General features: G+C 41.9%; 28 protein-coding genes and 2 pseudogenes. 20 read left to right on the top strand and 10 right to left on the bottom strand.

The genetic code is table 11. The features are described 5' to 3' along the window. Window positions 1–1,200: 1,200 nt before the first annotated feature. Window positions 1,201–3,609, bottom strand: a complete 2,409-nt coding sequence (locus RMY63_RS31980) for a GH116 family glycosyl hydrolase (protein ID WP_322732553.1) — start codon at window positions 3,607–3,609, stop codon at window positions 1,201–1,203. A gap of 402 nt (window positions 3,610–4,011) precedes the next feature. Between RMY63_RS31980 and RMY63_RS31985 the strand changes: the two genes are divergently transcribed. Further along, on the top strand, window positions 4,012–7,191 hold the full coding sequence (locus tag RMY63_RS31985; protein WP_322732554.1) for a WD40 repeat domain-containing protein: 3,180 nt from the start codon (window positions 4,012–4,014) through the stop codon (window positions 7,189–7,191). A 14-nt stretch (window positions 7,192–7,205) separates the two neighbouring features. Then, window positions 7,206–7,528, top strand: a pseudogene (locus RMY63_RS31990) (hypothetical protein); the annotation flags it as partial. 271 nt (window positions 7,529–7,799) lie between these two features. Here RMY63_RS31990 and RMY63_RS31995 read toward each other — a convergent pair. From RMY63_RS31995 to RMY63_RS32010, 4 genes are all read right to left on the bottom strand, one after another. Next, window positions 7,800–8,921: an ABC transporter permease gene (locus RMY63_RS31995; RefSeq protein ID WP_322732555.1), complete on the bottom strand. Its 1,122-nt coding sequence runs from the start codon at window positions 8,919–8,921 to the stop codon at window positions 7,800–7,802. A 39-nt stretch (window positions 8,922–8,960) separates the two neighbouring features. Then, window positions 8,961–10,067 (bottom strand): ABC transporter permease, encoded by a 1,107-nt coding sequence (locus tag RMY63_RS32000; RefSeq protein ID WP_322732556.1) that lies wholly within the window; start codon window positions 10,065–10,067, stop codon window positions 8,961–8,963. A 122-nt stretch (window positions 10,068–10,189) separates the two neighbouring features. Continuing rightward, window positions 10,190–12,178 carry an ATP-binding cassette domain-containing protein gene (locus tag RMY63_RS32005; RefSeq protein WP_322732557.1) on the bottom strand — a complete coding sequence of 663 codons (1,989 nt, stop codon included), beginning with the start codon at window positions 12,176–12,178 and terminating at the stop codon, window positions 10,190–10,192. Continuing rightward, window positions 12,175–13,569 (bottom strand): HlyD family secretion protein, encoded by a 1,395-nt coding sequence (locus RMY63_RS32010; protein WP_322732558.1) that lies wholly within the window; start codon window positions 13,567–13,569, stop codon window positions 12,175–12,177. The genes RMY63_RS32005 and RMY63_RS32010 overlap by 4 nt, the downstream gene beginning before the upstream one ends. Before the next feature lie 122 nt (window positions 13,570–13,691). Between RMY63_RS32010 and RMY63_RS32015 the strand changes: the two genes are divergently transcribed. Continuing rightward, on the top strand, window positions 13,692–14,333 hold the full coding sequence (locus tag RMY63_RS32015) for a TetR/AcrR family transcriptional regulator (protein WP_322732559.1): 642 nt from the start codon (window positions 13,692–13,694) through the stop codon (window positions 14,331–14,333). A gap of 31 nt (window positions 14,334–14,364) precedes the next feature. Beyond that, on the top strand, window positions 14,365–15,708 hold the full coding sequence (locus RMY63_RS32020; protein ID WP_322732560.1) for a cytochrome P450: 1,344 nt from the start codon (window positions 14,365–14,367) through the stop codon (window positions 15,706–15,708). Between the two features lie 100 nt (window positions 15,709–15,808). On the opposite strand, the gene RMY63_RS32025 is transcribed toward RMY63_RS32020, so the two are convergent. The 4 genes from RMY63_RS32025 to RMY63_RS32040 form a co-directional block, all read right to left on the bottom strand. Continuing rightward, window positions 15,809–16,105: a hypothetical protein gene (locus RMY63_RS32025; protein WP_322732561.1), complete on the bottom strand. Its 297-nt coding sequence runs from the start codon at window positions 16,103–16,105 to the stop codon at window positions 15,809–15,811. An 18-nt stretch (window positions 16,106–16,123) separates the two neighbouring features. Beyond that, window positions 16,124–17,392 (bottom strand): bifunctional sterol desaturase/short chain dehydrogenase, encoded by a 1,269-nt coding sequence (locus RMY63_RS32030; RefSeq protein ID WP_322732562.1) that lies wholly within the window; start codon window positions 17,390–17,392, stop codon window positions 16,124–16,126. Window positions 17,393–17,490: 98 nt separating this feature from the next. Continuing rightward, the gene (locus RMY63_RS32035; RefSeq protein ID WP_322732563.1) at window positions 17,491–18,447 is read right to left on the bottom strand and encodes a fatty acid desaturase family protein; all 957 of its coding nucleotides are present in this window, start codon (window positions 18,445–18,447) and stop codon (window positions 17,491–17,493) included. Between the two features lie 182 nt (window positions 18,448–18,629). Continuing rightward, complete coding sequence (locus RMY63_RS32040) at window positions 18,630–19,301, bottom strand: LuxR C-terminal-related transcriptional regulator (RefSeq protein WP_322732564.1); 672 nt, start codon at window positions 19,299–19,301, stop codon at window positions 18,630–18,632. 100 nt (window positions 19,302–19,401) lie between these two features. Between RMY63_RS32040 and RMY63_RS32045 the strand changes: the two genes are divergently transcribed. The 14 genes and pseudogenes from RMY63_RS32045 to RMY63_RS32110 all read left to right on the top strand — a co-directional run bounded on the left by RMY63_RS32045 (window position 19,402) and on the right by RMY63_RS32110 (window position 39,238). Then, a complete protein-coding gene (locus RMY63_RS32045) occupies window positions 19,402–20,058 on the top strand; it encodes a DUF3386 domain-containing protein (RefSeq protein WP_322732565.1) in 657 nt (218 codons plus the stop codon). A 163-nt stretch (window positions 20,059–20,221) separates the two neighbouring features. Next, window positions 20,222–20,731, top strand: coding sequence for a HugZ family protein (locus tag RMY63_RS32050; protein ID WP_322732566.1), 510 nt, complete (start codon window positions 20,222–20,224; stop codon window positions 20,729–20,731). A gap of 141 nt (window positions 20,732–20,872) precedes the next feature. Further along, window positions 20,873–21,757 carry an alpha/beta hydrolase gene (locus tag RMY63_RS32055; protein WP_322732567.1) on the top strand — a complete coding sequence of 295 codons (885 nt, stop codon included), beginning with the start codon at window positions 20,873–20,875 and terminating at the stop codon, window positions 21,755–21,757. Window positions 21,758–22,262: 505 nt separating this feature from the next. Further along, window positions 22,263–23,015, top strand: a complete 753-nt coding sequence (locus RMY63_RS32060) for a hypothetical protein (protein ID WP_322732568.1) — start codon at window positions 22,263–22,265, stop codon at window positions 23,013–23,015. Window positions 23,016–23,020: 5 nt separating this feature from the next. Beyond that, window positions 23,021–23,980, top strand: a complete 960-nt coding sequence (locus RMY63_RS32065) for a DUF1822 family protein (RefSeq protein WP_322732569.1) — start codon at window positions 23,021–23,023, stop codon at window positions 23,978–23,980. Window positions 23,981–24,000: 20 nt separating this feature from the next. After that, window positions 24,001–26,349 (top strand): CHASE2 domain-containing protein, encoded by a 2,349-nt coding sequence (locus RMY63_RS32070; RefSeq protein ID WP_322732570.1) that lies wholly within the window; start codon window positions 24,001–24,003, stop codon window positions 26,347–26,349. Between the two features lie 13 nt (window positions 26,350–26,362). Further along, entirely contained in the window at window positions 26,363–27,175 is an 813-nt protein-coding gene (locus tag RMY63_RS32075) for a DUF928 domain-containing protein (RefSeq protein WP_322732571.1), read from the top strand. A gap of 111 nt (window positions 27,176–27,286) precedes the next feature. Then, complete coding sequence (locus tag RMY63_RS32080) at window positions 27,287–31,159, top strand: filamentous hemagglutinin N-terminal domain-containing protein (RefSeq protein ID WP_322732572.1); 3,873 nt, start codon at window positions 27,287–27,289, stop codon at window positions 31,157–31,159. 60 nt (window positions 31,160–31,219) lie between these two features. Further along, window positions 31,220–33,982, top strand: a complete 2,763-nt coding sequence (locus RMY63_RS32085) for a filamentous hemagglutinin N-terminal domain-containing protein (RefSeq protein WP_322732573.1) — start codon at window positions 31,220–31,222, stop codon at window positions 33,980–33,982. 60 nt (window positions 33,983–34,042) lie between these two features. Continuing rightward, window positions 34,043–34,570 (top strand): hypothetical protein, encoded by a 528-nt coding sequence (locus tag RMY63_RS32090; RefSeq protein ID WP_322732574.1) that lies wholly within the window; start codon window positions 34,043–34,045, stop codon window positions 34,568–34,570. After that, a complete protein-coding gene (locus tag RMY63_RS32095; RefSeq protein ID WP_322732575.1) occupies window positions 34,560–34,895 on the top strand; it encodes a hypothetical protein in 336 nt (111 codons plus the stop codon). The genes RMY63_RS32090 and RMY63_RS32095 overlap by 11 nt, the downstream gene beginning before the upstream one ends. Before the next feature lie 15 nt (window positions 34,896–34,910). Continuing rightward, a pseudogene (locus RMY63_RS32100) lies at window positions 34,911–35,063 on the top strand (POTRA domain-containing protein); the annotation flags it as partial. Between the two features lie 135 nt (window positions 35,064–35,198). Continuing rightward, window positions 35,199–36,344 (top strand): ShlB/FhaC/HecB family hemolysin secretion/activation protein, encoded by a 1,146-nt coding sequence (locus tag RMY63_RS32105; RefSeq protein ID WP_322732580.1) that lies wholly within the window; start codon window positions 35,199–35,201, stop codon window positions 36,342–36,344. Between the two features lie 236 nt (window positions 36,345–36,580). Beyond that, on the top strand, window positions 36,581–39,238 hold the full coding sequence (locus RMY63_RS32110) for a CHAT domain-containing protein (RefSeq protein ID WP_322732576.1): 2,658 nt from the start codon (window positions 36,581–36,583) through the stop codon (window positions 39,236–39,238). A 294-nt stretch (window positions 39,239–39,532) separates the two neighbouring features. On the opposite strand, the gene RMY63_RS32115 is transcribed toward RMY63_RS32110, so the two are convergent. After that, the gene (locus RMY63_RS32115; protein ID WP_322732577.1) at window positions 39,533–42,391 is read right to left on the bottom strand and encodes a zinc-dependent metalloprotease; all 2,859 of its coding nucleotides are present in this window, start codon (window positions 42,389–42,391) and stop codon (window positions 39,533–39,535) included. Window positions 42,392–43,379: 988 nt separating this feature from the next. Between RMY63_RS32115 and RMY63_RS32120 the strand changes: the two genes are divergently transcribed. Next, a complete protein-coding gene (locus RMY63_RS32120; protein ID WP_322732578.1) occupies window positions 43,380–43,763 on the top strand; it encodes a hypothetical protein in 384 nt (127 codons plus the stop codon). A gap of 923 nt (window positions 43,764–44,686) precedes the next feature. Then, window positions 44,687–45,178 carry an orange carotenoid protein N-terminal domain-containing protein gene (locus tag RMY63_RS32125; RefSeq protein WP_322732579.1) on the top strand — a complete coding sequence of 164 codons (492 nt, stop codon included), beginning with the start codon at window positions 44,687–44,689 and terminating at the stop codon, window positions 45,176–45,178. Window positions 45,179–45,362 lie beyond the last annotated feature (184 nt).

Consider the following 45,362-nt stretch of genomic DNA (forward strand, 5'->3'; position numbering starts at 1 on the left):
TACATTGGTACTACCAATTTGCGATCGCCCTGTGCCAGTTGCGTAAGTCCTGATTAAGTTAATTCAGCAGTAGTTTCTATATGTATGAATATCTAACAAATTTATAAAATTGAGATTACAAATGTAGTAGTAATTGGGCTAAATGGTGGTACAACATCAAAAATCAATATGCGATCGCTTTTATCTCTCAAGACAACTACACAATGAATTACTTGGCAATGAGCTATCCAAGGGTTATAATATGAGTCCACCTTACTAAGATTAGTCCTAACTAATAGCGCTTCACATCCCGCAAGTTTGGGCTGCTTTTACTAAAGGCTGGTGAAATGCACTGTGTAAGATTTACTGGCGTTAAGTTACGCAAGCTGTAGGGGTTTAAGCGTATGCCCCAGTGTTGGCTAATCATTGCTAAACACGCAGGCGTCACAATCTGATTAACTTTGCTGTTGAGTAAAGGAATAGGCACGTCATAACCTAGCTTTTGACTGTGAACGTAGTGTGGCAACTATCAGCAATATTTATAGCTAAAGCTAGTAATATTTGCATTTTTTGAAACATTAGTCTTAAATTCTCAATGCTTCAACTCTTACCATTACTGAAATTTTCCTTCGCTTCCGGAAACACTCGGAAAATAAAATCGCAAATCTAAACTTTGCTTTTCCAGATAAAGACAGGTTAAACCAATTCGCAATTCGCAATGACGCTCGTTCGCCCTTGGCGTCTCCCCTTCTCCCAAAGGGAGAGGCTAGCGCCAAGGGAGAAGACTCGCTAACGCAATTCGCTTTTTCCGTGTTGTAACGGGGATTTAGACCCCGCCACAACACTTGCGGCTTGATAGAAGCCGGGGACTTAAACCTCTACACTTTGTTAAATTTGATAGCGTGGAATATGATCGTTCGTAGGGGCGCACATCTGTCATTGGTGTCAACTTAAAGTAGAAGTTATACCATTTCACTTTCAGGTTGATGCAAATAGGCAGCAGGAAAAAAGAGTTAGAGACAAATCATTTGTATCAAGTATTTCGTGAAATGGTATTAGGTAAAAGTAAGGGTTTCTATGCCGCTTTGATAGTCAATAGACCTCTTGCAAAAGTCCCCTAAACCCCACCCCCAGCCCCTAAGAGCAGGCTCTTAGGGGAGATTTTGACGTAATTCAAAGGCGGGGTAGGGTTCTTATTTTGGATTTATGCAAGAAGTTTAATCAATTAATAACTAAGTAAATTCCCCAAATTGCCATTGGCCGTAGGTAAGTGCTAGCGCGAAAAGTACCAGTTGCGGTGATAGCTTCCGGCGTGCGAAATTGTAGACCATTTTCATAAATTTGCTGCACCACAGCTTGCGTCAACCTCAACGCTTCATCCTTCATTCCCATCTGCACGAGAAAAGCCGCCAGCCCAAAGTTTATCCCCGTCCAAACTTCTAAGGGATGAGTAGCTTTGGGATTTTCTGGTGAACCATCACGACGAACACCATTAGCAGCACCAAACTCACCATTGCAGAATTTCAAAAAACAAGCATCATAAACAGTTTTCAGAGCAGAAAGGGCGCGATCGCTCGGTACAATATCAGGTAAGTCCAACAGACGGGCGTAGAATTGTCCGCACAATTGATCTGCCATTACCACATCGGAACCACTTTTACTATCAAGTCGATAATATTCCCCATTCCAGAGTTTTTCTTGGTAAATAGGAAGAGATTGTTGTAACCAAGTTTCATAAGTGGATTTTTGCGCCGTCAACTCTGTTGTGTTACTTATCTGGTAAGTTAATAAAATATCGCTAATTGCGATCGCAGCTTCTAGTGCCGCCAACCACAACCCCCCACAATAGGCGCTAACACCCTGTAATCGCCAATCATCAAAGGTTTGATCGGGTGCGCCAGAATTTTCAGGAATCCCATCGCCATCAAGGTCAAAAGTTTTCAGGTAGTCGAGGGTTTGAACGATCGCATTCCAGCAATCTGCTAGGAATTCCACATCGTCAGCACCCGTGAGTAAAAAATCACGGTATACTTGCAAGACAAAATCACTACCTAAATCTTTCCATAAATTACAGTCTTGATAGCTGGTGTAGTTGGTTTTCTCCCAGACGTGTTCGTTCGGTGCGCCTAAATCGTGGGGTGTTGCACCTGCAACTTTGCGAACTGCAATCGGGCTTTCTGCCTTAATTGTCATGTAATAGCCAATGATTCGGGGAGTATCATCACCTTGAGGAATCGCCCGTGCAAATGCCCGCATTACCGATTTTTCTAATTCTGGAAATAGCATCAGCAGGGCAAAAGAGCCATACAACCGCACATCTAGACTTTCATACCAACGGTAATCTAAGCACTCTAGCACCGCAAACTGACCGATGGGGTTAAGTTCTGATCCTGCACTCCAGAGAGTACCGCCACTGGTGAGGTCATAAAGCTCATTAAATAGAGCCATTTTAAACCAGTTGGGTAAATCTTCCTGGTCGAGAATGGGTTTTTGCCAACTTTGAATTTGCGATCGCCAGGTTTGGTATTCTTGTAACGCAGTCGATGCGATCGCCCAGGCGTTGTTTGCACTTTTACCAAAAAAGTCTGTATATCTGCGGTAATAGTTAACTCCAGCCGCAAATTCTGTGATCGGCAAATCCCAAGCGACGACAAAGGGGATTTCAAGAGTTTCGCCTGGTTGGAGAGTGAAACGGATTGCGATCGCAGCCCCTAATTGTGTATTCTCTGTGACTGGAGTAGTATCAACATAATTAGGCAAAGAGCCATCTTGGGCAAAGCTTTCCCATATTTCCTCACCCGTACTTTCAGGATTCCAGCGAGTGTGGTGAAATACTTCCACTTGGGGATGTTTTAGCGTCGCCATACACCAAGTTCCGTCACCTTCTTGCAAAGGTTCATCACTACCAACGCGACTTAAAACACAGCCAAACTGTTGTGTATTTTCAACTATCTGGTTGTAGTTTCCTTGACTTTCGCCCCAGCGCGGTTGGTATTCGTAAACCGGACTACCATCATCACGCACCCGCACTTCGGGAGATTTGAGAGCGTTTGTAAACCAGCCCACCATATTTTGCCAAGTGAGCATAATGCTGAGAGTAATCGGTGTATCTGTGGGGTTATAAGCATTCCAGAGGAATATTGCCACAGGGTAGCTAGTTTCTTGGTAACTACCTGCCCAGACCGGGGAAAATTGCTCACAAGTCAACTGTGCTTGAAATACATTTTCATACACAAACCAGCTACGTGGATATAGCGCGTGATAATTGCCCGTCCCCTCTGTGTCGGGAGGTTTCGGATACCATTGCCACGCTTTGAGAGTACCATCATCGGGCGCTTGGGTAGATAAAGCATAGGCTTGGGAAGATGTGCTATTGGATTCAAACACACTGAATTGACAAGCGGGAACGTTTTTGAAGGTATGCTCACCGCCGTCGATGTGCCACAGGTTAAAGTCTCCCCGTGAAGAACGACCGATGCAACCTGCACCAAAGCCGCCTAAAGGCATACCATGCCAAGGGCCATCATCAATATTACTTGCATAGCGAACGGTATAAGGCTTATCCCAGCCTAAGCCGATGGGACGACTCCAAGTGCAAGAGGGAATTTCTGGAGAGAATTGATTTGTCATCGCCTAATGTTACAGCGTGCAGTTACCGAAAAATTGGGTTTAAAGAAAGCCCCGCACTTTGAGGGCGGCTTTTCCTAAGTCTAGGAACAAATAAGTTTACACCAATGAAGGTGTTGCGCCCCTACAACAGATGTGGTTCAAATACATAAAAACTGCTGTAAGCTGAAATTTTCTAACTAGTCGTAGCCCACCCTTAGACATCGCTCCCGTAATTACTACCGGACTACAAGGTATAGAGCTTATCCCAGTCACTAAAACTTTAATATTGTGCTTCTACCGTGTATTGCTCAACTGTTACTTGAATTTTAAATCTAGAGTTTTTAACTCTAATGAGTAAATTAGTAGTAAATTTGGGTATCTTAAAGCACAGAGGTAATTTCTCAATAGTTTTAGCAAAAGAAGATGACACAATACGCCCTTGTGGTTGAAATTGCTCAGAATGACAACAGTTTCGGCAACCTGACTAAACCTATCAATGATGCAGAGGCTGTGGCTAACACAGAAAAATTTTTGCTGGTGGTAGATGAGTTTGAGGAAGTATTTACAGTTTGTATAGATAACGAAGAACGGCAGAGATTTATTGAACTACTGACTGGGGTAGTAGAGATTCATGATTCGCGGTTAGCAGTTGTAATTACTATGCGAGGCGATTTTCTCGAATCCTGTTTAGATAATCCTTCTGTGACTCACCTGATTCAAACCCCGGTAGTTGTTATACCGCCTTTAACTGGAATTGATTTAAAGGAGACAATCGCCAAACCTGCCAAGCTTCAGGTTCATAGTCTTGAAGAAGCAGGAGTATTAAAAATTCTCCCAAATCTTCAACAAGAACCAGGGAGTTTGCCATTGTTAGAGTTTGCCTTAACTAAACTCTGGGAGAAACGCGAGCAAAAGAAATATCAACTAACCCAAGAAGAATATGAGAAGTTGGGAGGATTAACTGCGGTGTTAAATCTCCATGCAGAAAATGTTTATCACTACCAAGATTATGAGAAAGAATATCCAACTCAAGAACGCAGTCAACAAGAAAAAGAATGGATTAAGCAGATTTTTCTGCGGTTAGTGCGAACGGGAGAGGGAGAAAAGGATACCCGACAGCGTCAATCAAAAGCCACATTATTAAATATTGCAGGTGATGATGCCAATCAACAGCAACAACTTAGTGAGTTGCTAAATGCTGAAGCGGGATTGGTTAAGGGACGCTTATTAGTTACTGGGAAAGATGAAAAAGGAGAAGTCTGGATTGATTTAGCCCATAAAGCTTTAATTGAAAGTTGGCAGCAGTTTGCCCAGTGGCGACAACAAGACCGAGACTTGCGACCGTTGAGCGATACATTAGAAAATACCCGACGGGAATGGTTGAACGAAAGGCCGGATGACAAATATTTAATGCAAAAGGGATTGTTGGTTCAAGTAAGGGATAGCTGGCAACAATTACAATCACCTCAACAAGATGAGGATTTTTACCAGTACAGCGATACTGATGAAAAAGACCGGATTGCCGAGATGGAAAGGGCGCTTACTGAATCCCAGTTGCGAGAGAAAGCGGCTAGAGTAGACGATTTATTGCCCTTACAACCGCTAGATAGTCTAGTTTTGGCAATTCAAGCTATGGGGGAGAATCAAGAGAAACTACCCCAGCAGATTCTTGCACCAGTTCAGAACAGTTTGAATCGGGTGGTGAATAAAGCAAGAGTCTCGATTCCCTTCTGTGGTCATGAGGGTAATGTCTCTTCTGTCGCCATCACTGCCGATGGGCAGACGATTGTCAGTGGCGGTGCTGACGGCACAGTACAGTTGTGGAATTACCAAGGTCTTTCCTTAGCTGAACCTTTGCGTGGTCATCAGGGTAATGTCTCTTCTGTCGCCATCAGTGCTGATGGGCAGACGATTGTCAGTGGCGGTGCTGACGGCACAGTACAGTTGTGGAATTACCAAGGTCTTTCCTTAGCTGAACCTTTGCGTGGTCATCAGGGTAATGTCTCTTCTGTCGCCATCAGTGCTGATGGGCAGACGATTGTCAGTGGCGGTGCTGACGGCACAGTACAGTTGTGGAATTACCAAGGTCTTTCCTTAGCTGAACCTTTGCGTGGTCATCAGGGTAATGTCTCTTCTGTCGCCATCAGTGCTGATGGGCAGACGATTGTCAGTGGCGGTGCTGATGGCACGGTGCGGTTGTGGAACCGCCAAGGTCTTCCCCTAGCTAAACCATTGCGTGGGGATAAAAATGATGTCTCTTCTGTCGCCATCAGTGCCGATGGGCAGACGATTGTTAGTGGCGGTGCCGACGGTATGCTGCGGTTGTGGAATTACCAAGGTTTTCTCTTGGCTGAACCTTTGTATGGTCATGAGGGTAATGTTAGGTCTGTGGCTATCAGCGCCAATGGACAGAACATTGTCAGTGGCGGTGCTGATGGTACGATGCGGTTGTGGAATCGCCAAGGTCTTTCCTTAGCTGAACCTTTGCGTGGTCATCAGGGTGATGTCTCTTCTGTGACCATCAGTACTGATGGGCAGACGATTGTCAGTGGCAGTGATGGCGGCACTGTGCGGTTGTGGAATCGCCAAGGTCTGACCTTAGCTGAACCTTTGCGTGGTCATCAGGGTAATGTGAGGTCTGTAGCCATCAGCACCGATAGGCAGAAAATTGCCAGTGGCGGTGCTGATGGTACGGTGCGGTTGTGGAACCTGCAAGGTCTTGCCTCAGCGGAACCTTTGCGTGGTCATAAAGGTTGGGTTTATTCTGTCGCTATCAGTACTAATGGTCAGACGATTATTAGTGGCGGTACTGACGGCACGGTGCGGTTGTGGAACCTGCAAGGTCTGACCTTAGCTGAACCTTTGTGTGGTCATGAGGGTTGGGTCTATTCTGTTGCCATTAGCGCCGATGGGCAGACGATTGTCAGTGGTGGTAGTGACGGCACGGTGCGGTTGTGGAACCTGCAAGGTCTTGCCTTAGCTGAACCTTTGCGTGGTCATCAGGGTTATGTCAATTCTGTCGCCATCAGTGCCGATGGGCAGACGATTGTTAGTGGCGGTGATGACGGTACTGTGCGGTTGTGGAATCGTCAAGGTCTTGCCTTAGCTGAACCTTTGCGTGGTCATCAGGGTTATGTCAATTCTGTTGCCATTAGCGCCGATGGGCAAACGATTGTTAGTGGCGGTACTGATGGCACTGTGCGTTTGTGGAATCTGCAAGGTCTTGCTTTAGCTGAACCTTTGCGTGGTCATAAAGGTTGGGTCTATTCTGTCGCCATTAGTGCTGATGGGCAGACGATTGTTAGCGGCGGTGATGATGGCACTGTACGGTTGTGGAATCTGCAAGGTCTGACCTTGGCTGAACCTTTACGTGGTCATGAGGGTTGGGTTTATTCTGTTGCCATTAGCGCCGATGGGCAGACGATTGTTAGCGGCGGTGAAGATGGCACTCTGCGTTTGTGGCGCGGTGACTGGCGTGCATGGTTGCAAGTCTGTTGTGACAGGTTACGTTATCATCCCGTCTTCACCAATCCGCAAACAGAGGAAGCAAAAGCCGCCTGCAAAACCTGCCAAAAATATGTTTGGAGTAAAGTCAGCGGGTAAAAATACGACATTGCCGTGCCTTTGTAAGCATTGCATCAGAGGTGGCGACACAGAACCCAGAGTTTTTACCGCGATCGCTTGACCTCGATCAGATGCAAAAAGACGTACAATTATTTGAAGCTTTGTATCCAGTATTGCTGTCTTTGTCACCGAAACAGTGCTGAGTGCCCAGTTATAAAGTAATAATCGCACTCAGCACTCCTGAAAATTACAAGAGTTATTGGATAATACATCTATAGCAGTGGGCAGTGAAGCTTATGCAGCTGCCTTGCAGGTGTATAACTATGCCAAAGCTAGTGGACAAGGCGCTGGTTTAGATGCAATACGGTTCAGATAAGCTTTTTTTTCTCCCCCTGCTTCCCCTGCATCCCCTGCTCCCCCTGCCTGCCTCAAGGGAGAAATTTCCTTAACTGAACCGTATTGGGTTTAGATGGAGTAGTTGAGGAAATGGGGCAAAGGTTCGCCCGTAAATCTCGCAAGTCCAAGCCTCAAGCCGCCGCTTCGTTTTCTGGCGCTTTTCTTAAATTGTCACCAATATACGGAGTATGGGAACGAGGTTTTAAAAGAGTTTCAGCTGAAGTTGACACCAATGAGCGATGTTCTGTCTTTTAGCTTAACTGACTGCGAAACTTACTAATACTAATAGTTAATAACACAACAGCAAAGGCGACTAAAGCCAAAACATTCATCCACAGTACATCTAAGCCAACACCTTTGAGCAAAATACCTCGAACGATCGCAATGTAATGGCGCAGGGGATTGAGTAGGGATAAGATTTGAAACAAAGGTGGCATGGCTTCAATGGGTGCGATCGCTCCAGAAGTTTGTACCATTGGTAAATTAATAAAGAAAGATGTCAAAACTACCTGTTGTTGAGAACTACTCACAGTTGCCAACATAATACCCAAGCTAATCCCGACAAATACATACATACTTGATAGAGCCAAAAATAGCAGGAAATTGCCTCGAAATGGTACATGAAATATTACTGTTGCTAAAGTGATAGCTAATAAAACATCTCCCATTAATAAAAATGCTAAAGGGACAATTTTCGATAGTAATATTTGCCAGTTAGCAGCCGGAGTCATTAATAATTGTTCTAAAGTTCCGGTATCTTTTTCCCGAACAACTGTAATTGCTGATACTAATGTGCCAATTAATGTTAAAACTAAACCCATAACTCCTGGGACAAAAAACCAACTACTTGTCAGTCCAGGATTGTAAAGGAATACAACTTCAGGTGAGACTGGGGGACTTGCTTGACCTTGGGTTAATTGTAGATTATATTGCTGGATAATTTGATTCATATAATTTCCTGCAATCCCGGCTGTATTAGCATTTACTGCATCAATAAATACTTGAATTTCTGCTGATTTTTGTGCCAGTTGACGCGGAAAACTGGGAGGAATTATTACCCCGACATCTAGCTTTCCTTCTTCTACCTGACGACTCAATGCTTTTTCACTGCTTGGTACAGATTCTAAGGTGAAAATTCGATTTGATGTCATGGCTGAAACTAACTCCCGACTAGCGCTGACGTTGGCATAGTCAATGACACCTAATCGTAAGTTATGAACATCAGGATTGAGGATGAAGCCATACAGCAATAATTGGACTGTTGGCGGGACAACTAAGAGAACAATTAATTGCTTATTGCGGAGAATTTGATTAATTTCTTTCCGCATTAACGCCCAAAATGGACTATTAAATAATCGCTGGATAAGTTTCATAAAGTTACTTTTTATCAAACCACAAAAAATACAGAGAGATTAATTTGGTAATTGCATTCGGCTTAAAACTCGGCGTGATACGTTGAAAAATATTAATCCCAAAGCTGCAAGCATGAGTAAATCAAACCAAACTCCGCCAAATCCTGTACCACGCACGAAGGTATCGCGAGTGATATCGATGTAATAACGCGCCGGAATTATGTTAGGTAGTAGTGATAAGGGGAAAGGAATATTATTGAGGGGATAAATAAAACCTGAAAGTAATAAGGATGTGATAAAGCCTACGAGAGAAACGCCTTGTACAGCAGCATTTTGGTTACTACTACGGACTCCTAAAAGTAATCCGAAAAAAACGCTATCTGTCAGAAATAGTAAAGTGCCAATTACTAATGTTATGGGGTTGCCAACTATGCCGACTTGGAAAATAATTGAGCCTAATACCATAACTACTAATGTTTCGAGGATGCCAATTAATAGGTATGCTAATCCTTTACCAAGTAATAGTTCAGTAGCACTAATACTAGAAGCGTAGACTTGTAAAATTGTCCCTTTTTCTTTTTCCCGTACCATTGCGATCGCACAGAGCAATGAAGGAAAAATCCACAGTACAACTCCGTAAGTTCCTGGCACTATATACAGCGATTCTAATCTCCCAGGATTAAACCATAGACGCATTCGGGCTGTAATACTACTAGTAGCAGGTAGCAGTCCATGCTCTTGCATAAAAAAGTTTGTCACTCTTTGAATACTATTTCTAATTACACGGGCATTATTAACATCACTGGCATCGATTAATACTTGCAGCTTTGTACTTCTACCTGCTTGGATATCACGGCTAAATTCTGGCGGAATAATTACTGCGGCTTTGGCGATTCCCTTATCTATAGCATCACGAGTGGGATTGCCACCAGACCATTGTTTAGGTACAAATTGATTGGTGGCATAAAGTCTTTCAATATAGCTGCTACTTAGGTTTGTGCGGTTGAAATCTTGGACAATTAAGGGAATATCTTTACTCTCTAACCTAATGGCAAAGCCAAAAATTACTAAAGTGATGAATGGCAATAAAAATGCTAGTGCCAACGTCAGGCGATCGCGGCGAAATTGAGCTATTTCTTTGACACATTGAGCGAAAATTCGTTTCATATATGTTACAGCTTTTTTAAACGCATAGGCGCTTCGCCTTCCCGCAGGGTAGGAACGCGGAGGTTAGCGCAGAGGAACGCGGAGTTTTTTGGAGTAGAATTCTCTATACGGATACTCTTTTTCTATTCTTGCGATCGCTGTACTATCCCGATAAAGGCATCTTCTAAAGAAAAAGGAATCGGACGTAAAGAATTGATGGTAATTTGATTAGCTTTTAAAAGTTGAGTTAGTTGATTTATTTCCTGTTCGGGATGATCGAGAACAACGTGTAAACTATCGGCGAAAATAGAGACACGCCAAGACTCGAAGTGTTGTTTTAGGATTTTAGAAGCTATTTGGTTTTGATTGACAATAATTTCTATTAATTGTCCCGGTTGTGAGGCTTTGACAGAACTGGGTGAACCTTCGGCGACGGTTTTTCCTGCAACCATAAAACTCATGCGGTTGCACTGTTCAGCTTCTTCTAGATAGTGCGTTGTCACTAAAATGGCTGTACCGTTGCGGGCAAAATCATTAATTAGCTTCCAAAACTGGCGACGCGCTAACGGATCTACTCCCGATGTTGGTTCGTCTAAAAATAAAATATCTGGTTCATGCATCACGCAAGCACCGAAAGCAACTCGCTGTTTCCAACCACCTGGTAGCTGCGCTGTAATCATATTTGCTTGTCCTTCTAAGCCACAGGTAGCGATTACCCAATCAATTTTTTCCCGTCGAAGTTTGCGAGGTACGCCATAAACTCCGCTATAAAATTCTAGATTTTGCAGAATAGTTAAATCGTCGTAAAGGGTGAATTTTTGACTCATGTAACCAATGCGTCGCCGTAAGTCTGCACTACGTAGATTTCCTGTTTCACCACCCAAGGAAATTTCACCGCCGCTTGCTTCTAGTAATCCACACAGCATCTTAATGGTGGTGGTTTTTCCAGCACCATTAGCACCTAACAACCCAAAGATTTCCCCATAGCGGACTTCGACATTGACATCTTTAACGGCTTGGAACTTGCCAAAAACACGGCTGAGATTGTGAGCATATATCGCTAGCGCTGAGTGCTGAGTGCTGAGTTCTGAGTGCTGAGTATTAAATACTCCCTCTGCTCCCCTCTTCCGATAACGAGGAAACGGAAAAAATTGCGGTGCAGAACCTTGTTGTCGCAGCCGCGTGACAAAGACGTTTTCTAATGTGGGTTCGCCATGCTCGATACTGAAAGAAGGTAACTTATGTTGTTGCAGTAGTTCGCGGACTTGGGTTTCGCCAGAATTTATATCTTCAACGAGAACATCCAAGCGATCGCCAAAAGTTTGCACATCTACTATATTTGTTTGGGTAGTCTGGGAGAGTATTTCTTCTGTCGCTTCTAGGTTGGCTGTTCGCACTTCTAAACGATGCAAGCCTAAATTAGCCCGTAAGTCTGCGGGTGTACCAATTTCATGAATTTGCCCACTGTACATCAAAGCTACGCGGTGACAGCGTTCAGCTTCGTCTAAATATGGTGTAGCAACTACAATTGTCATCCCCTCGGCTGATAATTCTCCTAGCACATCCCAAAACTCCCGCCGGGAAACTGGATCGACACCCGTGGTAGGTTCATCTAATAACAATACTTCTGGTTGCGAAACCAAAGCACAACACAGCGCCAGCTTTTGTTTCATCCCCCCAGAAAGTTGTCCCACTAAGCGATCGCCAAATCGCTCTAAATTCATTAATTTTAAATATTTATTGCGGCGTTCCCTTAATAAATCATCTGCTACTTGCCGTAATCCTGCTGCATAACGCAAGTTTTCATCAATACTCAAATCCAAATACAGCGAAAACTGTTGAGTGAGATAACCTGTGATTAATCGGGCATCTCGTGCAGGTTGATTAAATATTTGCACCTCCCCCGCCGTTGCTTCCATCACACCGCCCAAAATGTGAAATGTACTAGTTTTCCCCGCACCGTCAGGGCCAATTAATCCAAACATTTCACCTTTGTGGACACTCAAATCAATTCCCCGCACAGCAGCTAAGTTTCCATAGTGCTTGTGCAAACCGCGAACTTCAATTGCTGTAGTTGGCAAACTAGATGATAGCGGTAAGTTAGGAGAGAAAGTAGTAATTTGTTGTTTCATTCCCTTCTACCTCCTGCCTCCTGCCTCCTGCCTCCTGCCTTCAAATTAATTTCGGCATCTGCTGGCATCCCCATTTTAGCACAGGGTAAATCTGATTCAGCATAAGGCTTTTCGGGGTTAAAGCAACTATCAGGGTTTTGAACTTTGATCCGAATTCCTACTACTTGTCTGACTCTATCTTTTTGAAAGTAAATATTCTCTGGTGTAAATGAAGCTTGCGGATCGATGGCAATTACTTTACCTTCTAATGGTTTCTTTGGTGCAGAATCAATGAAGATTTTGGTTGTTTGTCCTAGACGCACTCTGCCAATATCACCTTCAGGAATAAAACCTCTAAAATACACTGTCTTGGGGTCAACAATTGTCAAAATATTAGTCTGATTGCTAACTATTGCACCTGGTTCGACACTCCGGGCTGTCACTACTCCATCTAAGGGACTAACTACATTTAAATCTTTTTTGGAGTCTGCAATCTGAGTGAGGATTTGCTGATTTGATGCTTGGGCATCTTTGACTTTGGCACGGGCAGAGTTAACTTTCGCCTGTGCAGATTTAAGTTGAGCATCACTTTGCTGCTGCTTTCTGACTAATGCTGTTAACTGGGCGTTGCGAATGTCAGGATTGAAACCTGTAGTTTTGGCTTGAGTTAACGCCCCTGACACCGCACTTAACTGTTGGCGTTCGGCATTCACTGCTGCAACTCGTGCTTCTAGGGTTGCTATTGCTGTATCTAGAGTAGTTTCGGCTTGATCGAATTGTTGTTGATTTATCGCCCCATCTTTTACCAATTGGGCATAGCGATCGCGGTTGATTTTTGCTAAATTAACTTCTGCTGCTGCCTGTTTAACTTGCGCTTGTGCTTGCACTAATGTGGCTCTGGCTGCTGCGACATTTGCTTGTGCCTGCTCAATTCTTCCTTGGGTATCTCCTTGAGATTGCCGTAAATTCAGTTTGGCTTCGTTAATTTGGCTGTTAATTTCTTGAATTTCTCTGGTAACTCGCTCGACATCTGAAATTGCTTGCTGTTCATCATACCTAGCAGATGTTACTCTCGCTTGTGTACCAAGTAGTTGTTGTTGCAGCAATTGATCGTCTGTGTTGTCTAACTTAATTAAATCTTGCCCCTTTTTTACTGCTGCCCCTTCCCGTACAGCAATTGTCTCAATTCTTCCAGAACGCTTGATCCCAATCTCGGTTTCATAACCCTCAATCCGTCCACTAACTTGCAGTACATTTGCTGATACTTGCGGTTGAGAGCGCCACACCGCGTAGCCAATACCACCCGCCACCAACAGCACCCCGATCGCTAAAAGGATCGGTTTCTTGCGGCTTTGCTGCTTCGATACTGCATCTTTGAGATTTTCCGGGGATGTTGGGATAGTCTGAGTCATGGTAGCACCCTGGATTGTGAAAAATATTTTGTCTAAGAGAATTGAAAAGTCTGAATTATGTGTCAATATACTAGACTGTCTAGTATGATAATACAAGATATAAGTCAAAAAATTTACTCTTCATGCCCATAAACCCTACTTTCCAACTAGAAAATCCTTTACCTGCGATCGCTCCCAAGCAGGAGCAAATCTTGCAAGGAGCCATACAGGTATTTTTGAAGGAGGGTTACGCTAAAACAAGTATGGATCGTGTTAGCGCGGCGGCTGGAGTATCTAAGCAAACAATATACAATCACTTTCAAGATAAACAAGGGCTGTTCAAAGCGTTGATAGAACGATTGACCTTCGCTTGCTTTCAAAGTATTTTTTGCACAGAAAAATTACATGTTGAACCAGCAATTTTTTTGCGCCAAATTGCTGAAATTTATTTAACCGAAGTCGCTGATAATCCCGATTATTTGGCATTGTTGCGTTTGATTATCACTGAGTCAAAAAACTTTCCAGAACTAGCCAAACTTTATACTCAAACCGTTGTGCTACGCGGTCGGCAAATGCTGAGTCAGTATTTTGCATCTCATCCAGAATTAGGAATCACCGACCCAGAAGCAATGGCTCATATTTTTTTTGGTTCGCTGGTATCCTACGTGATTTTACAAGAAATGTTGTATGGAAAAGAACTTGTATTTCTATCGCGCGATCGCTTACTAGATGGTTTAATAAATGCGGTCATCAGCCAGTCCCTAAATCCGGTTACTCAGCCATAATGGGTGTATTTGTTTGATAAAGGTAAATATTATGCTTAGTCAATTACCGAATTGCATTACTAGCCCTTCGTGGTGGCAACTGATCGGATGGATTGCCGATCCGATTGGATTTCAGCAAAAGTATAGTCAGGAGTATGGAGATATTTTTTCCATGCAACTGAGTGGACTCGGTTCTTATGTAATTCTTAGCCATCCCCAAGCCATTCAAGAAATTTTCAGTCAAGATTCTAAATTTGATATTGGTCGTGGTAATAAACTTGCAGAACCTTTGATTGGGCGAAATTCTCTGATGTTAATAGATGGTGCCCGCCATCGACGAGAACGAAAATTATTAATGCCCCCCTTTCATGGAGAAAGGCTACAGACTTATGCTCAACAAATCTGCTTAATTACCAAGCAAATCGCCAGTCAATGGCAAATCAATCAACCTTTTGTGGCCCGGTCTGCCATGCAGAAAGTTAGTCTAGAAGTAATTTTACAAATTGTTTTTGGTTTAAGTGAAGGGGAACGCTATCAACTAATTTTACCTCTACTTACTAGTTGGTTGGATATGACTGATTCTCCTTTGCGCTCCAGTATGCTATTTTTGCCATTCTTACAACAAGATTGGGGAAAATGGACTCCTTGGGGGCAGATGAAAAGTAGACAAAGCTATATTTATGAGCTACTTCAAGCAGAAATTGAAGAGAAAAGAACAAAGAACAATCAGAGCCAAGGTGATGTCCTGAGCTTGATGATGGCAGCACGGGATGAAAATGGGCAAGCAATGACCGACGATGAATTAAAAGATGAATTGCTGACAATTTTATTTGCTGGACATGAAACTACTGCAACAACGCTAGCGTGGGCTTTCTATCAAATTCACCAAAATTCAGACGTTCTCTTAAAATTGCAGCAGGAACTTGACAGCTTGGGAGAAAATCCTAACCCGATGGAAATTGCCCAACTTCCTTACTTAAGCGCAGTTTGCCAAGAAACCCTGCGGATGTATCCAGTCCTGCCAGTGCTTTTTCCACGCATTACCAAATCATCCATAAATATTGCCGGATACCAGTTTGCTCCTAACACAACCTTAATGCCAAGTATCTACCTCCTGCATCATCGGGAAGACTTGTATCCTAATCCTCAACAATTTAATCCCGAACGTTTTTTAGGACGCCAGTATTCCCCTTGGGAGTTCATTCCTTTTGGTGGTGGAAGTCGGCGCTGTTTAGGATATGCCCTTGCTCAGTTAGAAATCAAATTAGTCCTCGCAACAGTTTTATCCAATTATCAACTTACCTTACTGGAAAATAAACCTATTAAACTGCAACGACGTGGATTTACCCTTGCTCCTAATGGTGGAGTTCGGATGATGGCTATCAAAAAACGATAAACTTACTTTGCAGGAACTTCTGTACATAAACGAGAATTGCTATATCTACGAAGAGCTAGCCAGCCACAGGCATCCAAAATCAAAGCAAAACTACACGTACTCAGGCAATACGGTTCAGATAAGCTTTTTTTTCTCCCCCTGCTTCCCCTGCATCCCCTGCTCCCCCTGCCTGCCTCAAGGGAGAAATTTCCTTAACTGAACCGTATTGCGTACTCAGGGATAATTCATGAATTGCCCCTACCTGAAAATCATTAGACCTTTTACAAAAGTCCCCCAACACCCCACCCCCAACCCCTCCCCGCAGGCGGGGAACTCGGGGCCCCCTCTGGGGATTAGGGGCAGGGAGAATTTGACGTAAGTCAAAGGCGGGGTGGGGTTCTTTTTTTGATTCATGCAAGAAGTCTATTCTTTTCGATTATTGTTTGCGTAAGTCCTGTTTATTTTTCGCTGTCCGGCTGAAGACTCGATAGTATAGTGACGTACTAGTTTCCTTTAAGGGAAACAGCAGATAGGTGAGAGGATTTATTGCCACAATAATATTTCGGAAGTCGCGCCGTGCCAAAAATAAGATCGCACGAGCAACTTGCTGTGCAGACATCACTCCATAAGGATTCAGTTGACTCTTAAATGGGCCAAGAATTAACTTGCGAATTACACAATCCCCATCCAAACGCTTGAGGGTAACAATATCTCCTAACGCTCTTTTGCTGAGTTCATAAAGTGGACTCAGTGCTGGAGAAACCTCAGCCTCAGAAGTGTTTACCCAGATTTCCTTAGTTGCTTTTGCTTGTGGCCCTATTACAGTTGTCGAAAATATATCTATCAACCGCAATGCTGAAAAGGTATTTACTTCATAAGAGGAGTTGATAGCCTCCGATGTGCGGCTGGCGTAGACATTGACTCCGTGATTGATAATTAAAATATCTACTTTCTCTAAACTATGCTTCAGATTGGCTTCGTTGCCCAACTGCCAGGAAACCACCTTTACCCCAACTTGCTCGACTAATTTTTCTGGATTAGTGGTTAATGCCACGACCTTAGCATTATTCTTTACAAGTTCAGCCGCCAACGCTTGCCCCAACGCTCCTGATGCTCCGGTTAAAGCGATGGTTTTACCTTTAAGAGATAGTCCTGTACCAAGAATTTTATCCACTAGGGGAAAGACACCACTATAGTAGGCGTTAACATCATCAAAATGATGCCGCCAATGGTAAGACCGATTCACCCACCAAATGGATGGAATTGTCTCTAAAGGGCCGGGTAGGTGGTTGTAATCTGTATCAATTTTTCCTTGAAAATATCGTACAGACGCGCCATACAAAAAGGTGGAACCATAAGCTACTCCCAGCCATAACCCCTTATGCTGGACAATTAAGGCAATGACTATCAATACCACCAGCAGTAGACTCGATTCTAAAATGTCATGATAGAGTTGCGATTCTTGGTAAACTTTGAGGGAAACTATCGATAAATCGCGGCGATAAGCCATGTGGTGCTTGTTGTGCCATTTAGCAAGCCAATTGACTTGGTGACACAAAGCATGGTAGCTGTCTCTCAATATCTCAGCGAGTAAAAGTGAGAAAAGTGCCCAACTAGCAAACTCTAAGCTGGCATTTAGCCAAACCAAATTAATTTGTAAGCTTGTTTCAATTCCTATCAAGTTTTCAGCTAGCATTTTTATCATATTTGTCTATACTCGCTTTTCTTAATCATTCTTCATGATCATCTGATAAAGGTGCATTAAAATCGAGTCTAGAGCAAATTAAAATCAAATCGCTTATGCTACCAATGTCCAAATTTGGCCATAATATCTCGATTGACTTTTACATAGCCAGGTTCTATATGGCTAAAGTGTTTGCTCATCAGCTGATGTGCTTTATATAGGGCGTGGAACGGAATTGATACGTACAAATGATGCTCTGCATGAAATGGCATATTCCACATAAAAAATCGTACAGGCCAGAGTGTGAGCGTTGTGCGGGTATTGGTGAGCAGATTTGCATCAAGAGTGCAACCTGTATGTTCTGCTAGCAGAATGAAACGGAGAATTGGCTGACCGACAAGCAGAGGTAGCAGCCAATATAGGAAAAACCAAGGCTGATTAACTACAATTGAAAGAGCGATCGCACCTGCATAAATACCTAATTGCCAACGTGTAGAACGCATAACTTCGGCTCGTGCTGCTTCTGGCACAAATGGAAAATTGTCAAATTGACCAGTGGCAACTTGAAAATGCCCACGTATTTTACCCCACCACCACGGTAAACCGCTAATTATCAACAAGTATTTGCCCAGGTTGCTCGGTTTGGGATCGGTCAATTCTGGATCTTTGTCAGGAACGCGAGTGTAACGGTGATGCCATTTATGATAACGACGAAAAAATGTGCTGTTGTAAAATGAGAGCAAGCCAGAAAACCAAGCTACAGCACCATTCAAACGATTGTTAGCGAAAGCTGTTCTGTGAACGCATTCATGCATTGGTGCAAACATCGAAGCCAGACTGAAGCCGTAGATTATCAGTGCTGGTATAGCCACTGACCAATTACCAAAGTTTGTTGCCCATAGGTAGCCACTGCAAACCATGACTGTAAGGTGCAAAGCCAATTGAACTAGCCCTTTGCTGTTGGAGCGATCGTTTAGAAGACTTAATTCTTGTACACTGAGAATTTTATAGAAGTTTTGCTCTTTATGAGCTTTGTCATCCAATAATTCAGATTGAATAATTGCGTCATTAGACATAATTTGAAGGAAATTGCCGTAAACAGTTGCGTGTGGGTTCCTTTGTATAGCAGTCGAAGCATAGGTTAGAACTATGTTGGTTGCTAAAACCTTTGATAATACTGAGTTTCTACTCAGCACGGGCTAAACGCCCCGCTATCGCTAACAGCACGGGCTAAACGCCCCGCTTCCGCTAACAGCACTCAGCACTTTGCTATATCTTGTAGCTTTGCTACCATTTCTGCACGCGCCGAAACCTTCAACTTCCGAAACATCCTCTTTAAAGCTTGTTTAACGGAATTTTGCGTAATCCAAAGTTTTTCTCCAATTTCTGCATTCGTTAAGCCCTGTGCCACTAACTCGGCAATTTCTAACTCGCGCGCTGTCAAAGGACTTACTAAAAGAGAATTGGATATTTTGGGTTTTGTTCGTAGGGTTGCCATTTTTGCTGACAAATGAATGCATAAAGCGCTCAAGTCAGCTAAATCGTTACCATTAAAGGCAGGATTTCCCTTGTCACGTGCCAAGTTAAGGGTTCCGACAAGACGACCATCGCAAACAATTGGCCCAGTCATCACGTGTTCGTGGTCGGAACGCGAACAAAAATGCTTCCAGTCTCCTGGCGATAATAATAACTGTTCGTGGGCGGGAGCATGACGCTCAACCACATAGCGCCCCACTGGATTGCTCTCTAAGCATACAGCCGGAATGCCTGAAACATTAATCTCAGTGGTTGGCTGCTCATCAAGGAGATAAATACCCCAATTTTGCACGCCAAAATGCTCGCTAATTTGATCCGTGAGAGCGAGTCTTAACTCTTGCTCATTCTGGACATTAGCGATCGCATCAAATACAGCGTGTAGAGAATTAGCCATAAGTGTACCCAGTTGGGGACTATCCAAGCCTCAACAATTACTTCTATGCTAATACCAAGAATACTAAAACGCTAATTACAGTAGCGACTAGGAGAAGCACATGACAGTTACACAACTCTCTGCTCAGGAACTTTTCCGGGCTGCTTATGAAAACCGCTATACTTGGGACAAGAATTTCCCTGGTTATACCGCAAATATTACCTTTAAGCATGATGATAAAGTGTTTACAGGCAAAGTTATCATCAGTGCCAATCTCAAAGCCGAAGTTTTGGATGTAGATGACGAGTCAGCCCAGAAAGCAATTCATGGTCAAGCTTGGGAGATAGCAATTCACCGCATCCGCCGCAGCTTTGAAGACACTCACAGCGCCAATACGTTTAGCTATGGTAAAACTGACCAAACAGGTGCGGTTGAGCTTTTAATGGGTGGTAAGGCTGAGGGCGATAAATACAAAGTCCGCAATAATGAAGTCTGCCATGTTCACCGTCTAATCCACGGTACTTTTGTTACCATTGACACCTTCAGCAGTCACGACACTGGGGAAGGCTATCTGTCCCATACCTATGACTCTGTGTACCATGACCCCAAAACTGGGGAACAAAAGGGTGGTAGAAGCGAATTTATTGATGAGTATGAAAAAGTTGGTGACTATTTCATCCTAAATCGTCGGGAGATTCGCACCGAGACAGCAGGACAATTTTCTACTCAGGAATTTATTTTCTCTGACATTAAATTGTTGGAACCTGTTGCTGCTTAAGCGGTATTCTGTAAGTTGAAAATTAGCGATCGCTCTGGAGTTAAAGGGAGCGATCGCTTTTATTTTTTGGGGATTCCGTGTGTAGCTGTAGCCGATCCTAGACATCGCTCAATCACGTTAAGATACTTAATTAGGTGTTCCTAATAAGCGTGGTAATTTACTTATGAGTCAACTTGAAAACATTCAAGCTGAGTACGAAAAGTTTCTTGAAGCATTTGAGAGTGTAATTATTAGCACTGTGAGCGCCCAGGCAATACCCAATGCTAGTTATGCTCCCTTTGTAATAGATGATTCCAAAAATATCTACATTTACGTTAGTGGTCTTTCGATTCATACCAAAAATCTCTATGCCAATCCTCATGTTAGTATCTTGTTTATCGAGGATGAAGCTAAAAGTAATCTAATTTTTGCCCGTCGTCGTTTGAGTTTTGATTGTACGGCAACTTTGATAGAGCGTGAAACTGACAATTGGAATCAAATTGTTGAGCAATTTCAAAAGCGGTTTGGTGAAATTATCGAGGTGTTGCGCGGCTTGTCTGACTTTCGGATTTTCCAACTAACTCCAAGTGAAGGTCGTTTTGTTGTTGGTTTTGGGGGAGCATATCATATTAGCGGCGATAACCTTCATCAACTCGTTCAAATCACAGGAGATGCCGATAAAAAGCAAGGGTAAATGATGAATTCTGAATTTTGCTGTATATATATTGATTCATCAAATCTTCTCCTGATTATTGAACTATTCAGACAGATGTATTTTGACTCCTGAATTAGTTTGACTGTATGCAAATTGAAATAAACTAAACTTTTTAATTTTATGCTTCAGTTTCAACCTCCTGGCTTTGGGCATAAAGTCATCCATACATTCTTGGGGGCAATGGTTTACTATACCCAAACAAATGCACCTTGGGCGATTGCTGACACTGAAGATTTACCTCCACTACTATTTCTCCATAACTTTGGTGGGGGAGCGTCTGCCTATGAATGGTCTAAAGTTTACCCAGCTTTTGCCTCTAATTACCACATTTTAGCCCCCGATTTAATCGGCTGGGGAGAATCGGCCCATCCAGTCCGGGATTATAAAATTAGGGATTATCTCAGCACGATCGCAGAGTTTATCATCCAAACTTGTCGTCAGCCGGTGACAGTGGTAGCCTCATCTCTGACAGCTGCTTTTGCTATTCGTCTAGCTATTGTTCAACCCAATTTATTCAAAGCACTGTTTTTGGTTTCCCCTTCTGGATTTGATGATTTTGGGCAGGGTGCTGGACGCAGACTTCCGCTTTCGGTAATCAATGCGCCTCTGTTGGACAATTTTATTTACATGATTGGTGCTGAAAATGAAATTGCAGTCCGAAATTTTTTACAAAGTTTTCTCTTTGCTAAGTCACAACGAGTATCTCCAGAAATGGTGGAGGCGTATTTAACCTCGGCACAACAACCTAATGCCAAGTTTGCTGCTTTGGCATTTTTGCGGGGCGATCTTTACTTCGATCTGAGTTTATATATTCAACAACTGACAGTTCCCGCCGTCATTTTTTGGGGAGAAAAAGCACAATTTACCGACATCAAATTAGGACAACGCTTGGCAAATTTAAATCCAAGAGCAATTCGAGATTTTTATGCGATCGCAGATGCCGGAATATTACCTCATTTGGAAATACCAGAAGTTTTCATTGGTCTATTGCAGCGGTATCTTTAAGAATTAGGAAAGATTTTCATAGTCAAATCATATAGGAATCCGGTTTGATTTGGAGAACTTACTTACGTAGTCAGGCAATAGGCTCTCTTGCAATAGGCAACAGTCAAGAAGGCTATGAAGAGGTGTACTCAAATCTTGCACCAGTCTCAAAAACCACCATAGGTTAGAAACCTATGGCTAATAGCGAAAATCCTCTCAAGAGGACTCAACTTTATTAATGGTATGGATTTTAGTCCACTTAAGTGGACTTTCGTTATGAGCCAGAGAATTTATTCTCTGGCGGAAGATTGGGGAGGTGCAAGATATGAGTGTACGGACTTTTTTCACGCAATCAAATATGAGTCCTCTTCCCCATGCCCAAAAACTCCACGCCACTTGCGGGATGGAGTTTTTCATAAGTTTTCATAATTTTCTGATTTTTAACTGATATACAAGTAAGGTTAAAAGCAAGCTTATAACTGTGCTGCTGTCTCGTGTCTACTGTACTTTTTTTGGTTAAAGCTTTATGGACGATCGGGATGAACGCCTACGCCAATTGATTGCAACAGTGTGCCAACACCCAGATGGCAGCCGAGAATGGCGAAAAGCTATGAGTCGGCTTCTGATTTTAATTCAGGGACTACCAGAATTTAGAAAATACTCAAGCCTGGACTGTCCCGATTATTTTTTAGATGCCCTGAACCAAACTTTAGAGTGGTTCAGCCAAAATATTAGAAATTTTCAGCCACGTACATCTTCAGTTCGAGATGATTTAATCAAATGGATCAAAAGCTACCTTTACTGGCGCGTCAAAGATTTAAGTTCACCATCTTACCCTTCAAGAAAAAAAACTCATTTGTCCTTAGATGAAAGCATTTTAGATCCAGATGGAGAAATAACAACTTGGTTGGAACGAGTGTCACAACAAGGACAAATATTAGGAACATCATCTAATCCATATGTTTTGAGCGGACTAGAAATGTATCTGGAAAATTTACAGCAGCAGTCACAACAAAGTTTAGTAAGCAACTTGGCACTTTACATTGAGCAAGATCCAGACAAGCAACTACAAAATTGTTATCCTCGTAAACATCCCGAATGCAACTGTCAAGCACTAAGCCAAAGGTTGCTGTTCATCTTTAATAATCCACCAGATACACTTGCGGATATTGCTCGCGAGAGCCAAATCAATTACCAAACTCTGGTATCTCATTGGAAATTAAAAGCAATACCGCTCCTACAAAATATTGCAATTCAACTTGGATATCAATCTAATTAACAATCATGAGTAGCACAGAAACACTTTGTTTAAAAATTCCCCTTGGACGAGAAGCTCATGCGATCGCCCGTCAGTTTGCTCTGGAACAAACTACATCTCAAAAAGGTAAACAAATCTATTTGAATACACTAGCAGTTTATGCTGTTTACAGTTACTTAAAATGGTTGCATATTGATACTGCTTTAGAGAAAGGTGATAGTTGGCATCCCCTGAAACGAGCTTTATTTGATGTTGCCGATTTAGTTATTCCTAACATTGGTAAGTTAGAGTGTCGTCCAGTTCAACCTGGAGAAACGGCAATTTGCTTACCCCCCGAAGTCATGAAAAATAGAATTGGTTATGTGGCTGTCCAATTTAGCGAATGCCTAAATGAAGTGCAGTTGTTGGGATTTGTGAGAACAACTACTATTTCTACTACTTCAGAGCAAATATCACTAGCAAGCCTTAAACCCCTTAATTTCCTTTTTGATTGTATTCCTAACACTGTCGCTGATCCTGCACTTAAGGCAAGCCAGATACAGGTGAACTTAAGTCAATGGTTCGAGAATTTATTTGAAAACAGTTGGATAGCTTTAGAAGAAATTTTTGGCAATATAAATGAGAAAAAATTTGCTCTCAGAAATGTTTCATCGTTGGGTAAAGATAGCGTAGCGAGAGCAAAAATCATAGATTTAGGACTACAACTGGGAAATCAATCACTAGTGCTGCTTGTAGCGCTCGCACTATTCTCTCAACAGAAAGTAGAAATACTAGTACAAATACATCCTTTATCTGAAAAACTCTATTTGCCATATAATCTGAGAATTAATTTATTCTCAGACACAGGAAAAATTATTCAAGAAGTTGTATCACGAAGTAATGATAACTTTATTCAATTAAAACGGTTTAGAGGGGATTTTGGAGAAAGCTTTCATATCCAAGTGTCTCATGGTAATTTCACTATCAAGGAAACTTTTGTCATCTGACACTTTTTTGTAGGAGTGTAATGAGTAAGTTAGTTGTCTTGAATTTAGGTAAGGGCGACCTCCATAAAGGTTTTCCTGATGTCACGGTTCAACTTGGGTTAATAAATGACCCACGTGCGATGGAATTTCGCGGGAGTTTACCAGCAGCGCCAGAAATTTCTCAACTTTATCGAAATTGGCAAATACTATATTCGGCTCTCTACCGTCACTATAAATGGTGGATACGTCTGGAAGTTGAAGATAATGATATAACAAATTTTTCGGAATTGGAATTTAACGATTTATGTCAGCAATTATCATCTAGAATCAATATTTGGTTCAATTGTGAGCAGTTTCGCAAAATCGACCAAAAATTACGCACGCAATTAAATCCAAACGACGAAATTTGCTTTATAATTGCAACTTCTGATAACTTATTACGACGACTTCCTTGGCATTTGTGGAACTTTTTTGAAGATTATCCGAATGCTGAAGTTGCACTTAGTCCCTTAGAACTACAAAGACCAAATAAAATATATACTCAAGAAAAAAAAATCAAAATTTTAGCGATTTTTGGCACTCATAAAGGAATTGATATTAGTCAGGATAAGTATTTATTAGAGAAATTATCAAACCAAGCTCAAATAAATTTCTTAATTGAGCCACAACAAAAAGATTTAAGTAATGAACTTTGGGGCAAAGGTTGGAATATTCTATTTTTTGCTGGACATAGTTCTAGTCAAGAAAGAGGAGTTCTGCAAATTAATCAAACAACAACAATTACTCTAGATAAATTAAAACATGGACTCAAGAAAGCAATTGAGAGCGGATTGCACTTAGCAATTTTCAATTCTTGTGATGGCTTAGGTTTAGCAGAAGCATTAGAGGATTTACACATTCCCCAAGTCATTGTCATGCGTGAACCAGTCCCAGACTTGGTAGCACAGGAATTTTTAAAACATTTTTTAGGTGAATTTTCTAGCGGACAATCACTGTACTCGGCACTGCGCGAGGCGCGAAAAAGGCTGGAAGGAATAGAAGATAAATATCCTTGTGCAACTTGGTTGCCAGTAATTTGCCAAAATCCCTTGTCAGCGCCAATGACTTGGCAGTTGCAGCGAAAAATAATCACCACCAAGATTGTTTTAGTAATATTGATAACAAGCTTGTTGATAACAAGTTTAGTCATGGGGGTGCGGTATGGGGGTTATCTGCAAACGTCAGAACTACAGGCTTTTGACCATTTTATGCAGTTGCGATCGCATTTTGTCACCGAAAAACCTGACGAGCGGATTTTAATTATTACAATCGATGAAGCAGATATTCAATACCAACTCAATAAAGGAATGCAAATGCGATGGTCATTATCTGACCAAGCCCTTGCTCAACTATTAGATAAATTAAATAAATACCAACCACGAAGTATCGGTTTAGATATTTATCGTGATGGTAGTGTAGATCCAAAATACCCAAAATTAGCTACTCGTTTTCAAAAGGATAATCGTTTATTTTTTGTATGCAAAGTTCCTACTACTGGTGATGATGGGGATAGTGATGGTATTCCGCCACCTTCTGGAGTTTCAATAGAACGCTTAAGTTTTAGTGATTTTGTTGCAGATGAAGATGATATTGCTCGTCGCCAGCTTTTAAATTTGACTCCTCCCCCAACATCTCTCTGTTCTACAGAAGACGCTTTTAATCTCAAACTAGCACTTCATTATTTAAAGAAAGAAGGCAAAATATTAAGTGTTACAAAATCAGGTTATTTACAAATTGATGATATTGTATTTCAGCAATTAAACGAACACACTAGCGGTTATCAAAAAGTAGATGCATCCGGTTATCAAATCTTGTTGAATTATCGTTCTCTTGACTCTGTGGAAAAAATTGCCGAGCAAGTTAGTTTGAGAGATGTGTTAGATGAAAAAATATCATTAGAAACAGTTCAATCACTCAAAGACCGGATTGTGATGATTGGTCTTTCTGCCCCTACTAATACAAATGATTATTGGAAAACACCTTTCAGTTCTGATGTGAAACCGAAGCAAAAGCAAACACCGGGGGTATTTGTACAGGCGCAGATGCTAAGTCAAATCCTCAGTACAGTTTTAGATAGCAGACCTTTATTGTGGTGGTGGTCTGGATGGGTAGAGGCACTTTGGATATGGGAATGGTCATTAGTAGGAGGTATTACAGCATGGTATTATTCAAAACCGCTACACCTGGGATTAGCGGTGATAGTCACACTTTTAACAGTATTTGGGTTATGTTTTGGTATTTTTGTACTAGCTGGATGGGTGCCATTTATCCCCTCAGTATTAGCGTTACTAGCTACCCAAGTAATGGTAATCTCATGGTTTAGACGTTTGCATATTCATAAGAGAAAATAATTAAATTTTGATCGTGATTAAAAAAAAATTACTTGACCAAGCAATTCAACGCGCTTGCGTAATTTCTTTGGTATTTATTGGTTTGATGAGTTACTCGCAATCAGTGCAGGCACAATTGACCAATTCGATTCAAAACACTGTTAAAAATTCGCCTTCCCAATCCTCTCAGCAACCAAAATTGCCTAAAAATGGCGCACCCACAGGTCGGCGCAGAGCCGGGGCTGGGCGTACTGATTGTCCCAGCAATCTCACACAGCTTACTGCTTTAGTACCTGGTGATGGAGGGAAATCAGTATTGGCATCAACAGTTGCAGAAAATCCAACTTTTTGGTTTTATATTCCCCAATTACCACAAACCACACGTTCTGGAGAATTTGTATTACAAGAAGTGCTAGATGGTAAAGATGTAAAAAGGGTCTATCGAAGACCTCTTACTCTGTCTGGAAAATCGGGGATCGTTAGCATTACTTTGCCAGCACAACCGCAATATTTTTTAAAAGTAGATAAAAAATATCATTGGTACTTTCATATTTATTGCGGCGATGTAGAAAAAACATCTGACAATTTTTATGTAGATGGGTTTGTGCAAAGGCAAGTGCTGACACAGGCTCTTGATAGTCAGTTAAAGTCAGCAAAATCAAAAGAGTACATTGTTTATAGTGCCAATAAGATTTGGTACGATGCCCTCACTAATTTAGGTCAACAACGTCGTATCAATCCGCAGAATGCAACTCTTAACAAAGATTGGGTTGACTTATTAAATGCAGTTGGCTTGCAAGACATTGCTAAAGAGCCAATCGTAGAGGATTACAACTTGAGAAAATAAGACTAGTCACACGATGCAGTTACTGATTTACGTAATTGCGAATTGCGTTAGCGCAGCGTTAGCGAGTCTTCGAGCGTCATTGCGAATTGCGAATTGCTTAATGGGGGTGCTATGTCAGGAATTCAAAATTGGCGGTGTTGGTGTAGTAGTTTGGTGGTGGTAAGTGTTTTAATTGCTTGCTTACAGAATAGAGTTTTTGCCCAAAAAATTACCCCAGATAATACCTTACCCAATAACTCTAGCGTTGCCAGGGATGGAAACACCTTTAATATCACTGGAGGAACGCAAGCAGGAAGTAATTTGTTTCACAGCTTTAGCGAGTTTTCTGTGCCTACTGGTGGCACTGCTTCTTTTAATAATGCTTTGGATATTCAAAATATCATTACTAGAGTCACAGGTGGGTCTATCTCCAATATCGATGGCTTAATTCGTGCTAACGGTAAAGCTAACCTATTTCTGCTTAATCCCAATGGCATTATCTTTGGAGCGAATGCACGATTAGATATTGGTGGTTCATTTTTAGCAACCACAGCCAGCAGTTTCAAATGGAGCGATGGTAGCAGCTTCAGTGCCACCAATCCTCAATCTCCCTCGGAGTTATTAGCAATCAATCCTTCGGCACTGTTTTTCAATCAACTGCAAGCAGCCAAAATTGAGAACAGGTCAACCACCGATGCCGGAAATAATCTCAAAGGGCTGAGAGTCCGAGATGGGCGAAGTTTGTTGTTAGTGGGTGGAGATATCATTCTTGATGGTGGCTCGTTGACTGCTTTAGGTGGGCTAGTGGAATTGGCAGGAGTCTCTGGTAAGGGGACTGTGGGATTAAATGTTGATAGTCAAGACCTGAGTTTAAGCATCCCTAATGATGTACAAAGAGCCGATATCTCTTTGAGTAATAACGCAGTTGTGGATGTGAGTGCTGGTGGGGGAGGCTCAATTACAGTCAATGCTCGGAATTTAGATTTAAAACAAGAAAGTCAACTTGTTGCTGGGATTAAGTCAGGTTTGGGTACAGCAACGGCTACAGCAGCAGGAGATATTAAAATTAATGCTACCGATACTGTCTTTTTAGATAACAGTTTCGTTAGTAACAAAGTAGAAGAAAACGGGGAGGGCAAAGCCGGAGGTGTATTGATTAACACAGGCTCATTAGCAGTCACCAATGGTGCCTACGTGAGTGCCAGTACCTATGGAAAAGGGGATGCAGGCAGTGTCACCATTTTTGCAACAGATGCAGTCAAGTTTGATGGATATCATAGATATCCCAGTGGGGCATACAGCGAAGTCATCTCTGGAGCAGAGGGCAAAGCCGGAGATGTATCGATTACCACTGGCTCATTATCAGTTACCAATGGTGCCCTACTGAGTGCCAATACCTTTGGAAAAGGGGATGCAGGCAGTGTCAGTATTTTTGCTAGAGATGCTGTCAAGTTTGATGGTGAAAGGAAGGATGGATATTCCAGTGGGGCATTCAGCAAAGTCAACTCTGGAGCAGAGGGCAAAGCCGGAGGTGTATCAATTACCACTGGCTCATTATCAGTTACTAATGGTGCCTACGTGAGTGCCAATACCTTTGGAAAAGGGGATGCAGGCAGTGTCAGTATTTTTGCTAGAGATGCTGTCAAGTTTGATGGTGAAAGGAAGGATGGATATTCCAGTGGGGCATTCAGCAAAGTCAACTCTGGAGCAGAGGGCAAAGCCGGAGGTGTATCAATTACCACTGGCTCATTATCAGTTACTAATGGTGCCTACGTGAGTGCCAGTACCTTTGGAAAAGGGGATGCAGGCAGTGTCACCATTTCTGCTAGAGATACTATCAAGTTTGATGGTGAAGGCAAGGATGGATCTGGCAGTGGGGCATTCAGCAGCGTCAACCCTGGAGCAGAGGGCAAAGCCGGAGGTGTATCGATTACCACTGGCTCATTAGAAGTTACCAATGGTGCCCTACTGGGTGCGAATACCTTTGGAAAAGGGGATGCAGGCAGTGTCACCATTTTTGCAACAGATGCTGTCAAGTTTGATAGTGAAGGCAAGGATGGATATTTCAGTGGGGCATTCAGCCAAGTCGGTCCTGGAGGAGAGGGCAAAGCCGGAGGTGTATTGATTAACACAGGCTCATTAGAAGTTACCAATAGTGCCGAACTTAATGCCGATACCTTTGGAAAAGGGGATGCAGGCAGTGTCAGTATTTTTGCTAGAGATGCTGTCAAGTTTGATGGTGAAAGCAAGGATGGATATTCCAGTGGGGCATTCAGCCAAGTCAACTCTGGAGGAGAGGGCAAAGCCGGAGGTGTATTGATTAACACAGGCTCATTAGAAGTTACCAATGGTGCCCAACTTAATGCCAATACCTTTGGAAAAGGGGATGCAGGCAGTGTCACCATTTCTGCTAGAGATACTATCAAGTTTGATGGTAAAGGATATCCCAGTGCGGCATTCAGCCAAGTTGGTTCTGGAGGAGAGGGCAAAGCCGGAGGTATATTGATTAACACAAGCTCATTAGAAGTTACCAATGGTGCCCAACTTGATGTCAGTACCCTTGGAAAAGGGGATGCAGGTAGTATCACCATTTTTGCTAGAGATGCTGTCAAGTTTGATGGTGAAGGTAGTAACTATGAATATCAATATCCCAGTAGCGCATCCAGCAACGTCAGATCTGGAGCAGAGGGCAAAGCCGGAGGTGTATCGATTACCACTGGCTCATTAGCAGTCACCAATGGTGCCCAACTGAGTGCCAGTACCAATGGAAAAGGGGATGCAGGCAGTGTCAGTATTTTTGCTAGAGATGCTGTCAAGTTTGATGGTGAAAGCAAGGATGGATATTCCAGTGGGGCATTCAGCCAAGTCAACTCTGGAGGAGAGGGCAAAGCCGGAGGTGTATTGATTAACACAGGCTCATTAGAAGTTACCAATGGTGCCCTACTGAGTGCCAGTACCTATGGAAAAGGGGATGCAGGCAGTGTCAGCATTACTGCTAACACTTTTGAAGCTAGCAATGGTGGTCAAGTATCCACCATTACTTATGGTGAATCCGACGCTGGTAATATTACATTCCAGGTCAAAGACAATATTACCCTCTCTGGGTTAAAAACTGGTCTATTTGCCAGTACCAGTGAAGGTTCTATTGGTAATGGTGGTAGTATCATCATTGACCCCAGAATCATGACAATTCAAGATGGTGCTGTAATTGCCGTTGACAGTCAGGGAGAAGGTACTGGCGGTTATATCCAACTGACCGCAAGCTTCCTCACCCTAAATCAAGGCACAATCTCCGCCGCAACTCGCAGTAATACTGGTGGTGATATCACTCTCAATCTGCAAGAGTTATTATTACGCGATCGCAGTCAAATCACCAGCACTGCTGGCGTTGAGCAGTTTGGTGGTAATGGTGGCAATATCACCATCAATGCCCCTAATGGCTTCATCCTCGCTGTGCCCAGTGAAAATAGTGACATTACTGCCAATGCTTTTACAGGCAGTGGTGGCAGAGTGGATATTCAAGCCAATGGCATTTATGGTATTGAGTTCCGTGAAAGTCCAACTCCCTTGAGTGACATCACTGCTAGTTCAGAATTTGGTACACAAGGCACTGTAGAACTCAACACCCCAGATACTGACCTTGACAGTGGCTTAGTGCAATTGCCAACAATACCAACTGACACCCAAGTAGCACAAGGCTGCTACAGTCCAGATTATGCCCAAAACCGATTTGTCATCGCTGGACGCGGCGGTTTACCACCCAATCCCCAAGACATTCTCACTCCTGATGCGCCTCAAATAAATTGGGTATCTGTTAAACCCACTAACAACAATCGTTCCATACCACCTGTTACCAGTAAACCAACTGCCTCCATTCCCAAACGCATTGTTGAAGCCACAAGTGCGACGCTAAACGCATTTGGACAAATAGTTCTCAGTGCTAGTTCATCTAACGCTACTCCTCACACTTTCACACAGAACCCTATTCAGTGTCATGGTAGCTAAAGTTATTCATATTTTGATAGTGTCCTGCTTGCTTATAGTTACTAATTTCTAAGAATTGTTATGTTAAGAAGAACTCCAGATTGGCGGTGTTGGTGTAGTAGTTTGATGGTGGTCAGTGTGTTAATTTCTTGCTTGCAAGAGCATACTTTTGCCCAAATTACCCCAGATAACACCTTACCCAATAACTCCAGCGTTGCAAAAGAGGGTAATACCTTTAATATCACTGGAGGAACGCAAGCAGGAAGTAATTTGTTTCACAGCTTTAGCGAGTTTTCTGTGCCTACTGGTGGCACTGCTTCTTTTAATAATGCAGGAGATATTCAAAATATCATCAGTCGGGTAACAGGTGGGTCAGTCTCTAAAATTGATGGGTTAATTCGTGCTTATGGTCAAGCTAATTTATTTTTAATAAATCCGTCAGGTATTATTTTTGGTCAGGGGGCAAGGCTAGATATTGGTGGTTCTTTTGTCGGGACTACAGCTAATGCAATTGGCTTTGGCGATCGCGGTTTTTTTAGTGTGACTAATCCGAATACTCCACAGTTGCTAACAGTAAATCCTTCAGCTTTTTTCTTTAATCAAATTGCTGCGCCAATTCAAAATAACTCAATAGCATACGCAGGAATAGATCCAGCAGGCTTTGAAGCATATGGTTTACAAGTACCAGATGGCAAAAGTTTACTGCTGGTGGGTGGTAATGTCATCATGGATGGGGGAGAATTAAATGCTTATGGTGGACGAGTTGAGTTAGGAGGATTGAGCGAACCTGGTACTGTCTTACTGGGTGTAGATGGCGATAATCTCAGTTTGAAGTTTCCTGATAATATTGCCCAAGCTTTGGTATCTCTTACCAATCAAGCTGCAATATACGTAGAAGCTGCTGGTGGCGGTAATATTGCAGTTAATGCCAAAAATCTAGAAATATTAGGAGGAACTGTTCTAAGTGCCGGTATTGGAGAAGGTTTGGGGACACCTGAAACTGTTGCAGGAGATATTACGCTTAATGCTACCGGGGAAATCAAAGTTGCTAGTGGGAGCAGGGTTCGTAATGTTGTGCGTTTCGGTTCACAAGGTAATGGGGGCAACATTACTATCGATTCTGGTTCATTCTCTCTAAGTGATGGCGCTCAACTTCAAGCCTTAACATCTGGACAAGGGAATGCGGGGAATGTGACAGTGCACTCCCTTAGTGCTGTTTCTCTTGCAGATGCCTTCATCTTCAGCACGGTAGAAGCAGGGGGTGTAGGTAACGGTGGCAATATTAACATTGATGCTGCAACACTATCACTAATTAATGGCGCTCAACTGCAAACTCTTACTCGTGAAGCATCTAAGAACCAGCCAGCAGGACGAGGGAATGCAGGAAATGTCAAAGTGAATGTTACTGGTGCTGTTGATATTACTGGAGGGAAAAACGGTTTCGGTAGTGGGATTGGCAGCTTGGTGCAAACGGGGACAGTTGGCAATGGGGGTGACATTACTATCGATTCTGGTTCATTCTCTCTAAGTGATGGCGCTCAACTTGAAGCCTCAACTTCTGGACAAGGGAATGCGGGGAATGTGACAGTGCACTCCCTTGGTGCTGTTTCTTTTGCAGATGCTTACATCTTCAGCACGGTAAAAGCAGGGGGTGTAGGTAACGGTGGCAATATTAACATCGATGCTGCAACACTATCACTAATTGATGGCGCTCAACTGGTAACTTCTACTAATGGTGCATTTTATACCCAGCCAGCAGGAGTGGGGGATGCGGGGAATGTGAATGTGAAAGTTACTGGCGCTGTTGATATTGCTGGTCAGAAAAACGGTTTGGTGGTTAGTGCAATTGCCAGCTTCGTAGATAGGGGGACAGTTGGCAATGGGGGTGACATTACTATCGATTCTGGTTCATTCTCTCTAAGTGATGGCGCTCAACTTACTGCTGAAACCTTCTTTGGACGAGGAAATGCAGGTGCAATTAAAGTGAATGCTGCTGATTTTTTCACCATTTCTGGTAGCAGTTCAAACGTTAACAGTGGCTTGTTCGTCAACTCCCAAAGTCCGACGGGTACTGCTGGAGATATCATCGTTACCTCACCGAGAGTTACCTTAGACAAGGCTGGCACACTCAACGCCGAATCTGCATCGGGTAATGGTGGCAACATCAACTTACAAACCGATTTACTGTTTCTGCGTCGTGGCGCTTCCATTTCCACCACCGCAGGCACAGCACAAGCTGGGGGTAATGGTGGCAACATCAAAATCACTGCCCCCAATGGCTTCATCCTCGCTGTGCCTAATGAAAATAGTGACATCACTGCCAATGCTTTTACAGGCAGTGGTGGGAGAGTGGATGTTCAAGCCAATGGCATTTATGGTATCGAGTTCCGTGAAAGTCCAACTCCCTTGAGTGACATCACTGCTAGTTCAGAATTTGGTACACAAGGCACTGTAGAACTCAACACCCCAGATACTGACCTTGACAGTGGCTTAGTGCAATTGCCAACAATACCAACTGACACCCAAGTAGCACAAGGCTGCTACAGTCCAGATTATGCCCAAAACCGATTTGTCATCGCTGGACGCGGCGGTTTACCACCCAATCCCCAAGACATTCTCACTCCTGATGCGCCTCAAATTGGTTGGGTGTCTGTTAAACCCACTCACAGCAATCGTTCCATACCACCTGTTACCACTAAACTAACTACCTCCACTCCCAAACGCATTGTTGAAGCCACAGGTGCGACGCTAAACGCCAAAGGACAAATAGTCTTGAGTGCTAGTTCATCCACCCCTACTTCTCACGTTTTTACACAGAACTCTATTCAATGTCATGGTAGCTAAAGTTACTCATATTTTGATAGTATCCTGCTTGCTTATAATTACTAATTTATAAGGATTGTTATGTTAAGAAGAACTCCAGATCGGCGGAGTTGGTGTAGTAGTTTGATAGTGGTCAGTGTGTTAATTTCTTGTTTGCAAGATCAGGTTTTTGCTCAAATTACCCCAGATAACACCTTACCTAACAACTCCAGCGTCACCAGGGATGGAAACACCTTTAATATCACTGGTTCTTTTAATAATACAGGAGATATTCAAAATATTATCAAGCTACTTGACACTAGCTGTAACCCTAAAAGCAAGCAACAAGCTAGTTCATTTATCATCACTGGACGCGGCGGTTTACCACCCAATCCCCAAGAGATTCTCACTCCTGATACGCCTCAAATAGATTGGGTGTCTATAAAACCCACTCACAACAATCGTTTCATACCATCTGTTACCACTAACCTAACTACCTCCACTCCCAAACGCATTGTTGAAGCCACAAGTGCGACGCTAAACGCCAAAGGACAAATAGTCTTGAGTGCTAATTCATCTGCCGCACCCTACACTTTCAGACACAACCCTATTCAGTGTCATGGTAGCTAAAGTTACTCATATTTTGATAGTGTCCTGCTTGGTTATGTCGTTCAACAGCCTGATAACTACACCCAGCAAGGCACAGACACTCAATCGCGTACAACCATCCCAAAACAATTCTCCTTCGCTTCCGCAACTTCCGCCACCACAGGATGTCCAACCACCCTCACCCAAAACACCAACACCACCAACACTACCGCAACTTCCACCTCCATCCGAATTACTTCAACCTGAACAACCACTACTTAAACCAGATGAACCATTCCTAGAGAAATCGCAAATCTTCACTGTTAAACAGTTTGAAGTCATTGGCAGTACAGTATTCAGTCGATAAAAGTTAGCTGAGGTACTTGCTCCCTTTACAAACAAGCCGATAACATTTACACAATTGTTAGAAGCTCGTTCCAAAATTACCGAACTTTATATTCAAGAGGGATACGTTACGTCTGGGGCTTATATTCCTGAACAAAGTTTTGATAACAACGGTGTTGTCCAAATCCAGGTAATAGAAGGGAAATTAGAAGATATCCAAATAACTGGGACTAAGCGACTCAACCCAAATTATATCCGCAGCCGTATAGCCTTGGGCGCATCCACTCCTTTGAATCAAAAACGCCTACTAGAGTCATTACAATTATTGCGACTCAATCCTTTAATTCAAAACGTCTCTGCGGAACTGTCTGCTGGCTCACGTACTGGTGCTAATTTACTGGCTATTAAGATAACAGAGGCTGATTCATTCAATATACAAGCAGTCCTGGATAATGGTCGTTCACCTAGTGTTGGTAGTTTCCGACGCCAACTGCAAATAAATGAAGCTAACTTACTCGGATTCGGAGATAGTATATCGTTAACATATAGCAATACCGACGGCAGTAACACTATAGATACCAGCTACAGCTTTCCTCTCAATCCTCGCAATGGTAGTCTTACTTTTAGTTATGGTACTACATCAGCCGATGTCATTGAACGTCCCTTCAATACATTAGATATTGAATCAGCTTCCCAATATTACGAACTGACATTCCGCCAGCCTCTAGTGCAAACTCCTAACCAAGAATTCGCTCTTGGGATAACCGCTTTTCGCAGAGAAAGTGATATTTCCTCCTCTTTACTAGAAGAGAATCAGGTTCCTCTTTCTGAACTTTCACCAGGGGCTGATAAAGAAGGACGCACCAGAGTATCTGCGTTGCGTTTTTTTCAAGAATGGACGAGTCGCAATAGCCAACAAGTCATTGCCGCTCGCTCTGAATTTAGTCTGGGAATTGGTGCATTCAATGCCACAATTAATGATACTGAACCTGATAGCCGCTTTTTCGCTTGGCGAGGACAGGCGCAGTGGGTACGCCTCTTAGCTCCTGATACTCTACTATTAATCCGTGGTAATGTGCAATTAGCTTCTACAGAGCTTTTAGCTTCAGAACAATTTGGTTTAGGTGGTATAAATAGTGTACGAGGATATCGTCAAGATTTACTGTTGACAGATAATGGCGCTCTTGCTTCTGTTGAGTTTCGGCTACCAATTGCCCGTGTACCACAATGGAAGGGAGTTCTGCAAGTTACGACCTTTGGTGATGTTGGCACAGCTTGGAATAATTCTTCCAGTAGAGATGAAAATAGTACTAACACTCTAGCTTCTGTTGGTTTGGGTTTACGTTGGTTACAAGGTAATAACTTTACTGCTAGTGTTGAGTGGGGTATCCCTTTAGTTTCTGTTGATACTCAAAGCAATACATGGCAAGAAAACGGTTTATATTTTTTTGTACAATATAATCCGTTTTAATTTTACACAAAATTGCAGAGCTACAGAGAGTTATATCGTGTTCGGTGAAAGACTTATCATTAAGACCGCAGGGGGGCAGGGAGCAGGGAGCAGGGGGAAAGAGGGTTTTCCTATTTCTGCATATATTATGTTACAGGAATTATAAGTAATCAACCGAACATGATATTATATCAGGTTTGTATTCTCACTAATTAGAAGAATTAAATACTATTTAATAAAATAAGTTTTAAAATTATATGAAATTTATTCAACATTTTTTTCTAGCATTATTGACTGCATTACTCTGTGCGTTCTTACCATATTTTTGGGATTCATCTAATTATTTAACAGCAGGATTTGCAAAATCTAAAGTTGGATTTGATTCTGTTTTAGCAACAACGTCTGTTATCAACCCAACCCAGACTTCTAGCTTAGTACAGCAAAGTCAAGCACTTTATGAAGCAGGACAGTTTGTAGAAGGGGTAGAACTTCTCAAAAAAGCAGTAGCTGAATTTAAAGCTATTAATGATGTATTGAATGAAGCTATAGCTTTAAGCAATCTTTCTTTAGCCTATCAGCAATTAGGACGATGGCAAGAGGCAACTGAAGCTATTACACAAAGTATTAAACTATTACAAACTCTTAAAGATGCAAATTCTTCACAAGTGTTTGCCCAAGCTTTAGATGTTCGAGGTGGACTGGAATTAGCACAGGGGCAAACTGAAGCAGCCTTGAATACTTGGCAATCAGCAGCTAAAATTTATCAACACTTAGATGATATATCTGCACTGGTTCGCGATCGCGTTAATCAAGCCCAAGCAATGCAAGCTATGGGAAATTATCTGCAAGCAGATAAAACCTTAACCTCAGTCCGAGAAATTCTCCAAAAACAACCAGACTCTCCTATAAAAGCGACAGGATTGTATAACTTAGGGAATGTCCGGCGAAGTTTGGGTTATTTAGACGATTCCCAGAAAATTCTCGAAGATAGTTATTCTATGGCTATACGAGTCAAAGATGCGATCGCCCAAAGCAATGCTTTACTAAGTTTAGGTAATACAGCCCGCGCTCAAATCTACGCTCAACTTAATTTGGGTAACTCAAGCAGCGCCAAAGATTACACTCAAACAGCAATTCAATACTATCAACAGGTAGCGCAGATTGCATCAATTAAACCTACTGTACGTCTTTTGGCTCAACTAAATTTATTAAGACTAATGGTAGAGCAAAAGGAATTTAGCACAGCAAAGGCATTATTACCTCAAATTCAGTCTCAGATAGACAGTTTGCCTCCAAGTCGGACGGCTGTTAATTACCGAATTAACTTTGCCCAAAGTCTGAGCAAAATGGTACAGAACTCACTTGGGCCAAAAGATGTTGCTAAAATGCTAGCGCAAGCTGTCCAAATAGCTAAGAGTTTAAAAGATGAACGAACTGAGTCTTATGCCCTTGGCACTCTTGGTGGTTTGTACGAACAAGGCGGACAGCTAGCCGATGCTAAAAGCCTGACACAACAAGCCTTGGTGAAAGCTGAATATATAGATGCTCAAGACATTGCCTATCAATGGCATTGGCAGATAGGACGGATACTGCAAAAGCAATCCGATATCTCAGCAGCAACAGTTGCTTATAATCAAGCTTATAATGCCCTCAAATCCCTTCGTAATGATTTAGTTGCGATTAATCCTGACGTACAATTTTCTTTCCGCGAAAGCGTAGAACCCGTATATCGACAGTATGTTGATTTACTGCTGCAATTTCAGGAAAATACTTTTCAAAAGCCAGATAATCTCATTCAAGCTCGTCAGGTAATGGAATCTCTCCAGTTAGCAGAATTAGATAACTTCTTTCGTTCGCCCTGTTTGCTACCAAGAATTGACCTTGATAAATTAGTTGAAAAGCAAAAATCTACAGTTGTTATCTATCCAATTATTTTAGATAATCGACTAGAAATTATTACTAGGTTGCCAGGGCAAGATACAATCTCCCGTAAAACAACTCAAGTCCCTAAAGATGTATTAGAAAATATTGTAGAACAACTACAGAAAGATTTACCCATTGTTAGCCGTGAGCCTGATGTTAAGCAGCATTCGCAACAGTTATATGATTGGTTAATTAAACCTATTGAATCAGATTTAGCAAATCCAGGTATAACCTCTCTAGTGTTTGTGCTGGATGGTTCTTTGCGAAATATTCCAATGGCGATTCTTTATGATCAACAACAGCAGAAATATCTTATAGAAAAGTATGCTATTTCTTTAATGCCTGGACTACAACTCCTCGATCCTAAACCTCTACAAAACGTGCGACTAAATGCTTTAATTGCTGGGGTTGAGCAAGAACGCTTGATTGAAGGTAAATCATTTCCCAAACTCTCAAATGTCACACAGGAATTAAAACTAGTCCAATCTGAAGTGAAATCAACTAAAGAACTCTTAAATCAACAGTTCACTAAAGCTAATCTGCAAAAGCAAATTCAATCTACTTCCTTTTCAGTAGTGCATCTAGCTACTCACGGGCAATTTAGTTCAGACATTGAACAAACCTATATTCTTACCTGGGATAGCTTACTCAAGGTTAGAGAGCTAGATAATTTACTTCGAGCTAGGGGTGAAAGTCGACGAGGAACCATTGAATTACTCGTCCTTAGTGCCTGTAAAACTGCCACAGGAGACAAACGAGCCGCTTTGGGGTTAGCTGGAGTTGCAGTACGAGCGGGCGCACGCAGTACCCTAGCAACTTTGTGGACAGTAGATGATGAATCTACTAGCGACTTTATGGGTGAATTATACCGACAATTAGATGCTGGAGTAACTAAAGCCCAAGCTCTGCAACGCGCCCAACTTGCGATTTTAGCTAAAGAAAATCGTCCATATTTTTGGGCCCCTTATGTTCTTATAGGCAATTGGTTATAATTTTTGAAAAAATTTGCTAATCAATGTTTTCATAAAGAACTAAGGCAGTCAATAATATTGCTTTCATTTTAAAAGCGGATATCTTTAGATCATTCTTGAGATAGGCGAGTCAACCAGTTCTATCTCTTCAACGAAGGGAGTAGTCTGGACTTGCTCGAATATTACCTTATTTGAAAATACCAGAAGTTTTCATTGGTCTATTGCAGCGGTATCTTGGGAAAGTGGGGAGCAGGGGAGAAGTTGTAGTAAGTCTTTCCCCTCTGCCCCTCTGCCTCTTGTGCCCAATGCCCATCTCTATTTAGAAAGTAATTGTGCGTTTAATGCTTTAGTGATCCGATCGCCAGAAGCTTCTAAGTGAGCTAAGGTGTAAATATCAAGGCTTTCTCCGTCAGGGTGACGCTCGTTCCTCTCTACGAGACGCTGCGCGTAGCTTGCTTCTTTGAAGGAGTACGCTACCGCTGGCGCTAACGCAGTGGTTTCCAGGGAAGGAACCTCGCTAATGCTCTGTTGGCCAAGTTGTTTGAGTTTGACATCAATGGCTTTTTGCAGTTGGCGCAATTTATACCAAGCCAATGTCCGACCATCTTCAGGTGTATTAGTAGTACCCAACATCATCTGTAACAAAATATTCAGATGTTCCCGTTGTAATGACCGGCGGATACTAGAAATTGGCTTTGGTTCTCCTGGGGCGAAAATTTCTGTCCAGATGCCTGTTTGCAGGGTGTTGAACAGTTCTGGCATGGAAAGCGCTTCTCCAGGCAGAGTTTTTAATTCTATATCTTGTAACCGATTCAAGCGATCGCTGTCTAATAGCGATCGCAATATCGCGCTTTGAAAACTCAAAATGCGATCGTGAATTGGATAATCAAGACGATTATTAGGTGCAGAACTACCCCAGTCTCCCCAACGCGACGGTGCCAGTTGATTGAGCAATTGTGGTGAAAAGCTGAAAGCATCTTCAGCAAAAACATACTCTTGTAACTTTGTCAATGCTTGACGTTGTTTTAAAAGTGAAACTGGTACAAATGCCCAAACATCATTACTGGTATGGAGACGCCGAAACGATTGTCCGCCAATGTATTTAGAAAGCAAAGTGGCGTTTCGAAAATAATATTTAAGTACTCTATTAAATTTAAGGCGCAGGTTACTATAGCTTTCGCCTTTCGATAAATAACCCTTATCAAGACGCTGCCACATAAAACGGGCATTATCCATTTGCCACTGCGAATAAAGTAGCACATCACTACTCATATCCCAGACATTTGCCAAAGGATTGATGTCCCAGATATCTTCATCGCTTGCGTAAGATAATTCTGGTTGAGGCGACGCTAGTGCAATCTGGTCTAAAAAACTTTTTTCTGATTCTGGAATCGTTACCTCAAGTGCTGTTGCTGGAAATTTCTTATAACCATACTCAATTGCCCATTCGTCATAAGGCCCAATAACTCCTGGAAAATAGTCACCTTGCTGTACTCCCTGTGGTGCTATATTCACAGGTACATAGTCCATCACCGAACCTACTAAACCTTTGGTGTGAGTGATTTCAGTATTATTTAATTCTTGAGGCGATAACATGGTGCTGCCATGAAAATTGTGGCGCAAACCGAGAGTATGCCCGACTTCGTGAGCAATGAGAGAACGCAAATATTGATGCACATACTCCTTCATCGTTTCATTACTAGGTGTAATGTTTGGCAACATTGACAACGCCAGCGCCCCCATAGCTGCTTGATTTGAAAACTCCATACCATAGCAGGACTCAGAGGAGAAAAACACAGCAGAAGAAGATGATGCAAAGAATCTATCCAGGTATTTCCCTGCGTGTTCATGTCCTTTCATCTTTTCTGGACATGAATTTGCCTCCATTAATGCATGATATTCTTGCTGAACTAAACGCACCATATTGGCATCCACAATAATATCTGCATCCAATATTTCCCCGGTGAATGGGTTGATGCGCGTCGGGCCTTTGGCAAAACCTGCATCTAAAGAATTGAACCAGCGAATAGTGTTGTAATGTACATCTGCTGGTTTCCAATCAGCATCATCTGGCATTTGCTGCACTTCAATAGCATTTTGAAATCCAGCTTTTTCAAATGCTTTGTTCCACATCAAGACGCCTTCACGAATCGCATCGCGGTATTCTAGTGGCACAGCATTTTCAATCCAATACACAATCGGTTTTTTGGGTGGAGATAAGGGAGCGTTAGGATCGAATGGTTCTAGATGCCAGCGATTAATATAACGTACATAAGATTCGTGAGCATTATTGTTAGAGAAATCTTGGAAAGCAGTAGTAAAATATCCAACTCTATCATCGGCAAGTCTGGGTATATAACCATTGTTTTCTCTCAGCTGAGAAAAACTGTAGTGTACCTTTAGAGTGAGTGCTCTGCTATCGGGTAAAGTGATTAAATTTGAGCCTTCTAGTGATGAAAAACCGTAAATCGAATCAATCTCTATATTTTCTGGGAAGCTGTTAACATCACCAAAATATGACTTGCGTGCATCTAAGCGGTAATCAGCTTGTAAAGAGTATTTTAATAGAGGAGTTAATCCTGGAAAATCCTGCATTAGCAGTTCATTCAGGTTGATCAGAATATTTTGATTTTTGGGATCGATAGTGGCTATTTCGAGTGAATAAAGAACTGAATCGCTAAATGAACGAGCAAGCGATCGCTGTTCTGGTATACTATCTGTACGGAATTTTATATTACGGACAACAAAATGCAATCTATTATTTACTCGTCGGAAATAAAAGATAAAATCAGAAAGAGGTAATCCACTATAAATTCCACTTTCCCCTACACCTGATTCCAATGTCACTATAGCTAGGTAATCTTTATTTAGCTGCTCTGGCTTAAGTTCTAAGAAAACTTTTCCCGAATCCTCTCTGCAATAAAGTGTGAAGAGTCCCTCTAGTTTATCTATCCGATTAACAATCCCATCAAATCGACAAAAATCTTCCTTTTTAATCTCAGCAATATTCTTGTCAGCACTTGCTACGTTTTCAACTACTGGTAGTGCATTTAATTGCTGTACATCAATATTAGAAGTATTTGAAAGTTGATTTGCTCCTGCATAATCATTTGATAGCAACAAGCTATACAGTACTACTATACAGACTGCTAATTTCGTTATCCAGTATTTCATCCTTTGGCTTTCCACCTGAAGCAGTTCTCGTTTTAAGGAAAAATGTCGAGTAGTTTTTCGTCTGTAAACCCTTCAAATATCTAGGGATTACGGTATAAATTCACTCAGTCAGATAAACAATACCTCTAGTACAGCACAGCAGAAATCCAGCTACCATCTCAATTAACTAGACAAATTGTTCAAGCAACTTGTTAAAGGTAGGCAAACTTCCGCCACAGTCTACTAGCCTAAAAGTCGTATGACTATTGATTGTTATTAGTAACTATTTAGGAATTATCCATTAAGCATCTATCTTTTAAGATTGATAATTTTTACAACCAAAGATACATGTTTTTTTTACTTGTATTTGTATTAAAAACCAAATGTACCATGAAAAATGTATTGAGTGCTACATTTGGCAGCCGAAGGAATCCAAGGATGATTTATAAATAAAGAGTAAGACTTTTAAAAAAGCTGCTATTGAGCAGTTAAATCCTTTTTTCCGATAAATTTTGGAAATTTATGCTAATCTCAACCGTTTTCTCATATCGTCAATTGTTCTCAATGGTCTTCAAAGCCTTATTTGAACACAAAATCAGCTTTTTTGCCTAATTATCGACCTTTTGCTCTAGCCAAGCACAAACCAACTTTGAGTGATTTGCTGTAATTTTGTTTAGAAGCAAAAGTGAGTACACCAATTTCTACCGATTAGGTGATGCCAAAATCAAGCAATATATAAAAAATATCGTGGCTGACTAAATATTGCAGTTAATCCACATCTGGTGAAATTAAATATGCGTTATCCAGAAACCTTGTAGAGACCTAGCATTGCTACGTATCTACATTCTTTTTCACTTCTATGAACGGTTTGATTTAGTTGATTTGCTTGTGGATGATTGGTATAGTCTCATCCCAGATTTTTCATAACTGAGATATGCCTTTTGTTAGAAGGATAATTATTTTTTTATAGTTAATCTTTATTTGTACTCCAAAAAACAAGCTAATTGACATGATAAATTTGATTTCTAGGACTATTAGTCAGATCAGTTCCCTGCTTAAAGGACTTCAAATAAAAGGTTTTTTGGCTGTTGTCATAGTAGGTTTTCTAGTGCTGACGACGAATGTTAGTGATGGGCAAAATGACAAAGGCTTAAAAGAGAGAGTTCGTGAACAGGTAGAGCAGAATGATGCTCAAAGACCGAAAACAGTAGGGCAGTGGTTTAAAGATGCTCGTGAAACGGAAGGTTCTCCTGGCGAACGACTTCAGAAGATTGGACAACAGTCAGGAGAAGCCTTTAAAGAATTTGGATCTGGGTATGTAGAGGGCGCTAAAGAAACTGCTAGTGATGTAGGGGATAGTGCAGCACAAACAGGCAAAAAAATCCTTAACTAAGTTTGACGCTGAATGCGTTACAATCTTGACTTGGCAGTAAGTAATAATAACTTTCCGCCAATAAATGAGTGATATTAGGAAGGCTGGTGTTTAACCAACGAACTCTTCTAATATTTGGGTAACGCCCTCACCCCTGCTGATAATAGATTGTAGCGTTTCTCAGTTGCATTAAATATTGGTCTTTAGTAGGGGCGTACAGCTAACTGTATGTCCCTACTGCGTGTTATAATTTGATGTCCGTTTGATTACTATTAAACTCGAAGAATCCCAAAGACCCAAAATTATACTTTGTTTTCCCTTGCTTTGGTAAGGGATTCAAGGAGAGGCAGTCTAGCCTGATCACTTTTCTACAAGACGCTAGCATTACAACCCTTCGCGATACATCGCTTCCACCTTATTGGATGCGTCTGCACTGTAAAATTTAGATTAATACCAGATAAAAAATATTTTTCAGTAACACTCAGGACTTACGCAATAACTCTCTGTAACTCTTATTTCTTTGCGTCCTTCGTGTACTTTGCAGTATCCTGCGGGAAGCTGCTGGCGCGCGCGTCTACGTTTTTTCATGATTTTGCGTAAGCCCTAACACAGTCTTGTAACGAGATTTAATCCACAGTTGGTTGCTTCTGTCAATGCGTAAGTTCTAAGTTTAGCCCTTTCAAAGATTAACAAGTAGTGCTTTTCTATTCACTATTACTAATCAAGCTAACATCTATCCAGGGAAATACCTTATAACAATCTTTAAATTTGGCGACAGACTTATAATTGCTAACTATTTCATTTGGCACTTGTCAGGCATTATTTGGGCTTTGAACGATCTTCTTTATGATTTTCAGACATCTGTCTTCAGTAGGGTAAAACTCAAAATGTACATTTGATAACATTGCTTAAGAATAAATAAGTAATTGCAATTGGAGTTAATCATGACATACACACAAACTAACGATCCCACTATTCGCGAACACGTTCAAGCTTGGCAAAATTTAAGTGTAGATCAACAACTTGCTTTGTTTTGGTTTATCTATAAAGAAATGGGGAGTTCAATTACTCCAGCTGCTCCTGGAGCCAGTACTGTTTCTCCAGAAATAGCTGAAGGTTTATTTAATCAAGTTAAGGAATTATCTCACGAACAACAATTACAAGTTCAGCGTGATTTGATTAATAAAACGGATACCCAAATTTCTCGTGAGTATGGCTCTTTGGGTGATACGACAAAACTTCTGTTTTGGTATCTATTATCTCAAGGGATGGATAACGGTACTATCATTCCTGTACCAGATGATTATCAACTTCCTTCCGAAGCTAAAGCGTTGTTTGGCAAAATTCAAGGATTAGAGTTTGAGCAGCAGATTACTCTTTTCCGTGATTATGTTTCGCCAATGGGTGCCGAAGCAAAATCAGGTGCTGAAATTTAGCACTAATTTTGAGTTTTTTAGGATGCTTGAGGGTATTTATTAAGTTATTAACAAATTCGGTGGGTTTAAGTCCCCTGGTTCTATAACTGGTAAGTTTTGTGGTGGGGTCTAAATCCCCATTACAAAACGGAATTGCGAATTGCGAATTGCGAATTGCGAATTGCGAATTGCGAATTGCGAATTG

The organism is Nostoc sp. ChiQUE01b (assembly GCF_034531255.1).
GTDB lineage: Bacteria > Cyanobacteriota > Cyanobacteriia > Cyanobacteriales > Nostocaceae > Nostoc.

Excerpts from the sequence above, each read along its gene's own strand:
- RMY63_RS31980 (WP_322732553.1), bottom strand. The coding sequence starts at position 3,609 with ATGACAAATCAATTCTCTCCAGAAATTCCCTCTTGCACTTGGAGTCGT.
- RMY63_RS31985 (WP_322732554.1), top strand. The coding sequence starts at position 4,012 with ATGACACAATACGCCCTTGTGGTTGAAATTGCTCAGAATGACAACAGT.
- RMY63_RS31995 (WP_322732555.1), bottom strand. The coding sequence starts at position 8,921 with ATGAAACTTATCCAGCGATTATTTAATAGTCCATTTTGGGCGTTAATG.
- RMY63_RS32000 (WP_322732556.1), bottom strand. The coding sequence starts at position 10,067 with ATGAAACGAATTTTCGCTCAATGTGTCAAAGAAATAGCTCAATTTCGC.
- RMY63_RS32005 (WP_322732557.1), bottom strand. The coding sequence starts at position 12,178 with ATGAAACAACAAATTACTACTTTCTCTCCTAACTTACCGCTATCATCT.
- RMY63_RS32010 (WP_322732558.1), bottom strand. The coding sequence starts at position 13,569 with ATGACTCAGACTATCCCAACATCCCCGGAAAATCTCAAAGATGCAGTA.
- RMY63_RS32015 (WP_322732559.1), top strand. The coding sequence starts at position 13,692 with ATGCCCATAAACCCTACTTTCCAACTAGAAAATCCTTTACCTGCGATC.
- RMY63_RS32020 (WP_322732560.1), top strand. The coding sequence starts at position 14,365 with ATGCTTAGTCAATTACCGAATTGCATTACTAGCCCTTCGTGGTGGCAA.
- RMY63_RS32030 (WP_322732562.1), bottom strand. The coding sequence starts at position 17,392 with ATGATAAAAATGCTAGCTGAAAACTTGATAGGAATTGAAACAAGCTTA.
- RMY63_RS32035 (WP_322732563.1), bottom strand. The coding sequence starts at position 18,447 with ATGTCTAATGACGCAATTATTCAATCTGAATTATTGGATGACAAAGCT.
- RMY63_RS32040 (WP_322732564.1), bottom strand. The coding sequence starts at position 19,301 with ATGGCTAATTCTCTACACGCTGTATTTGATGCGATCGCTAATGTCCAG.
- RMY63_RS32045 (WP_322732565.1), top strand. The coding sequence starts at position 19,402 with ATGACAGTTACACAACTCTCTGCTCAGGAACTTTTCCGGGCTGCTTAT.
- RMY63_RS32050 (WP_322732566.1), top strand. The coding sequence starts at position 20,222 with ATGAGTCAACTTGAAAACATTCAAGCTGAGTACGAAAAGTTTCTTGAA.
- RMY63_RS32055 (WP_322732567.1), top strand. The coding sequence starts at position 20,873 with ATGCTTCAGTTTCAACCTCCTGGCTTTGGGCATAAAGTCATCCATACA.
- RMY63_RS32060 (WP_322732568.1), top strand. The coding sequence starts at position 22,263 with ATGGACGATCGGGATGAACGCCTACGCCAATTGATTGCAACAGTGTGC.
- RMY63_RS32065 (WP_322732569.1), top strand. The coding sequence starts at position 23,021 with ATGAGTAGCACAGAAACACTTTGTTTAAAAATTCCCCTTGGACGAGAA.
- RMY63_RS32070 (WP_322732570.1), top strand. The coding sequence starts at position 24,001 with ATGAGTAAGTTAGTTGTCTTGAATTTAGGTAAGGGCGACCTCCATAAA.
- RMY63_RS32080 (WP_322732572.1), top strand. The coding sequence starts at position 27,287 with ATGTCAGGAATTCAAAATTGGCGGTGTTGGTGTAGTAGTTTGGTGGTG.
- RMY63_RS32085 (WP_322732573.1), top strand. The coding sequence starts at position 31,220 with ATGTTAAGAAGAACTCCAGATTGGCGGTGTTGGTGTAGTAGTTTGATG.
- RMY63_RS32090 (WP_322732574.1), top strand. The coding sequence starts at position 34,043 with ATGTTAAGAAGAACTCCAGATCGGCGGAGTTGGTGTAGTAGTTTGATA.
- RMY63_RS32095 (WP_322732575.1), top strand. The coding sequence starts at position 34,560 with ATGGTAGCTAAAGTTACTCATATTTTGATAGTGTCCTGCTTGGTTATG.
- RMY63_RS32110 (WP_322732576.1), top strand. The coding sequence starts at position 36,581 with ATGAAATTTATTCAACATTTTTTTCTAGCATTATTGACTGCATTACTC.
- RMY63_RS32115 (WP_322732577.1), bottom strand. The coding sequence starts at position 42,391 with ATGAAATACTGGATAACGAAATTAGCAGTCTGTATAGTAGTACTGTAT.
- RMY63_RS32120 (WP_322732578.1), top strand. The coding sequence starts at position 43,380 with ATGATAAATTTGATTTCTAGGACTATTAGTCAGATCAGTTCCCTGCTT.
- RMY63_RS32125 (WP_322732579.1), top strand. The coding sequence starts at position 44,687 with ATGACATACACACAAACTAACGATCCCACTATTCGCGAACACGTTCAA.